The sequence below is a fragment of the Pseudomonas sp. MMS21 TM103 genome (assembly GCF_022132145.1).
GTDB lineage: Bacteria > Pseudomonadota > Gammaproteobacteria > Pseudomonadales > Pseudomonadaceae > Aquipseudomonas.
Window position 1 is genome coordinate 976,788 of sequence record NZ_JAJISP010000001.1, and the last position, 55,439, is coordinate 1,032,226.

58 protein-coding genes and 1 pseudogene (1 of these 59 only partly in view) are annotated in these 55,439 nt (G+C 63.9%); 33 read left to right on the forward strand and 26 right to left on the reverse strand.

Going from position 1 to position 55,439, the window contains the following annotated elements; translation table 11 throughout:
• The 6 genes from LJY18_RS04425 to pilG form a co-directional block, all read right to left on the reverse strand.
• Positions 1 to 750, reverse strand: partial view of a hybrid sensor histidine kinase/response regulator gene (locus tag LJY18_RS04425; protein ID WP_238041114.1) — the 5' end (the start) only. It extends 6,573 nt beyond the left edge of the window; only the first 750 of its 7,323 coding nucleotides appear in the window; it begins with the start codon at positions 748 to 750; the stop codon falls past the left edge of the window.
• 30 nt (positions 751 to 780) lie between these two features.
• A complete protein-coding gene (locus LJY18_RS04430) occupies positions 781 to 1,638 on the reverse strand; it encodes a CheR family methyltransferase (protein ID WP_238041115.1) in 858 nt (285 codons plus the stop codon).
• A gap of 68 nt (positions 1,639 to 1,706) precedes the next feature.
• Positions 1,707 to 3,755, reverse strand: coding sequence for a methyl-accepting chemotaxis protein (locus LJY18_RS04435; protein ID WP_238040578.1), 2,049 nt, complete (start codon positions 3,753 to 3,755; stop codon positions 1,707 to 1,709).
• Positions 3,756 to 3,839: 84 nt separating this feature from the next.
• On the reverse strand, positions 3,840 to 4,376 hold the full coding sequence (locus LJY18_RS04440) for a chemotaxis protein CheW (RefSeq protein ID WP_238040579.1): 537 nt from the start codon (positions 4,374 to 4,376) through the stop codon (positions 3,840 to 3,842).
• A gap of 41 nt (positions 4,377 to 4,417) precedes the next feature.
• On the reverse strand, positions 4,418 to 4,783 hold the full coding sequence (pilH, locus tag LJY18_RS04445; protein WP_079203715.1) for a twitching motility response regulator PilH: 366 nt from the start codon (positions 4,781 to 4,783) through the stop codon (positions 4,418 to 4,420).
• A 47-nt stretch (positions 4,784 to 4,830) separates the two neighbouring features.
• On the reverse strand, positions 4,831 to 5,238 hold the full coding sequence (gene pilG / locus LJY18_RS04450) for a twitching motility response regulator PilG (protein WP_108094981.1): 408 nt from the start codon (positions 5,236 to 5,238) through the stop codon (positions 4,831 to 4,833).
• Positions 5,239 to 5,479: 241 nt separating this feature from the next.
• Between pilG and gshB the strand changes: the two genes are divergently transcribed.
• The 7 genes from gshB (at position 5,480) to LJY18_RS04485 (ending at position 11,497) form a co-directional block, all read left to right on the forward strand.
• Entirely contained in the window at positions 5,480 to 6,451 is a 972-nt protein-coding gene (gshB, locus tag LJY18_RS04455; protein ID WP_238040580.1) for a glutathione synthase, read from the forward strand.
• Between the two features lie 87 nt (positions 6,452 to 6,538).
• Positions 6,539 to 7,435 (forward strand): energy transducer TonB, encoded by an 897-nt coding sequence (locus LJY18_RS04460; protein WP_238040581.1) that lies wholly within the window; start codon positions 6,539 to 6,541, stop codon positions 7,433 to 7,435.
• Between the two features lie 123 nt (positions 7,436 to 7,558).
• On the forward strand, positions 7,559 to 8,128 hold the full coding sequence (locus tag LJY18_RS04465; protein WP_238040582.1) for a YqgE/AlgH family protein: 570 nt from the start codon (positions 7,559 to 7,561) through the stop codon (positions 8,126 to 8,128).
• Positions 8,128 to 8,565 carry a Holliday junction resolvase RuvX gene (gene ruvX, locus LJY18_RS04470; RefSeq protein WP_238040583.1) on the forward strand — a complete coding sequence of 146 codons (438 nt, stop codon included), beginning with the start codon at positions 8,128 to 8,130 and terminating at the stop codon, positions 8,563 to 8,565. Before LJY18_RS04465 ends, ruvX begins: the two co-directional genes overlap by 1 nt.
• A gap of 133 nt (positions 8,566 to 8,698) precedes the next feature.
• Entirely contained in the window at positions 8,699 to 9,205 is a 507-nt protein-coding gene (gene pyrR / locus LJY18_RS04475; protein ID WP_238040584.1) for a bifunctional pyr operon transcriptional regulator/uracil phosphoribosyltransferase PyrR, read from the forward strand.
• Between the two features lie 10 nt (positions 9,206 to 9,215).
• Positions 9,216 to 10,226 (forward strand): aspartate carbamoyltransferase catalytic subunit, encoded by a 1,011-nt coding sequence (locus tag LJY18_RS04480; protein WP_238040585.1) that lies wholly within the window; start codon positions 9,216 to 9,218, stop codon positions 10,224 to 10,226.
• A complete protein-coding gene (locus LJY18_RS04485; RefSeq protein ID WP_238040586.1) occupies positions 10,226 to 11,497 on the forward strand; it encodes a dihydroorotase in 1,272 nt (423 codons plus the stop codon). The genes LJY18_RS04480 and LJY18_RS04485 overlap by 1 nt, the downstream gene beginning before the upstream one ends.
• Positions 11,498 to 11,665: 168 nt before the next feature.
• Here LJY18_RS04485 and LJY18_RS04490 read toward each other — a convergent pair whose 3' ends face one another.
• The 3 genes from LJY18_RS04490 to LJY18_RS04500 form a co-directional block, all read right to left on the reverse strand.
• Entirely contained in the window at positions 11,666 to 12,067 is a 402-nt protein-coding gene (locus tag LJY18_RS04490) for an NINE protein (RefSeq protein ID WP_238040587.1), read from the reverse strand.
• Positions 12,068 to 12,175: 108 nt separating this feature from the next.
• Positions 12,176 to 13,321: a PilT/PilU family type 4a pilus ATPase gene (locus tag LJY18_RS04495; RefSeq protein WP_238040588.1), complete on the reverse strand. Its 1,146-nt coding sequence runs from the start codon at positions 13,319 to 13,321 to the stop codon at positions 12,176 to 12,178.
• A 110-nt stretch (positions 13,322 to 13,431) separates the two neighbouring features.
• The gene (locus LJY18_RS04500; RefSeq protein WP_238040589.1) at positions 13,432 to 14,466 is read right to left on the reverse strand and encodes a type IV pilus twitching motility protein PilT; all 1,035 of its coding nucleotides are present in this window, start codon (positions 14,464 to 14,466) and stop codon (positions 13,432 to 13,434) included.
• Between the two features lie 54 nt (positions 14,467 to 14,520).
• On the opposite strand from LJY18_RS04500, the gene LJY18_RS04505 reads away from it, so the two are divergent.
• From LJY18_RS04505 to LJY18_RS04555, 11 genes are all read left to right on the forward strand, one after another.
• Positions 14,521 to 15,201 (forward strand): YggS family pyridoxal phosphate-dependent enzyme, encoded by a 681-nt coding sequence (locus LJY18_RS04505; protein ID WP_238040590.1) that lies wholly within the window; start codon positions 14,521 to 14,523, stop codon positions 15,199 to 15,201.
• A gap of 39 nt (positions 15,202 to 15,240) precedes the next feature.
• Positions 15,241 to 16,074: a pyrroline-5-carboxylate reductase gene (gene proC, locus LJY18_RS04510; protein WP_238040591.1), complete on the forward strand. Its 834-nt coding sequence runs from the start codon at positions 15,241 to 15,243 to the stop codon at positions 16,072 to 16,074.
• A gap of 42 nt (positions 16,075 to 16,116) precedes the next feature.
• A complete protein-coding gene (locus LJY18_RS04515) occupies positions 16,117 to 16,707 on the forward strand; it encodes a YggT family protein (protein WP_238040592.1) in 591 nt (196 codons plus the stop codon).
• A gap of 13 nt (positions 16,708 to 16,720) precedes the next feature.
• Positions 16,721 to 17,017 carry a DUF167 domain-containing protein gene (locus tag LJY18_RS04520; RefSeq protein ID WP_238040593.1) on the forward strand — a complete coding sequence of 99 codons (297 nt, stop codon included), beginning with the start codon at positions 16,721 to 16,723 and terminating at the stop codon, positions 17,015 to 17,017.
• 162 nt (positions 17,018 to 17,179) lie between these two features.
• Entirely contained in the window at positions 17,180 to 19,162 is a 1,983-nt protein-coding gene (locus LJY18_RS04525; RefSeq protein ID WP_238040594.1) for a dynamin-like GTPase family protein, read from the forward strand.
• 104 nt (positions 19,163 to 19,266) lie between these two features.
• Positions 19,267 to 20,406: a homoserine O-succinyltransferase MetX gene (gene metX, locus LJY18_RS04530; protein WP_238040595.1), complete on the forward strand. Its 1,140-nt coding sequence runs from the start codon at positions 19,267 to 19,269 to the stop codon at positions 20,404 to 20,406.
• Between the two features lie 7 nt (positions 20,407 to 20,413).
• Entirely contained in the window at positions 20,414 to 21,034 is a 621-nt protein-coding gene (gene metW, locus LJY18_RS04535; protein ID WP_238040596.1) for a methionine biosynthesis protein MetW, read from the forward strand.
• A gap of 37 nt (positions 21,035 to 21,071) precedes the next feature.
• Entirely contained in the window at positions 21,072 to 21,488 is a 417-nt protein-coding gene (locus LJY18_RS04540; protein WP_238040597.1) for a DUF4426 domain-containing protein, read from the forward strand.
• Entirely contained in the window at positions 21,488 to 22,084 is a 597-nt protein-coding gene (rdgB, locus tag LJY18_RS04545) for an RdgB/HAM1 family non-canonical purine NTP pyrophosphatase (protein ID WP_238040598.1), read from the forward strand. Before LJY18_RS04540 ends, rdgB begins: the two co-directional genes overlap by 1 nt.
• Positions 22,081 to 23,241: a radical SAM family heme chaperone HemW gene (hemW, locus tag LJY18_RS04550; protein ID WP_238040599.1), complete on the forward strand. Its 1,161-nt coding sequence runs from the start codon at positions 22,081 to 22,083 to the stop codon at positions 23,239 to 23,241. Before rdgB ends, hemW begins: the two co-directional genes overlap by 4 nt.
• Before the next feature lie 34 nt (positions 23,242 to 23,275).
• The gene (locus tag LJY18_RS04555) at positions 23,276 to 23,599 is read left to right on the forward strand and encodes a DUF3392 domain-containing protein (protein WP_238040600.1); all 324 of its coding nucleotides are present in this window, start codon (positions 23,276 to 23,278) and stop codon (positions 23,597 to 23,599) included.
• Between the two features lie 111 nt (positions 23,600 to 23,710).
• Here LJY18_RS04555 and LJY18_RS04560 read toward each other — a convergent pair whose 3' ends face one another.
• From LJY18_RS04560 to LJY18_RS04585, 6 genes and pseudogenes are all read right to left on the reverse strand, one after another.
• Positions 23,711 to 24,055, reverse strand: a complete 345-nt coding sequence (locus tag LJY18_RS04560; protein ID WP_238040601.1) for a DUF3175 domain-containing protein — start codon at positions 24,053 to 24,055, stop codon at positions 23,711 to 23,713.
• Between the two features lie 107 nt (positions 24,056 to 24,162).
• Positions 24,163 to 24,357 (reverse strand): annotated as a pseudogene (locus LJY18_RS04565) (DUF1329 domain-containing protein); the annotation flags it as partial.
• A 72-nt stretch (positions 24,358 to 24,429) separates the two neighbouring features.
• Complete coding sequence (locus tag LJY18_RS04570) at positions 24,430 to 25,161, reverse strand: TSUP family transporter (protein ID WP_238040602.1); 732 nt, start codon at positions 25,159 to 25,161, stop codon at positions 24,430 to 24,432.
• Between the two features lie 24 nt (positions 25,162 to 25,185).
• Positions 25,186 to 25,932, reverse strand: coding sequence for a DUF3726 domain-containing protein (locus LJY18_RS04575; protein ID WP_238040603.1), 747 nt, complete (start codon positions 25,930 to 25,932; stop codon positions 25,186 to 25,188).
• On the reverse strand, positions 25,932 to 27,653 hold the full coding sequence (locus LJY18_RS04580) for a hypothetical protein (protein ID WP_238040604.1): 1,722 nt from the start codon (positions 27,651 to 27,653) through the stop codon (positions 25,932 to 25,934). Before LJY18_RS04580 ends, LJY18_RS04575 begins: the two co-directional genes overlap by 1 nt.
• 188 nt (positions 27,654 to 27,841) lie before the next feature.
• The gene (locus LJY18_RS04585) at positions 27,842 to 28,744 is read right to left on the reverse strand and encodes a LysR family transcriptional regulator (RefSeq protein ID WP_238040605.1); all 903 of its coding nucleotides are present in this window, start codon (positions 28,742 to 28,744) and stop codon (positions 27,842 to 27,844) included.
• Positions 28,745 to 28,837: 93 nt separating this feature from the next.
• Between LJY18_RS04585 and LJY18_RS04590 the strand changes: the two genes are divergently transcribed.
• The 4 genes from LJY18_RS04590 (at position 28,838) to LJY18_RS04605 (ending at position 33,334) form a co-directional block, all read left to right on the forward strand.
• Complete coding sequence (locus LJY18_RS04590; RefSeq protein WP_238040606.1) at positions 28,838 to 30,280, forward strand: aldehyde dehydrogenase family protein; 1,443 nt, start codon at positions 28,838 to 28,840, stop codon at positions 30,278 to 30,280.
• Between the two features lie 11 nt (positions 30,281 to 30,291).
• A complete protein-coding gene (locus LJY18_RS04595) occupies positions 30,292 to 31,281 on the forward strand; it encodes a membrane dipeptidase (RefSeq protein ID WP_238040607.1) in 990 nt (329 codons plus the stop codon).
• A 47-nt stretch (positions 31,282 to 31,328) separates the two neighbouring features.
• Positions 31,329 to 32,891: a BCCT family transporter gene (locus LJY18_RS04600; RefSeq protein WP_238040608.1), complete on the forward strand. Its 1,563-nt coding sequence runs from the start codon at positions 31,329 to 31,331 to the stop codon at positions 32,889 to 32,891.
• Between the two features lie 71 nt (positions 32,892 to 32,962).
• Positions 32,963 to 33,334 (forward strand): RidA family protein, encoded by a 372-nt coding sequence (locus tag LJY18_RS04605; protein WP_238040609.1) that lies wholly within the window; start codon positions 32,963 to 32,965, stop codon positions 33,332 to 33,334.
• 199 nt (positions 33,335 to 33,533) lie between these two features.
• Here the strand turns inward: LJY18_RS04605 and LJY18_RS04610 are convergent, their stop codons facing one another.
• The 5 genes from LJY18_RS04610 to LJY18_RS04630 all read right to left on the reverse strand — a co-directional run bounded on the left by LJY18_RS04610 (position 33,534) and on the right by LJY18_RS04630 (position 37,583).
• Positions 33,534 to 34,877: a DUF1329 domain-containing protein gene (locus tag LJY18_RS04610; protein ID WP_238040610.1), complete on the reverse strand. Its 1,344-nt coding sequence runs from the start codon at positions 34,875 to 34,877 to the stop codon at positions 33,534 to 33,536.
• A gap of 349 nt (positions 34,878 to 35,226) precedes the next feature.
• Positions 35,227 to 35,946, reverse strand: a complete 720-nt coding sequence (gene trmB / locus LJY18_RS04615) for a tRNA (guanosine(46)-N7)-methyltransferase TrmB (RefSeq protein WP_238040611.1) — start codon at positions 35,944 to 35,946, stop codon at positions 35,227 to 35,229.
• Between the two features lie 124 nt (positions 35,947 to 36,070).
• Complete coding sequence (locus LJY18_RS04620) at positions 36,071 to 36,865, reverse strand: thiazole synthase (RefSeq protein ID WP_238040612.1); 795 nt, start codon at positions 36,863 to 36,865, stop codon at positions 36,071 to 36,073.
• Positions 36,866 to 36,883: 18 nt separating this feature from the next.
• Positions 36,884 to 37,084, reverse strand: a complete 201-nt coding sequence (gene thiS, locus LJY18_RS04625; protein WP_238040613.1) for a sulfur carrier protein ThiS — start codon at positions 37,082 to 37,084, stop codon at positions 36,884 to 36,886.
• Between the two features lie 106 nt (positions 37,085 to 37,190).
• Positions 37,191 to 37,583, reverse strand: coding sequence for a DUF423 domain-containing protein (locus LJY18_RS04630; RefSeq protein ID WP_238040614.1), 393 nt, complete (start codon positions 37,581 to 37,583; stop codon positions 37,191 to 37,193).
• A 67-nt stretch (positions 37,584 to 37,650) separates the two neighbouring features.
• Between LJY18_RS04630 and mtgA the strand changes: the two genes are divergently transcribed.
• Positions 37,651 to 38,385: a monofunctional biosynthetic peptidoglycan transglycosylase gene (gene mtgA, locus LJY18_RS04635; protein WP_238040615.1), complete on the forward strand. Its 735-nt coding sequence runs from the start codon at positions 37,651 to 37,653 to the stop codon at positions 38,383 to 38,385.
• 116 nt (positions 38,386 to 38,501) lie between these two features.
• Here the strand turns inward: mtgA and LJY18_RS04640 are convergent, their stop codons facing one another.
• The 5 genes from LJY18_RS04640 to ftsY form a co-directional block, all read right to left on the reverse strand.
• On the reverse strand, positions 38,502 to 39,113 hold the full coding sequence (locus LJY18_RS04640; protein ID WP_238040616.1) for a hypothetical protein: 612 nt from the start codon (positions 39,111 to 39,113) through the stop codon (positions 38,502 to 38,504).
• 61 nt (positions 39,114 to 39,174) lie between these two features.
• Complete coding sequence (rpoH, locus tag LJY18_RS04645) at positions 39,175 to 40,029, reverse strand: RNA polymerase sigma factor RpoH (protein WP_238040617.1); 855 nt, start codon at positions 40,027 to 40,029, stop codon at positions 39,175 to 39,177.
• A 112-nt stretch (positions 40,030 to 40,141) separates the two neighbouring features.
• Positions 40,142 to 41,158, reverse strand: a complete 1,017-nt coding sequence (gene ftsX / locus LJY18_RS04650) for a permease-like cell division protein FtsX (RefSeq protein ID WP_238040618.1) — start codon at positions 41,156 to 41,158, stop codon at positions 40,142 to 40,144.
• Positions 41,158 to 41,826: a cell division ATP-binding protein FtsE gene (ftsE, locus tag LJY18_RS04655; RefSeq protein WP_238040619.1), complete on the reverse strand. Its 669-nt coding sequence runs from the start codon at positions 41,824 to 41,826 to the stop codon at positions 41,158 to 41,160. The genes ftsX and ftsE overlap by 1 nt, the downstream gene beginning before the upstream one ends.
• A complete protein-coding gene (ftsY, locus tag LJY18_RS04660; RefSeq protein ID WP_238040620.1) occupies positions 41,826 to 43,232 on the reverse strand; it encodes a signal recognition particle-docking protein FtsY in 1,407 nt (468 codons plus the stop codon). Before ftsY ends, ftsE begins: the two co-directional genes overlap by 1 nt.
• Positions 43,233 to 43,436: 204 nt before the next feature.
• On the opposite strand from ftsY, the gene LJY18_RS04665 reads away from it, so the two are divergent.
• The 4 genes from LJY18_RS04665 to LJY18_RS04680 are packed head-to-tail and all read left to right on the forward strand — an operon-like array spanning position 43,437 to position 47,911.
• The gene (locus tag LJY18_RS04665; protein WP_238040621.1) at positions 43,437 to 44,792 is read left to right on the forward strand and encodes a M16 family metallopeptidase; all 1,356 of its coding nucleotides are present in this window, start codon (positions 43,437 to 43,439) and stop codon (positions 44,790 to 44,792) included.
• The gene (locus LJY18_RS04670) at positions 44,785 to 46,266 is read left to right on the forward strand and encodes a M16 family metallopeptidase (protein ID WP_238040622.1); all 1,482 of its coding nucleotides are present in this window, start codon (positions 44,785 to 44,787) and stop codon (positions 46,264 to 46,266) included. The genes LJY18_RS04665 and LJY18_RS04670 overlap by 8 nt, the downstream gene beginning before the upstream one ends.
• Entirely contained in the window at positions 46,266 to 46,874 is a 609-nt protein-coding gene (rsmD, locus tag LJY18_RS04675) for a 16S rRNA (guanine(966)-N(2))-methyltransferase RsmD (RefSeq protein WP_238040623.1), read from the forward strand. The genes LJY18_RS04670 and rsmD overlap by 1 nt, the downstream gene beginning before the upstream one ends.
• 47 nt (positions 46,875 to 46,921) lie before the next feature.
• Positions 46,922 to 47,911: a hydrolase gene (locus tag LJY18_RS04680; protein WP_238040624.1), complete on the forward strand. Its 990-nt coding sequence runs from the start codon at positions 46,922 to 46,924 to the stop codon at positions 47,909 to 47,911.
• Positions 47,912 to 48,039: 128 nt separating this feature from the next.
• On the opposite strand, the gene LJY18_RS04685 is transcribed toward LJY18_RS04680, so the two are convergent.
• On the reverse strand, positions 48,040 to 48,699 hold the full coding sequence (locus LJY18_RS04685) for a TetR/AcrR family transcriptional regulator (RefSeq protein ID WP_238040625.1): 660 nt from the start codon (positions 48,697 to 48,699) through the stop codon (positions 48,040 to 48,042).
• Between the two features lie 212 nt (positions 48,700 to 48,911).
• Between LJY18_RS04685 and LJY18_RS04690 the strand changes: the two genes are divergently transcribed.
• From LJY18_RS04690 to ggt, 6 genes are all read left to right on the forward strand, one after another.
• The gene (locus tag LJY18_RS04690; protein ID WP_238040626.1) at positions 48,912 to 50,351 is read left to right on the forward strand and encodes a coniferyl aldehyde dehydrogenase; all 1,440 of its coding nucleotides are present in this window, start codon (positions 48,912 to 48,914) and stop codon (positions 50,349 to 50,351) included.
• Between the two features lie 106 nt (positions 50,352 to 50,457).
• Positions 50,458 to 51,003 carry a twin-arginine translocation pathway signal protein gene (locus tag LJY18_RS04695; protein WP_238040627.1) on the forward strand — a complete coding sequence of 182 codons (546 nt, stop codon included), beginning with the start codon at positions 50,458 to 50,460 and terminating at the stop codon, positions 51,001 to 51,003.
• Positions 51,004 to 51,102: 99 nt separating this feature from the next.
• A complete protein-coding gene (locus LJY18_RS04700) occupies positions 51,103 to 52,698 on the forward strand; it encodes a GMC family oxidoreductase (protein ID WP_238040628.1) in 1,596 nt (531 codons plus the stop codon).
• 111 nt (positions 52,699 to 52,809) lie between these two features.
• Positions 52,810 to 53,289 carry a pantetheine-phosphate adenylyltransferase gene (coaD, locus tag LJY18_RS04705; protein WP_238040629.1) on the forward strand — a complete coding sequence of 160 codons (480 nt, stop codon included), beginning with the start codon at positions 52,810 to 52,812 and terminating at the stop codon, positions 53,287 to 53,289.
• Positions 53,290 to 53,430: 141 nt separating this feature from the next.
• Positions 53,431 to 53,682 (forward strand): YfhL family 4Fe-4S dicluster ferredoxin, encoded by a 252-nt coding sequence (locus LJY18_RS04710; protein ID WP_238040630.1) that lies wholly within the window; start codon positions 53,431 to 53,433, stop codon positions 53,680 to 53,682.
• A gap of 4 nt (positions 53,683 to 53,686) precedes the next feature.
• Positions 53,687 to 55,408 carry a gamma-glutamyltransferase gene (gene ggt / locus LJY18_RS04715; protein WP_238040631.1) on the forward strand — a complete coding sequence of 574 codons (1,722 nt, stop codon included), beginning with the start codon at positions 53,687 to 53,689 and terminating at the stop codon, positions 55,406 to 55,408.
• Positions 55,409 to 55,439 lie beyond the last annotated feature (31 nt).

Sequence of the window (55,439 nt, forward strand, 5' to 3'; positions counted from 1 at the left end):
GAGCAGGCGCTTGAGTTCTTTATCGACCTCACGCAGCAGCGTACGTACCGACGGACTATTGACCACGCCACCGCTGGCCAGCCCCTCGACCAGACCCGAGGCGATCTGCCACAAGGGACCCAGCGGCGCGTCTTTGCACAACGTCTCGAGACGGCCAAAAACCCGCGCCATATAGCCCAGATTGGTCGGCAGATCCTGATTACGCAGGAGCCCGACCAAGGCCACTTGCAGCATCTGCCGCAGCTTGCGCAGCAGTATCGGCAGGTCCGCGGTGCGCAGTTCGCCCAGGGACTCGTCTGACAAGGCCGGCGCACGCGCGGACATATCCGGGGAAAATAAACTGTTCTCCGAGAGCAGCTTTTCGCCGCGGGCGGCACGCAGGTCGTTGAGCAGCGGCAACACCACCATCGGCAAATCGCGACGGGCGGTCTGGATCCGATCGAGGTAGACCGGCAGCTGGAGGATGGCCTGCATCAGCACTTCCAGGGCTTCGCCCTGGCTGGCCACGCGACCTTCCATCAAGGCCCGGGCCAGGTGCTCCATTTCTTCGGCGAGCAGGGCTGCGCCGTAGAACTCCACCATTTGCAGAGTGCCGTGTACCTGGTGCACATAGGTCAGGCAGAAGCGCATGCGCGTTGAATCCTGGGGATTCTCGACGTATGCCTCCAGGGCTTGGCGCGCCTGTTTCAGGGTTTCCGCGATTTCGCCTTTGACCCATTCCAGGGCGACATAGTCGTGCCGATCCCCCATAGCCGCTTCACTCATAAACTTGGCTCTGCCCTATCCCTTGCGGGTAAACGCCAGCACTCGCTCGTCGGCCACCGGAAGCAAATCCGGATGCTGCCAACCAACCACTTCACCCACTCCCACCACCAGCAGACCACCCGGTGCCAGGCGCTCGGCCAGGCAGTTGAGGATCTCGCGGCGACGCCAGCGGCGAAAATAGATCAGCAAGTTCTGACAAAAAATGACGTCCATACCGGACATTGGCGCCTTGGCCAACTCCAGCACATTGAGCCTGGCGCAACACACTCGCGCGGCCAGATCCGCTACAACTTTGAAGCGTCCATCGGCTTGGGCCACAAAATAGCGTTGACCCAACTCCGTATCGATTTGTTCCAACTTGCGCGGGCCGTACTGACCATCGCGCGCCAGGCGCAGAGCGTTCAGGCTGATATCGGTTCCGGTTACGCCAAAGTGCTCGGGGTGCTCGCTGTCACGCAGCACTTCAGCCGCCGTGATCGCCAACGAATAAGGTTCCTCACCACTCGAGCATCCGACGCTCCACATCTCCCAGGGGCTACCCAACCCTCGCTGCAGTCGCTCTCGCAGGTAACGCTCGAGTACCTCAAACGATGGCCGGTGACGAAAGAAACGGGTCTCCTGCACGGTCAGGCGGTCCAGCAGGGTCGACCACTCGACCGCTCCACGCGGACCATCCGTGACCTGGCGGAAATAGGTGGCGTAATCCGCCACACCCAGTTCACGCATGCGCGCACTCAGGTTGGTCTGCAGAAACGCCTGCCGCTGCTCACTGATCACCACGCCAGTGCGCTCTTCGAGCAGCGCTTGCCAAGCGCGAAACTCGGCAGCAGCCATGTCCACCACTGGTTGCAAGGCCCAGGCGCCTGACTGCATGTCGTGCCTCTCGCTCATGGCCATAGACGCTGGACAGCGACCAGCAAAGGTCGCCACGCCACGTTTGCTTATGCCTGTTCGCCGCTTTCCGGCAGGGTAAAGCCGGAAACCGACTTACGCATCTCACTGGCCATCTTGGCCAGGTTACCAATGCTCTTGGCGGTAGCCGTGGTACCGGACGAGGTCTGCGAGGTGATCTCCTGGATCACGTTCATGGTGTTGGAAATGTGACCGGCCGAAGAAGCCTGCTGGCGCGCCGCGTTGGAAATGTTCTGGATCAAGGCCGCGAGGGTCTTGGATACCTTCTCGATCTCCTCCAGCGCGACCCCGGCGTCCTGCGCCAAGTGTGCACCGCGGACTACCTCGGAGGTGGTCTGCTCCATCGAGATTACCGCTTCGTTGGTGTCGGTCTGAATCGTCTTGACCAGGGCTTCGATCTGCTTGGTCGCCGCCGATGAACGTTCCGCCAGGCGCTGGACTTCGTCCGCCACCACCGCAAAGCCGCGGCCCGCATCACCGGCCATGGAAGCCTGGATCGCGGCGTTCAGGGCGAGGATGTTGGTCTGGTCGGCAATGTCGTTGATCAGGCTAACGATGTCACCGATCTCCTGGGACGACTCACCGAGGCGCTTGATTCGCTTCGAGGTGTCCTGGATCTGCTCACGGATGTTATCCATGCCGGTGATGGTGTTGTGCACCACCTCGTTACCCTTGTTGGCGATGGCTACCGAACGTTCCGCTACCGCAGAGGATTCCGAGGCGTTCGCCGATACCTGGTCAATCGACACGGCCATCTCGTTGATCGCCGCCGAGGCACCGGCGATTTCCTGGGCCTGGTGCTCCGAGGCTTCGGCCAGGTGCATCGCCGTGGCCTGGGTTTCCTGGGCGGCGCCAGCTACCTGAACGGCGGTCAGGTTGATGGTCACTACCAGGTCGCGCAGCTGGTCGATGGAGTAGTTGATGGAGTCGGCGATGGCACCGGTGAAGTCTTCGGTTACGGTCGCGGCAACGGTCAAGTCACCGTCGGCAAGGTCGGCAATTTCATCCAGCAGTCGCAGAATCGCCGCCTGGTTACGTTCGTTTTTCTCGGCGGTCTCAGCGAGGCGGCGGTTGGTCTCCCGCACCATCACGATGCCGATCAGGATGATCGAGGCCAATGCCAGAATACCCAGCACATAACCGGCCAGGGTGTTGATGGCGCGGCCATCAGCCATGTCTTCGAAGCCGACAGCCAGCTCGGAGGCTTTATCCAAGAGGGTCTGCGAGACGGTGAAAATGCCGTTGGCCGACTCCCGCACCTGGAACAGTTCCGGCGAGGTTTCGAGAATCTCGTCCACCGAACCGGAAACGAATTCGAACAGCTCGGAAATTTCCGCCAACCGCTCGAGCGCTTCCGCGTCGTTGACCTTGGCAATTTCCATTGCCGCATTGCCTTCCAGCATGGCGCTCAATACCCGCCCGAACAGGCTGGCATCGCGACCGAACATGTCGGCGGCCTGCACCGAGTCCTGGTCACCGGCCAGTACTTTGTTCACCGAACCGAGGATACGCTCTGCCAGCAGCGACTGACGCTGGGCCACGGAAACCTGGACGGCCGGCGCCCCGCTTTCCAGGAGGATGTCGACCACTTCCTCGTACTCGACCTGCAGCTGCGGGATGGTTTCCGCCAGGGTCTCAGCCACCTGATGCAGGGACAGAACGGTCTGTTCGCTGGCCAGAATGGCGTCGGTGTTCTGCCGCAGACTATCCCAGTCCTGCTGCACGGCTGCCATCTGCGCCTGCACGTCTTCTGGCGCCGAAGGCATACCGCTGACCTCGTTGCCGTCGGTCAGATAGCCCCAACGGGTCTGGAAGTCGTTGCGCGCCTCGCGCAACAGACCGAAGGCTTCGGCAGTACCGGCCGCTGCTTCGGTGGAGTTCTTGGCAATACGCTGGGACAGCACCCGTAGCTCACCGGCATGGCCGATGTATTCCGTATCGTAGTTGGATTGCGTGTTGATGTAGGCGAAGTTGGCAAACAACAGCACGATGGAGACGATCAGGACGATAAACAGCCCAGCGATCAGCGTGCTGCTGCGCGTACCCGTGAATAGATTGCCTGTATTTAGTTTTTTCATTTTCTGGCCCCCGCCCGGACCGATCGCGCTACCGTTCCCACACAACCCCAACAGGCCGACAAAGCCGACCCAACCGAAAAACTGTTAAAACGCAACATCGAGAAACCCCTGGTGCTGGGCCAGCGCATGAGGACTGAACACCAACCAGGGCTGCTCGCGCTGGAAGACGCCATGAATAAACGGCGCAATGGATGCCTCGAGCGGCGGTAGCCGCTCGGAGAAGGTGTCCACTGGAAAATGCTGCATGCCGAACACTTCATCGACCGTCAGCCCGGCGAATACGTCCTGATGGTCGACCACCAGCACCCGCCGTTTCTTGCGCAGCGGCGATAACTCGTTACCGAAGAAGCCGCACAAGTCCATCACTGGCAACAGCCGTCCGCGTACGTTGGCCACGCCCTTGACCCAGCTTTTAACCCCGGGCAACAAGGTATGACGCGGCTCGTGCAGCACCTCCCCTATCTCGCCCATGGGCGCGACAAAAAATCGCTCACCCATGCGAAAGCCGATCCCGCTCCAGGTTTGCACGGCAGCCTGCTGCAATGGCAAGCCAGCCGCCAGCAACCGGCAACGCTGGTCGATTTCGAGGAGGGTTTGAAACGGTGTGTGCGTATCCGTCATGCCAACTGCGGCCTTCTTCTTATTTGGTTACTGGCACAGCATCAACCGGCCAATACCGCATTCAAGGTTTTCAGCAGTGTTGCTTCGTCAACCGGCTTGGTCAGGTAGTCTTTGGCGCCTTGGCGCTTACCCCAGACCTTGTCGGTCTCCTGATCCTTGGTGGTAACGATGATCACCGGGATGTGACTGGTATCAGCGTCTTTGGTCAACTGGCGGGTCGCCTGAAAACCATTGAGGCCCGGCATGACGATGTCCATCAACACGACATCAGGTTTTTCCTGACGCGCCAGGGCAACGCCGTCCGCGCCATTTTCCGCCTTGAGCACCTGGTGGCCATTTTTTTCCAGCATGGCGGTCAACTTGTACATTTCAGTCGGCGAGTCATCAACAATCAAAATTCGAGCCATGGTGTTTCCCAATACATGAAAAGGCGTCTACCGCTATCCGGCAAACGTCAGGATGCCTGTTCCACCGGGGTAAAGTCAGGGACATGGGCCTTGATCGCTCCGAGCAACTCTTCCTTGCTGAAAGGCTTGGTCAGATATTGATCGGAGCCGACGATGCGCCCCTTGGCCTTGTCGAACAAGCCGTCCTTGGAAGACAGCATGATCACCGGGGTGGACTTGAAAGCACTGTTGTTCTTGATCAGGGCACAGGTCTGATAGCCATCGAGCCGCGGCATCATGATGTCGACAAAAATAATATTTGGATGGGTGTCGGCGATCTTTGCCAAGGCATCGAAACCGTCAACTGCGGTAATTACCTCGCAACCCACCTTCTTCAGCAGGGTTTCCGCGGTACGACGAATCGTTTTCGAATCGTCGATCACCATTACCCTCAAACCCTCGGAATGCTGTTCCATGTTTGCCCTACCATCGCCTCGGTGAGTCGTTATTTTGCGTTCTATCAGTGCGCCTGAGGCCTTACCTCCGACGGGCTGCAACCCAATCGTCGGGCCTTTTTAGCACACTCTCCCCATGCAAGCTATAAGCCGCGGAAGGGCAAGGTTTTTTCCTTGACCACCCGCCTTCCCAGCGCCACCCTGATGCCACACGCTAGCCCCGACACCTTCTAAACTGCTGCCTTTCACGGAGAATCCCCCCATGAGCGTTCGCCTCGGCATTGTCATGGACCCCATCGCCCAGATCGCCTTCAAAAAGGACAGCTCGCTGGCCATGTTGCTGGCCGCTCAGGCGCGCGGCTGGTCGCTCTTCTATATGGAGCAGAAAGACCTTTATCAGGCCAAAGGCGAGGCACGTGCCCGCCTGTGCCCGCTCAAGGTATTCAACGACCCCGAGCGCTGGTTCGAACTGGGGGACGAGCGCGACGTCCCGTTGGCCGAACTGGATGTGATCCTGATGCGCAAGGATCCACCCTTCGATAACGAATTCGTCTACTCCACCTACCTGCTGGAACAGGCCGAACAAGCCGGCGTACTGGTGGTCAACCGCCCCCAGAGCCTGCGCGACTGCAACGAGAAGCTATTTGCCACCCAGTTCCCGCAATTCACACCGGCGACGCTGGTCAGTCGCCGGTCCGACATTCTGCGCGAGTTTGCCACAGAGCAACGTGACATCATTCTCAAACCCCTGGATGGCATGGGCGGATCTTCGATATTTCGTCACTGCGAGGGTGATCCCAACCTCTCGGTGATTCTCGAGACCCTTACTTCCCACAACACACAACAGATCATGGCGCAACGCTACCTGCCAGCGATCCGCGAGGGCGATAAGCGCATCCTGATGATCGATGGCGAGCCGGTACCCTATTGCCTGGCACGTATCCCGGCCCACGGAGAAACCCGGGGCAACCTTGCCGCCGGCGGGCGCGGCGAAGCACGCCCACTGAGCGATCGCGACCGTGAGATCGCCGCCGGCATCGGTCCAACCCTGCGCGAGAAAGGCCTGTTGTTCGTCGGCCTGGACGTGATCGGCGACTACCTGACCGAAATCAACGTAACCAGCCCGACTTGCATCCGCGAGATAGATGCCGCCTATGACACCCGTATCGGCGAGCGCCTGATGGATGCCATCGAAGGCAAGCTGAATGCCGGAAACAGACAGCAGAAAGCATGACGCAGGTTGCAGCCTGACGCTTGTCGCTTGCAGCTGGCGGCGTGAAGCCGTCAGACTGCGCGGCAACCTGAACAGACCCGAAACAGCATGAACGCAGCCACCCCCCCACCCGACCTACCCGCCGCTGGCGTCCGCCCAGCGGATCGGCTGGGCTTTACCCTGTTCCTCGCCGCAGCCCTGCATGCCGCGCTGATTCTCGGCCTGGGCTTCAGCCTGGCCGAGCCCAGCCAGGTCAGCAAAACCCTGGAAATCACCCTGTCGACCTTCAAGAGCGAGGAGAAGCCCAAGGAAGCCGACTTCCTCGCCCAGGACAACCAGCAGGGCAGCGGCACCCTGGAACACAAGGCCGCACCGACAACCACCGAGCAAGCGCTGTTCCAGGACACCCAAGTCAAGCGCGTGACGCCGCCCGCCGCACCCGCACAACCGGCGGTTAGCCAGGAAGCGCCGAAAGCCGCAGTAGCCACCCGCGCCCCGCAACAGCAAAAAACCCCGGTCAAGCGTGAAGCAGTCAAACCCACGGTACAGGCACCCCCGGCACCGGTATTCGACAGCTCCCAGCTCTCTGCGGAAATTGCCAGCCTGGAAGCCGAACTGGCCAACGACATCCAGCAGTACGCCAAACGTCCGAAAATCCACCGCCTCAGCGCGGCCTCGACCATGCGCGACAAGGGCGCCTGGTACAAGGATGAATGGCGCAAGAAGGTGGAACGCATCGGCAACCTCAACTACCCGGACGATGCACGCCGCCAGCAGATTTACGGCAGCCTGCGGGTACTGGTCTCGATCAACCGTGACGGCACCCTCTACGAAGTCCAGGTACTGCAGTCCTCTGGCCAGCAACTACTTGACCAGGCCGCCCTGCGCATCGTGCGCCTGGCCGCACCCTATGCCCCATTTACCGGTGATCTCGCGGATATCGACCGCCTGGAAATCATCCGCACCTGGCGCTTCGAGCGCGGCGACCGCCTGTCCAGCAACTGACCCTCAGAGGATGTGAAAATATCGGGCCTGAGAGCTCTTTTTCACTAGTGCTCAGGTTGATCCCGGCTTTTTATTGCAGCGTGACGCTTGAAGCTCTCGGCTCCAGGCCTGAAACTAATGCCTATGAAAGACGCCAAACCAAGCTACCTCAAGCACCAGTTCCTGATTGCCATGCCGCACATGGCCGATCCGCATTTCGCGCAGACCCTGATCTACCTGATCGATCACAATGAACAGGGCGCCATGGGCCTGGTGGTCAACCGCCTCAACGGCCTCAGCCTGGCCGATGTGCTGGCACAGCTGCGCCCGGATAGCGAACCGCCGGTGCGCTGCCAGGATCTGCCGATCTTCTCCGGCGGCCCGGTGCAGACCGATCGCGGTTTCGTCCTGCACCCGGCCGGCCCGCAGTTCCAGGCCACCCTGGAGCTTGGCGAGCTGGGCCTGACCACCTCCCAGGATGTGCTGTTCGCGATTGCCGACGGCAGCGGTCCGGAAAAGTACCTGATCACCCTCGGCTATGCCGGATGGGATGCCGGGCAACTGGAAACCGAGCTGACCGACAATGCCTGGCTGACCTGTCCGGCTGACAACGCCATCCTTTTCGACCTGCCCTTCGAGCAGCGCCTGAATGCCGCTGCCGCGCGCCTGGGTATCAACCTCAGCCTGCTTACCTCGCAAGCCGGGCACTCCTGATGAGCGAGAGCAAACCGCTGCGCCTGTTACTGGGGTTCGATTACGGCAGCAAGCAGATCGGCGTTGCCGTCGGCCAGGTGATCACCGGCCAGGCTCGCGAACTGTGCATCCTCAAGGCCCAGAATGGCGTGCCGGACTGGCAACAGGTCGAAGCGCTGCTGCGCGAATGGCAGCCAGATGCCATCGTCGTTGGCCTGCCGCTGAACATGGACGGCACCCCGAGCGAAATGAGCGCGCGCGCGGAGAAATTTGCCCGCCGCCTCAACGGCCGCTTCAATCTGCCCGTGCACACCCACGATGAACGCCTGACCACTTACGCGGCCAAAGGTGAGCGCCTGCAACAGGGGCAGAACGGTGGCTACCGCGACCGTCCGGTCGATGCCCTGGCCGCCGCCATGCTGCTTGAAGGCTGGCTGACAGAACACGGCGCGTCTTGAATGCGCGCGACCACGGATCGCGGGAAAACCTAGCGAGCAACGCTCAGAGCGGGGCGACGAGCCTGCTTATAAACCAGCATCATGCGCGCAGGCCGCAGCAGCGTTCACCCGGCCTGCACACCAGGAGTTTTCGATGAGCCTACCCAGCCCCGCCGAACTGCTGCCGCAAATGGCCGCAGCACTGATCAGCCACCTCAATCAGCGACAGATCAGCGAGCCGCGCTTTATCGGCATCCGCACGGGCGGCGTGTGGGTTGCCCAGGCGCTGCTGGAGACCCTGGGCAATCCAGCGCCCCTGGGCATCCTCGACGTCTCCTTCTACCGCGACGACTTCACCCAGAAAGGCCTGCACCCGCAAGTGCAGCCCTCCGAGCTGCCGTTCGAGGTCGAAGGCCAGCACCTGGTGTTGATCGACGACGTATTGATGAGCGGCCGCACCATCCGCGCTGCCCTCAATGAGCTGTTCGACTATGGCCGCCCGGCCAGTGTGACCCTGGTCTGCCTTCTCGACCTGAATGCCCGCGAACTGCCAATCAGCCCTGACGTGGTTGGCGCCACCCTGTCGCTGGCCGCCGATCAGCGGGTCAAACTGTCCGGTCCCACGCCGCTGACCCTTGAACTCCAGACGCTTGCAAACTGAGACCCTCGCGATGACGCCGATTGATGCCCCGCGCCCGCTGCAGCTTAATGACCAAGGCCAGTTGCGCCACTTCCTCACCCTCGACGGCCTGCCCCGCGAGCTGCTGACGGAAATACTCGATACTGCCGACTCCTTCCTCGAAGTCGGCGCCCGGGCCGTGAAGAAGGTCCCACTGCTGCGCGGCAAGACCGTGTGCAACGTGTTCTTCGAGAACTCCACGCGCACCCGTACCACCTTCGAGCTGGCCGCCCAACGACTGTCCGCCGACGTCATCACCCTCAACGTGTCGACCTCCTCGACCAGCAAGGGTGAGTCCCTGTTCGACACCCTGCGCAACCTCGAGGCGATGGCCGCCGACATCTTCGTGGTACGGCATGCCGATTCGGGCGCCGCGCACTTTATCGCCGAACACGTGTGCCCGAACCTGGCGATCATCAATGGCGGCGACGGTCGCCACGCCCACCCGACCCAGGGCATGCTCGACATGCTGACCATTCGTCGGCACAAGGGCGGCTTCGAGCACCTCTCGGTGGCCATCGTCGGCGATATCCTGCACTCGCGGGTGGCCCGTTCGAACATGCTGGCACTGAAGACCCTCGGCTGCCCGGACATCCGCGTGATTGCACCCAAGACCCTGCTACCGGTCGGCATCGAGCAGTACGGCGTGAGCGTCTACAGCGACATGGCCGCCGGCCTCAAGGATGTCGACGTGGTGATCATGCTGCGCCTGCAGCGCGAACGCATGAGTGGTGGCCTGCTGCCCAGCGAGGGCGAGTTCTACCGCCTGTTCGGCCTCACCGAACAGCGCCTGGCCCTGGCCAAACCGGATGCCCTGGTGATGCATCCGGGGCCGATCAACCGCGGCGTGGAAATCGAGTCGGCGGTGGCCGATGGTCCGCAATCGGTGATTCTCAACCAGGTCACCTACGGCATTGCCGTACGCATGGCCGTGCTGTCGATGGCCATGAGCGGGCAGAATGCCCAGCGTCAACTCAACCAGGAAGCCGAGGAATCCAACTGATGCGTACCGCAATCCTTGGCGCCCGCGTCATCGACCCGAGCAGCAACTTCGATCAGGTGGCCGACCTGTTCATCGATGGTGGCAAAGTCATCGCCATCGGCCAGGCGCCGGCCGCCTTCGTCGCGGAGAAAATCATCCACGCCAAGGACCTGGTGGCCGCGCCCGGCCTGGTCGACCTGTCTGTCGCCCTGCGCGAACCCGGCTACAGCCGCAAGGGCAGCATCGCCAGCGAAACCCTAGCCGCAGCTGCCGGCGGCGTCACCAGCCTGTGCTGCCCACCCTTTACCAAACCGGTGCTGGACACCCCGGCAGTGGCCGAACTGATCCTCGACCGTGCCCGCGAGGCCGGCCACACCAAGGTCTTCCCCATCGGCGCCCTGAGCAAAGGCCTGGACGGCGAACAGCTGGCCGAACTGGTGGCCCTGCGCGACGCCGGTTGCGTGGCCTTCGGCAATGGCCTGGATACGTTCCGCAACACCCGCACCCTGCGTCGCGCCCTGGAATACGCCGCCACCTTCGACCTGACGGTGATCTTCCACTCCCAGGACCATGACCTGGCCGAAGGCGGTCTGGCCCACGAAGGCGCCACTGCCAGCTTCCTCGGCCTGGCCGGCATCCCGGAAACCGCCGAAACCGTGGCCCTGGCCCGCGACCTGCTGCTGGTCGAGCAAAGCGGCGTGCGCGCCCACTTCAGCCAGTTGACCAGCGCCCGCGGCGCGCAACTGATCGCCGAGGCCCAGGCCCGCGGCCTGCCAGTGACCGCGGATGTGGCGCTGTATCAGTTGATTCTCACCGATGAGGCCTTGAGTGACTTCTCCAGCCTCTATCACGTTCAGCCGCCACTGCGCACGCGCGCCGACCGCGACGGCCTGCGCGAGGCGGTGAGGAGCGGGGTGATCTCGGCCATTGCCAGCCACCACCAACCCCACGAACGTGACGCCAAGCTGGCTCCCTTCGGCGCCACCGAACCGGGCATCAGCAGCGTGCAGCTGTTGCTGCCGCTGGCCATGAGCCTGGTGGAAGACGGTCTACTCGATCTGCCGACCCTGCTCGCACGCCTGTCCAGCGGCCCCGCCCAAGCCCTGCGCCTGCCTGCAGGCCGCCTGAGCGTGGGCGCAGCGGCCGACCTGCTGCTGTTCGACCCGCAGGCCTCGACTCTGGCAGGGGAAAGCTGGTTCTCCAAGGGTGCCAACTGCCCGTTTATCGGCCACTGCTTGCCCGGCGCGGTGCACTGCACCCTGGTCGATGGACGGATCAGCTACCAGGCGTGATCCGGCAGCCAGGTATTGAACAGGGCGAACCGGTACTCCGGCCGCCCAGGGGCGAAGCGAACAGGGCGCCGCGAAACCTCGAGCGCAATGGCGCACTGCTACGCGAGCAGGCCTTGGTGCTGGCAGACGACCCTGTGGCAAGACATGGCACTGCCCTGCCCTGGCCACCTAGTCGCTGGCGGCGTTCTTGATCGATATCTGCTCGTTCAAGGTCCAGAAGTCATAGAGCACCCCGACCAGGAACAGGCCTCCGGTGAACAGATAGAGGATCCCGGTGATCCACTTGCCCTGGTACATGCGGTGCACACCGAACACGCCGAGGAAGGTCAGCAGAACCCAGGCCACGTTGTAATCGGTTTCGCCAGCGGTGAAGCGCAGATCGGCCTCACGATCCATCGCCGGAATCAGGAACAGGTCGATGATCCAGCCGACAAACAGCAAGCCAAGAGTGAAAAACCAGATGGTTCCGGTGACCGGCTTGCCGTAATAGAAGCGGTGCGCACCGAGAAAACCGAAGATCCACAACAGATAACCGATGACCTTGCTGTGGGTGTCCCTTCTTACGTCCATGCCTTGCTCCTGCGCTGCTGAGTGATACGAATGAGACCGGCAAGACCGCGCAAGGTTTGCCGCTCGATAAAAAGCCCGCGAGCGCGGGCTGTGCTGGACTGCTGTGCCTCAGCGAAAACTCCGCCCCGGGTCCTCGGGGGAGATTTCCAGCGACAGGCCATCGCTCAGGCTGGCCAGGTGGTCACCGTCGCCTTCCGAACCGAGCTTGATCAGCAGGCGCAGGTCGTTCGCCGAGTCGGCATAGAGCAGCGCATCTTCGTAGGTGATTTCGCCCTGGCTATAGAGGTTGTACAGGGCCTGATCGAAGGTCTGCATGCCCAGTTCGGTGGAGCGCTTCATCAGGTTCTTGAGTTCGTGCACATCGCCCTTGCGGATCAGGTCGGCCGCCAGCGGGGTGTTGATCAGCACCTCGATCACCGCGCGGCGACCCTTGCCATCCGGTGTCGGGATCAACTGCTGGGCGACGATGGCCTTGAGGTTGAGCGACAGGTCCATCCACACCTGATTCTGCCGGTCGGCCGGGAAGAAGTTGATGATCCGGTCCAGCGCCTGGTTGGCGTTGTTGGCGTGCAGCGTGGCCAGGCACAGGTGGCCGGTTTCGGCGAAGGCCACGGCGTGATCCATGGTCTCGCGGGTGCGCACCTCACCAATCAGGATCACGTCCGGCGCCTGGCGCAGGGTGTTCTTCAGCGCCACCTCGAAGGATTCGGTGTCGATACCAACCTCGCGCTGGGTGACGATGCAGTTCTGGTGCTGGTGGATATACTCGATCGGGTCTTCGATGGAGATGATGTGGCCGCTGCTGTTCTTGTTGCGATAGCCGATCATCGCCGCCAGCGAGGTGGATTTGCCGGTGCCGGTGGCGCCGACGAACAGCACCAGGCCGCGCTTGGTCAGCGCCAGCTTCTTGAGGATTTCCGGCAGTTTGAGGTCATCCAGGGTCGGGATGTTGGTCTCGATGCGGCGCAGCACCATGCCGGCCAGGTTGCGCTGGTAGAAGGCACTGACGCGGAAGCGTCCGATGCCACGGGCACTGATGGCGAAATTGCATTCGTGACTCTCGGCGAAGTCGCGGCGCTGCTGCTCGTTCATCACCGAGTGCACGGTTTCCCGGGTTTGTTCGGGAGACATGGGGCTCTTGGTCACCGGCATGATCTTGCCATTGACCTTCAACGACGGCGGTACACCGGCAGTGATAAACAGGTCAGAGCCGCCTTTTTCCACCATCAGGCGCAGCAGTTTTTCGAATTCCATGCGTTGTCTCGCCCATCACTGTCACGCGCTTAGCCAACCTCCAGTCCCTGGGGCGCGTGCCTCACCAGCGATCTGGGTCTCGGCCAACCTCGCGGCTGGCCAGATACGAATTAGAAGTTATCCGGGGTCTTGGATTTTTCCCGCGCATTTTCGCGGGTGACCAAACCCTTGGCTACCAGGCCTTTCAGGCAGGCATCCAGGGTCTGCATGCCCAGCGAGGCGCCGGTCTGGATCGACGAATACATCTGCGCCACCTTGTCCTCGCGGATCAGGTTACGAATCGCCGGGGTGCCAATCATGATTTCATGGGCCGCCACCCGACCGCCGCCGACTTTCTTCAGCAGGGTCTGCGAAATAACCGCCTGCAAGGATTCGGAAAGCATCGAGCGAACCATGGATTTTTCTTCGGCCGGGAACACATCGACCACCCGGTCGATGGTTTTGGCCGCCGAGGTGGTGTGCAGGGTGCCGAACACCAGGTGGCCAGTTTCCGCGGCGGTCAGCGCCAGGCGGATGGTCTCCAGGTCGCGCATTTCGCCGACCAGAATGATGTCCGGGTCTTCGCGCAGCGCCGAGCGCAGGGCTTCGGAGAAACCCAGGGTGTCACGGTGGACTTCACGCTGGTTGATCAGGCACTTCTTCGACTCGTGGACGAATTCGATCGGGTCTTCGATGGTCAGGATGTGCTGGTATTTGCTGCCATTGAGGTAGTCGAGCATCGCCGCCAGGGTGGTCGACTTGCCCGAACCTGTTGGCCCGGTGACTAGGACCAGGCCCCTTGGCACGTCGGTGATCTTGCGAAACACCTCGCCCATGCCGAGGTCTTCCATGGTCAGCACCTTGGACGGAATAGTCCGGAACACCGCACCGGCACCACGATTCTGGTTGAAGGCGTTGACCCGGAAGCGAGCGACACCAGGCACTTCGAAGGAGAAGTCGGTCTCGAGGAACTCCTCGAAATCCTTGCGCTGCTTGTCATTCATGATGTCGTAGATCAGTGCATGCACCTGCTTGTGATCCAGGGCCGGCAGATTGATCCGGCGCACATCGCCGTCGACCCGAATCATCGGCGGCAGACCAGCAGAGAGATGCAGGTCCGACGCGCCTTGCTTGGCGCTGAAGGCAAGCAGCTCAGTGATATCCATGGGACTCCCTAATGACGGTAGAATGCCGCGAACACTAGGCGGCTGGCGCAAGTAATGTCCACGATAGCAGAGAATATTGCAAAGGTCGGAGCACGCATCCGTGAGGCGGCGCAAGCCTCGGAGCGAGATTGTGCAACGATTGGCTTGCTTGCAGTGAGCAAAACCAAACCCGCAGCGGCAATTCGCCAAGCCTATGCTGCCGGCTTGCATGATTTCGGCGAGAACTACCTGCAGGAAGCGCTGGAAAAGCAGCTCGAGCTGAGCGATCTGCCCTTGATCTGGCACTTCATCGGCCCCATTCAATCGAACAAGACCCGCGCGATCGCCGAGCATTTCGACTGGGTGCATTCGGTGGAGCGCCTGAAGATCGCCGAACGCCTGTCCACGCAGCGCCCGCCGCACTTGCCCGCGCTGAATATCTGCCTGCAGGTGAATGTCAGTGGCGAGGCCAGCAAATCAGGCTGCAGCCCAGAAGAATTGCCGGCGTTGGCACAGGCTGTTACACAACTGCCTAACCTCAAACTGCGTGGATTGATGACAATTCCCCAACCCAGCGATGACCGCGCGACGCAACAGGCCGCCTTTGCCCGTCTGGCTGAACTGCAGGCCAAGCTGAACCTGGACCTCGACACCCTGTCCATGGGCATGAGCCATGACCTCGAAGCCGCCATTGCCGAAGGGGCGACCTGGGTACGCATCGGTACCGCCCTGTTTGGCGAGCGCGACTACTCATAGGCGCCGCCCTACTCGACTCGATAGATAAGGAACCCTCTTATGACCTCCCCCCGCATTGCGTTTATCGGCGCCGGCAATATGGCCGCTAGCCTGATCGGCGGGCTGCGCGCCCAAGGCGTCGACGCCAGCAGCATTCGCGCCAGTGACCATGGCGCCGAACAACGCGCCAAGATCAGTGCCGAGCATGGCATCGAAACCTTCGCCAGCAACGCCGAAGCCATTCAGGGCTGCGCGGTAATCGTCCTGGCCGTCAAGCCGCAGGTGATGAAAGTCGTCTGCCTGGACCTGGCCGCCCATCTCGAGGCGGGTCAATTGGTCGTTTCCATCGCTGCCGGCATCAACTGCGCCAGCCTGGAACGCTGGCTTGGCGCCGCAGCACAAGCGGCGCCGGCGATTGTCCGTTGCATGCCCAATACGCCAGCGCTGCTGCGCCAGGGCGTCAGCGGCCTGTATGCCAACAGCCAGGTTTCAGCGCCGCAGCGCCAGCAGGCCGAACAGTTGCTCGGCGCCGTCGGCCTGGTCCTGTGGCTGGATGAAGAACAGCTGATCGATGCGGTCACCGCCGTCTCCGGCAGCGGGCCGGCGTATTTCTTCCTGCTGATGGAAGCCATGACGGCCGCCGGCGAAAAGCTCGGCCTGCCGCGCGACACCGCCGCCCAACTGACCCTGCACACCGCACTGGGTGCCGCCCGCATGGCCGTCGCCAGCGATGTCGATGCCAGCGAACTGCGTCGCCGCGTCACCTCGCCAGCCGGCACCACCGAAGCGGCAATCAAGACATTCCAGGCTGGCGGCTTCGAAGCCCTGGTCGAACAGGCTATGAATGCCGCCGCCAAGCGTTCGACAGAACTGGCCGAGCAGCTTGGCGAATAAACCACTCGGCCCACAGCTAGATGGGCCATTAAGGAGTCAATAATGATCGGACTGAGTACCGCAGCGGTTTATATCCTGCAAACCATCGGCAGCCTGTACCTGCTGATCGTGCTGCTGCGCTTCATCCTGCAACTGGTGAGGGCCGATTTCTACAACCCGCTCAGCCAGTTCATCGTGCGCGCCACCCACCCGCTGCTCAAACCCCTGCGCAAGGTCATCCCCAGTTTCGCCGGACTCGACCTGGCCTCGCTGGTGCTGGCGATCCTGGTGCAACTGGTACTCATGGCCCTGGTCCTGCTGCTGATGGGCTATGGCCTCGACAATCCGCTGCAACTGCTGGTCTGGTCGATCATTGGCGTCACCGCCTTGTTCATCAAGGTGTTCTTCTTTGCCCTGATCATCAGCGTGATCCTGTCCTGGGTCGCCCAAGGCAGCCACAACCCGGCAGCCGAACTGATCAATCAGATCTGCGAACCACTGCTGGCGCCGATTCGGCGCATTCTGCCGAGCCTGGGCGGGCTGGACCTGTCGCCGATCGTGGCCTTCCTGATCCTCAACCTGATCGACATGCTGGTGATTCGCAACCTGGCGGTAATGACCGGCATGTTCAAGGGCCTCAGCCTGGCGATCTGACCCCGAGAGCCCGATGAGTTTCTATCGCTGGGACGGCGAGGACCTGATCCTCGATTGCCACCTGCAGCCCAAAGCCAGTTGCGACGAGTTCGCCGGGCTGCACGGTGAGCGGCTGAAGATCCGTCTCACCGCGCCACCCGTCGACGGCAAGGCCAATGCCAAGTTGCTGGCCTTTCTCGCAGACGCCTTTGCCGTGAGCAAGAGCCAGGTCAGCCTGGAAACCGGCCAGCAAAGCCGCCAGAAGCGTGTACGCATCAAGCAGCCGCGGCAACTGCCAGCAGTGCTGGAGCTGACCGCTCGGCCCGCCTGAGCGACCATCAGGCCGGATCGAAATACTAGCCAATTGACACCCCCTGCACGCTCCGCATAATGCTCGCCAGTCCAGAGCATCCGCGCCCACCATGCGATGCCTGACAGACCCGCGCCGCCAACAGCACTGCTTCAAGACCGCGCTAGCCAGAGGAACGCCAGGATGAGCATGGAACGTCTCAGTCAACAGGTCGACGCCTACGTCGGCTGGAAGCGTGAGCTGATGCGCCAGATCACGCGCTACCGCAGCTGGCTGGTCAACAACCGGCTCAACGCCGAGGCGCTGGATGGCAAGCTGGAGCGCGCCCTCAAACTGCTGCGTACCGACCACATCACCCTGGCCTTCGTCGGCGAGTTCTCGCGCGGCAAGACCGAACTGATCAACAGCCTGTTCTTCTCCGCCTACGGCCAGCGCATGCTGCCGTCCCAGGCCGGGCGGACCACCATGTGCCCCACCGAGCTGTTCTACGACCCCCGTTCGGAGCGCTCCTACATCCGCCTGCTGCCGATCGAAACCCGCGCCACCGAGGCCAGTGTCGCCCAGTTCAAGCGCATCCCCCGGCATTGGGTGAACATCCCCCTGGACCTCAGCGACCCGGACAACATGATCCAGGCCTTCACCCAGGTGGCAAAGAGCAAGCCCATGCCGGTCGAGCAAGCGATCCAGCTGGGCTTTCACCCCGACACCTTGGAAAGCACGGGGATTTCCGGCCAGGTGCTGGTGCCGGCCTGGCGCCATGCGCTGGTCAACTTCGACCACCCGCTGCTGCGCCAGGGCCTGCGCATCCTCGACACCCCCGGCCTGAATGCCCTGGGCAGCGAACCGGAACTGACCCTGTCGATGCTGCCCAGCGCCCAGGCGATCATCTTCCTGCTGTCCGCCGACACCGGGGTGACCGCCAGCGACATGGCGGTCTGGCAGCAGCATATTCGCCAGCTCGACGACGACACCCAGACCTGCCTGTTCGCCGTGCTCAACAAGATCGACATCCTCTGGGACGACCTGGCCGGCGAAGCCTTCGTGCAGAGCGCCATCCAGCAGATCCAGACCCTCACGGCCAGGCAACTCGGCCTTCAGCCCAACGAGGTGCTGCCGCTGTCGGCCAAGCAGGCATTGCTGGCCAAGGTGCGCCAGGACCAGGCACTGCTGGCCCGCAGCCAGATGAGCAATCTGGAGAACTTGCTGTGCGAGCGTATCGTCAGCCAGAAGGAACGCTTGATCGAAGACCGCGTGGTCAATCAGGTGCTGGGCCTGCTGCAAGGCAGCCAGCACCTGCTCAACCTGCGCCTGGACAAGGTCAACGAACAACAGGCGCTGCTGAGCAATCACCAGCATGACAACGGTCAGCTGCTGTTCGAGCTGACCGCCAAAACCAAGGACGACCACAGCCAGCACCACAGGCGCCTGCTCGGCCTGAAAACCAACCAGCGTCTGCTCAAGCGTCAAGGCGAATTACTGCAGATCGCCGTACGCGCGGAACGCCTCGACGAACACCTGAACAAGGTGCGCAAGAACCTCGCCGGCAGCTGGACCACCCTGGGCATCAACCAGGCGATCCTGCACTTCTTCCGCTCGGTGGAGCACGACCTGGACAGCCTGGGCCAGGAAGCCGAGATGGCCAACAAGATGGTCGCCGCCATCTACCACCGGCACAATCAGGAAAATCCGCTGCAAGGCGTCGATGCGCCACAGTTCAACATCAAAGGCTACCGCCGCGAACTTAAACAGTTGCAGACCCAGGCCGACCAGTTCCGCCTGCACCTGAAGACCCTGCTCACCGAACAGCGCAGCCTGACCAAGCGCTTCTTTGCCACCCTGGGCCAGCAAGTCATCGGCCTGCACCAGCGCCTGCGGCTCGAGGCCGGGCAGTGGGCCAGTGACGCGCTGATGCCGCTGATGCAACACACCCTGGAACACAAGCAGTTGCTGGAAAGCCACATGCTGCGGCTCAAGGCCCTGGCCCAGCAAACCCAGCAAACCCGCCAGCGCGGCCAGCAACTGGCCGGCTACCGCGACGAACTGCAACAGCAGCTGGCCCAGGCCAGCGAGATGCTGCGCAGCCTGCGCCTTCCCGCGCCGATTCAGCGCCAGGGCAAGGTGGTCAACCTGCCCGGCGTGGCACGCCCCCACAGCGTCGGCGAATAAGCGCCGGCAGCGCCGCCGCCAGGCAGTGTCCGCGCGCCCGCACGCTTGCCGCACGGGGCGGCGCTCTTTAGACTGCGGCACTTCCTTTACTGCGAGCAGGGTCGATGTCTACTGCCTTTCCCCAAGACTCCGTTGGCCTGGTGACCCCGCAGGTACTGCATTTCGCCGACCCCCTGCCGCTGGCCTGCGGACGCAGCCTGGCCGACTACCAACTGGTCTACGAAACCTACGGCGAATTGAACGCCGCGCGCAGCAACGCCGTGCTGATCTGCCATGCGCTGTCCGGCCATCACCATGCCGCCGGCTACCACAGTGCGGATGAGCGCAAGCCCGGCTGGTGGGACAGCTGTATCGGCCCCGGCAAGCCGATCGACACCAACAAGTTCTTCGTCGTCAGCCTCAACAACCTCGGCGGCTGCAACGGCTCGACCGGCCCCTCCAGCCTCAACCCGGCCACCGGCAAACCCTTTGGCGCGGATTTCCCGGTGATGACCGTGGAAGACTGGGTGCACAGCCAGGCACGCCTGGCCGACGCCCTCGGTGTCGGCCAGTGGGCCGCGGTTGTCGGTGGCAGTCTCGGCGGCATGCAGGCCATGCAGTGGGCCATCAGCTACCCCGAGCGTATCCGCCACTGCCTGGCGATCGCCTCGGCGCCCAAGCTGTCGGCGCAGAACATCGCCTTCAACGAGGTGGCGCGCCAGGCCATCCTCACCGACCCGGAGTTCCACGGCGGGCACTTCCAGGAGCGCGGGGTGATCCCCAAGCGCGGCCTGATGCTGGCGCGCATGGTCGGCCACATCACCTACCTGTCGGACGATGCCATGGGCGAGAAATTCGGCCGCGGCCTGAAGAGCGAAAAGCTCAACTACGACTTCCACAGCGTCGAGTTCCAGGTCGAGAGCTACCTGCGCTACCAGGGCGAGGAGTTTTCCGGGCGTTTCGATGCCAACACCTACCTGCTGATGACCAAGGCCCTGGATTATTTCGACCCGGCGGCGGCGTTCGACGGCAACCTGGCCCAGACCCTGGCCGGGGTGCAGGCGGACTTCTGCGTGATGTCCTTCACCACCGACTGGCGCTTCTCGCCGGCGCGTTCGCGGGAGATCGTCGATGCGCTGATCGCTGCACGCAAGAACGTCTGCTACCTGGAAATCGACGCGCCGCAGGGCCACGATGCCTTCCTGATCCCGATCCCGCGTTACTTGCAGGCTTTCAGCAGCTATATGAACCGAATCGCAGTATGAGGCGCGCATGAGAGCCGACCTGGACATCATCCAAGACTGGATTCCCGCCGGCAGCCGGGTACTCGACCTCGGTTGCGGCAATGGCGAACTGCTCGCCTGGCTGGCCGAGCACAAAGGGGTCAGCGGTTATGGCCTGGAAATCGACCCGGACAACATCGCCCAGTGCGTCGGCAAGGGCGTCAACGTCATCGAGCAGAACCTCGACAAGGGCCTGGGCAACTTCGCCAGCAACAGCTTCGACGTGGTGGTGATGACCCAGTCGCTGCAGGCCCTGCACTTTCCGGACAAGGTGCTGGCGGAGATGCTGCGCATCGGCAAGACCTGCATCATCACCTTCCCCAACTTCGCCCACTGGCGTTGCCGCTGGTACCTGGCGAGCAAGGGCCGCATGCCGGTGTCCGACTTCCTGCCGTACACCTGGTACAACACGCCGAACATCCATTTCTGTACCTTCGAGGACTTCGAACGCCTGTGCCTTGCGCAAAACGCCCGGGTACTGGACCGCCTGGCGGTCGATCGCGACCATCTGCACGGCTGGGCCAGCCGCATTTGGCCTAATCTCTTAGGTGAGATCGGCATCTACCGGATCAGCGGGCCAACTGCTGCGGATGCGCAGGTCGCCAACTGACTCCGTCGGTACCCAGGCCCTATTGAGGAGAATCATCATGAGTCGCATCGCCCTACTGTTTATCGCCCTGTGCCTGAGCTTGCCGGCACTGGCCGAACGCAAGCAAAGCTTCGGTGACCTGGACGTGCACTACAGCGCCTTCAACTCCAGCTTCCTGCAACCGGAGATCGCCGCAGCCGTGGGCCTTAGCCGCGGCAAGAAGCAGGGCGTGCTGAATATCTCGGTACTCAAGGCCGGCCAACCAACCGCCGCCGCCGTCAGCGGCGAGATGCGCAACCTGCTCGGCCAGACCCACAGTCTGAGGTTCAAGCAGGTGAAAGAAGGCGCGGCTATTTACTACCTGGCGCAGTTCCCCATCGAGCAACAGGAAATACTGCGCTTCAGCATCAGTATCCAGGCGGACGGCGGCAACACGCACAGCCTCGACTTCAACCAGGAACTCTTCCCCGACTGATGATTCAGCTAAACGAGCTCGTACTCGCCAGCCATAACGCCGGCAAACTCAAGGAACTCCAGGCCATGCTCGGCAACGCCGTGCGCGTGCGCTCAATCGGCGAGTTCAGTGACCTGGAGCCGGAAGAGACCGGCTTGTCCTTCGTCGAAAACGCCATCCTCAAGGCGCGCCATGCCGCGCGCGTGTCGGGCTTGCCGGCGCTGGCCGACGACTCCGGCCTGGCGGTGGACTTTCTCGGCGGTGCACCGGGCATCTACTCGGCGCGTTACGCCGATGGCCAGGGCGACGCGGCGAACAACGCCAAGCTGCTCGACGTATTGAAAGACGTACCGGACGCCCAGCGCGGCGCCCAGTTCGTCTGCTGCCTGGCCCTCCTGCGACACGCCGAAGATCCATTGCCGATCATTTGCGAAGGGCTCTGGCACGGGCACATCCTGCACGCCGCGCGGGGCGCCCACGGCTTCGGCTACGACCCGCTGTTCTGGGTCGAAGAACGGCAATGCTCCAGCGCCGAACTGTCTCCCGCCGAGAAGAACCAACTGAGCCATCGCGCCCGCGCCATGGCCCTGTTCAAGCAACGATTGGGGCTGGCATGACACTGTCCACGGGCGGAGGCTTCCAACTGCCGCCGCTAGCGCTGTATATCCATATCCCCTGGTGCGTGAAGAAGTGCCCGTACTGCGACTTCAACTCCCACGCCGCCGGGCCAACCCTGCCGGAACAGGAATACGTCGACGCCCTGCTCGCCGACCTCGACCAGGACCTGCCCCAGGTGCATGGCCGGCCGCTGACCTCGATCTTCTTCGGTGGCGGCACGCCCAGCCTGTTCTCGGCCAAGGCACTGGGTCGTTTGCTCGAAGGCGTGGAGCGCCGCGTGCCCTTCGCCGGCGATATCGAAATCACCCTGGAAGCCAACCCCGGCACCTTCGAACAGGCCAAGTTCCGCGACTACCGCGCGCTGGGCATCAATCGCCTGTCGATCGGCGTACAGAGTTTCCAGGCCGCCAAGCTCAAGGCCCTGGGCCGCATCCATGACGGTGACGAGGCCATTCGCGCTGCTGACATGGCCCGCGCCGCCGGCTTCGACAATTTCAACCTGGACCTGATGCACGGCCTGCCGGATCAGTCGATCGAGGATGCCCTCGGCGATCTGCGCATCGCCATCGCCCAGGGCCCGACCCACCTGTCCTGGTATCAGCTGACGGTGGAACCGAACACGGTGTTCTGGAACCAGCCGCCGGTGATGCCCGAAGACGATATCCTCTGGGACATCCAGGAAGCCGGTCAGGCGCTGCTGGCCGAGCACGGCTATGCCCAGTACGAGGTGTCCGCCTATGCCCAGCCCGGCAAGGCGGCCCGGCACAACCTCAACTACTGGAGTTTCGGCGATTTCCTCGGCATCGGCGCCGGTGCCCACGCCAAGCTGAGCCGCCCGGACGGCAGTATCAGCCGCGGCTGGAAAACCCGTCTGCCCAAGGACTACCTGGATCCCGCAAAAAGCTTCAGCGCCGGCGAACGCCTGCTGGGTGCCGAGGAACTGCCCTTCGAATTTCTGATGAATGTGCTGCGCCTCACGGACGGCGTCGCCAGCACGCTGTTCACTGAGCGCACCGGCCTGCCGCTGACCGTACTGGCCGCGGCCCGCGCGGAGGCCGAGCAGCGCGGCCTCTTGCAGCGCGACCCGGCACGTCTGGTCGCCACCCGCGAAGGCCAACTGTTTCTCAACGACCTGCTGCAACACTTTCTGCCCTGACCTGCTGTGCGCCACGCGGCGCTAAGGACCCCGCTTGGACCTGCTATTCGACCTGATCGCCACCCTGTCGCGTTGGAGCCGCGGCCACCTGCATGACATCGCCCTGGCCATCATGGCCACCCTGCTGGTGCTGTTCGGCCCCGGCATCAATGCCTGGGTGCAACGCAGCATCGGCGGCCTCAACTTCATCTTCCGCACCCTGATTTTCGTCCTGATCTGCGCGGTCGGCTACGGCCTGGCAATGGTCTTCCTCACCCCCTGGCTGGCCCAGGGCCTTGGCCACTTCAACAACTACACCCTGGCGCCGGTGTTGCTGCTGGTGTTCTTCCTGATCGGCGTGCTGGCCGATCGCAGCTAAGCGGCGCCGCCAGCCAGGCATACTGCCGGGCGAGCACAGCCGAGGGCCTGACCACAGGCAACAGGGGATTGGGTCGGTTTTCGAATCCCTGGCAAGCGCCGTACCGCCTTGCTAGACCCGCGCGGCGCCGCTCTTGGCGGGACGCCGGCGCGGCCGGCCGAACAGCGCCCGCAGCTCATCCTTGGCGGCCTCCAGGCAGGCCCGGCGCGGCTCGGGAAGCTGCCGCCCGGCACGATTGATATAGAAATTGAGCATCGCCATCGCCGAAGCGAAGGGCGTGGCCTTGCGCCTGGTGCTGCGCTCGGCCGAGGCCTTGAGCGATAGCGCAATGGCCAGCGGGTCGCCCCAGGTGAAGACGCCAGGATCAAGATCCAGAGCGTTACTGGTCTGGGTTACCTGTTGCGACCAGCCGCGGTATTTCACCGGGCGGACGCGCGCTTTCGAAGATGTCGCCATAGGGTCTCCTCCAGCGATTCATTCACCCCTGCGAGCTTACGTCCACTCGCTGCGGCGCACAAAAGCCGCCTGCCCTGGCCGGCCCTCAGTTACCGTCGCGGCGCAGGGCCGGGGGTGAAGTCGTACACGGTCTCCAGGGTGCCAGCGAGCAGCGGTACCTCGGAGTAGTCGATCGGATGACTCGCCTGCAGCCCCGTCAGCTCGCCATGCTTGCCGTACCGATCGACCGCCAGGATCTGCCAGCTGTCCTCATCGAGGTAGCAGCGCCGCTTGCCATAGGCGTGGCGGAAGCCCTTGTGCAGCTAGGCCTCGATCACCTCCACGGCGCTGCCGGTGCAATAGTCAGGGGCCGGGCAACAGGCCGAAACTTCGCCCTAACCCAACAACTGCCAAAGGCTGTGCGTTAGCAACCCGCCGGCCGCCAGCAGGGAGAGCAGCAGCAACAACTGACGCGGGCTGCGCTTGTCGAAACGGCCGTCCAGGCAGCGGGCCAGGGCATAGCCGACCACCACGCCGGGCGCCAGCTTGAGCGTGCTGTGCAGATAATCGAGGGGCATGCGTCCCTGGTAAAACAAAAACAGCACCGAGACCGGGGTGGTCATCAGGAAGAAGGCGGCCAGTTCATCGCGCGCGCTGATGCGGCCGCAGGTCTGGTAGACCAGGGCCATGGGCGGGCCGCCGACCGAGGTGGCGGTGCCCATCAGCCCCGAGCAGAAACCGGCGATGGCCAGGTTGCGCGGGTTACAGCGAACCTCCAGGCAGCGGTAGCTGGTGAGGGTCGCCAACAGCACGCAGGCACCGAGCAGCAGACCGAGCCAGGCACTCGGCAGCAGGCCCAGCAGCAGGCCACCGCACCAGGCGCCGGGCAGCCGCGCCAGAATGGCCGGCAAGGGCCGACGCCAGGCCAGCGCCTGGCGATTGCCAAGCAGCATGCAGCTCGCCAGGAGAAAACCCAGCAGCAACACCGGGCCGGGCACATAGCCGGGCTCGAGCAGATACAGCAGCGGCGCGGCCAGCAGGCCGAAGCCGATGCCCAGCAGCCCCTGCACCAGGCTGCCGCCCAGCACGATCAACAGCGCCAGGAATTCGCTGGCGCTGTAGTCCATCAAGGCCCGTCCGCCGAGGCTGCGTTAACGGCCACCGGCGCCGCTGCGCGACTGCTCGGAATTTTCCACCAGCACCGCTTCGGCCAGTTGGTTGAGCTGCTGCCACAGTTCGATGGAGATATCCATGCCGCCTTCCAGAGCGCCCTCGCCCGCGCGGGCAAACTGCTCGGGGCTGACCTGGCGATAACCGCTGCGCTGACCCGTGCTGCCGTGCAGCTGCCCCTGCAGGTCGATGCGCGTGCTCAGCAGCAGGGTCAGGGTCTGGGTGTCGGCCGTGGCGGGATCGGCCAGCAGGGCCTCGCTGTAACTGGGGTAGCGGGCTCCGGCGGCGATGCTGGCGACATGCTCGCTGACCGGCTGCTTGCCGTTCTGCCAGTAGGCCAGCACGCTGATACCGCAACGGGCGCTGTCGACCAGCAGCTTGAGGATGAACTTGCGGTTGTGGCAGTTGCGCACCTTGACGTTGACGCAGCCCTGCTCCAGCACCTTGGTCTGCGCCAGCTCGACGATGCTCGGCAGGCAGTTCAGGCCGCTGCGGCCATGACAGTCGAACAGCAGCGCCTGGCTCTCCTCGGCAAGGAGTTGCAGGGGCGGGCGCTGGCTGTCGGCGACATAGGGCAGGGCACGCTGCAGCTCGCCGAAGCCCTGCTCGCCATGCACCTGCAGCCATTTAACCAGGGCAGCGGCGTCCTCGTAGTAGCCGACGGGATAGCCCATGCCCTCGAACACCCGCTTGAGCAGGGCGGTCAATTCATTCGATGAAATCAGCATCAGCACTTCTCCTCAGTCGGGGCCAGGGGCAGGAACCAGTCGTCCTCGAACGGCTGGCCGATATCCTCCAGCAGCGGCGCGCCCTGGAACATGGTGTTGCGCACCCACAGACGCGAGCGCGGGTCGAACTTGCTGACGCCGAAGAACGCCAGCTTGCAGCGCAGCAGGTGCATGGGCAGCACCTGGCGATCCAGCAGGTTGGCCTGGATCTCGCCGTAATGGGTCTTGGCCATGCTCTGCATGCGCCGCACGATGCCGCGCTGTTCGGGATGCCGCAGCAGGAAGCTGGCGGTGCACTGCACGGGCTGCTCGGCCAGGTAGGCGCACAGCTGGCGATGACACTGCTGCGCCAGGTAGCCGATGCCGAGCGGCATCTGCTTGTCGCGGCCGCTCTCCAGGCTGCAGTTGCCCAGGCGCGGCTCCTGCTTCTCCTCGGAGCGGTACCAGAAGGTTTCGCTGGCGCCGTCGGCCGTGAAGTCAATGGCCAGGGCCCAGGCGTAGTGCCGCTCGATCAGGGCTTGCAGTTCAGCGGCCGGCATCTCGGGTTGCAGCTCGAGCGATTCGACCAGGGAAAAGCTGTCTTCCAGGCTGTCGACCAGCTCCGGGTAAAGCTCCAGCAGGATGCAGTTGAGCAGCTCCTGCCCCTGCAGGCTGAGCCGCTGCTCAGCCCAGCTCGACAACTGCTCCCAGCTGCGCAGCGGGTGGCTGGCGAGCCAGTCCTGCAGCGCGGCGAAGTCTTCCAGCACCTGGCGGTTGTTGCCGGTCTGCCAGTCGTCCTCGGTAACGGTCTGCTGGATATGGGCGATGCCGCGCACGACCAGCGCCTGCAGGCGGGCCAGGCGCTCGGCGGTGACCTGGCCAAGGCCGCGCACGCGCGCCAGGGCCAGCTCACGCATCTCGATCCAGCGGCTGATCAGCTGCGGGTGATTGATCAGGTAGGGCGCCATGCCCAGGCCGGTGGAGTTGCCGATACCGAAGTAGCGTTTGAGCGCCGGCTGCATGGGCACAGCAGTGCCCGGCGCGCGCTGGCGGGCGATGTGCTCGGCCTGCTGCAGGCTGAAGTTGCGCAGCATGAAGCAGTTGAACATCTCGGCGGCGAACGGCCGGGCGAAGTCCGGGTGCTTGCTGCTGACCTTCTCCCAGTCGGCCATGCCCAGCTTGCCGCTGCCATACACCGCCGTGGTGCGATAGAGGTAGCCGACCTTGGCGATCTGCTCGACCTCGGGCTGCTGGCCGGCACTCAGGGCCGCCACCACGCTGTCGAAGTTGCGCACGCTGCGGTTGGCCCGCGACAGCACCATCACCCGCGAGTCAAGGCGCCCGGCTTCCTGCAACGGCACGTTAAGGCGCAGGTACTCGACGTAGGCGTCGTCCACCTCGCCCTCACACAGCGCCATGGTCAGGTCCCACTCGCTGGCGATCACCCGGTCATTGCGCTTGTCCGGATCGAGGTACTGGGAAAACAGCACGAAGCTGAAAAGGTCGCCACTGGTCTGCACCCGGTAGATCACCGTGCCATAACCCTCGGCATCCAGCTCGAAACGCCGCGCCTCGATCTGCCAGCCCTCGCGCATGATCTTGCGCACCAGACTGCGCATGAAACTCAACCGGCTCTGGTGCAGGCTGCCGAGGCGCTCCAGGTCCATGACCACATGGGCCGGACGCAGGCGGACCGCCTGGGCCCCGAGCTTGGCAGAGTCGATGCTTGAAGGAATGCTCATACAGGTGCCCTCGACTGGCGCAAGCCGTACCCGGCACTGGGCCTACTGAGGGCCAAGCGGGACACGGCGGGTTGTTGTTATCTGCCGTCGATGGTGGTCCAAGGGCCGACGCAGGGCAATTCAGATCGCCCTATCAGCCGATAAGGGAAACTTATCTAAAACGCCATACCGATCAGATTAAAGCGTGTTCAGACCTGCTCCGGATCCAGCTCGTTGTCACGCAGGATGAAGTCGAACAGCGCCTGGGCCGCTACCGGCAGCGAACGATTGGCCAGGCAGACGATGCCGATATCACGTACCACCAGGGGCTCGCTCAGCGGAATGAAGCGCAGCTGGCTGTGCTCCAACGGAAAGGCGAAGCGCGGCAGGGTGGTTATGCCCATGCCGGCCTCGAGCATGGCCAGCAGGGAAATCATGTTGGACATATAGAACTGCGCGTCGACCACCAGCTCTTCGGCGGCGGTGTCCGCCAGCAGGCGTGAGGTGCCATTAGCGATCAGCCGCTCGCCGCGCAGTTGCTGCCAGCTCAACTCGACTTCATCAGCCAGCCGATGGTCGCTGCGACAGACCACGCCGATGCTGTCCTCCCAGATCGGGATGAAGCGGATGTCGCTCTCCGCCTCCCACAGGCTGGCGATGCCGAAGTCGACCTGCTGATTCTCGACCATTGCCAGCACCACCTCGGAACTGTCGTCGAACAGGCTGACGTGCAGGTCGGTGGCATCACCGATGAAGCGGGTGAGGATGTCCGGCAGCAGGCGGCTGGCGATCGACGGCACCGAGGCGATGCGCAAATGCCCGGACTTGTGCTGGGCGATCAGGCTCATGTCCTTGATCACCCGGTCATGGTGGGCGATCAACTCCTTGGCGTAGGCCATGAACTGCACGCCGAACGGGGTCAGTTCCGGCCTGGCCGCGCGGGCGTTGCGCTTCTCGAACAGGGCCTGACCGAGCTTGCCTTCCAGGTCGCGGATCGACAGGGAAATCGCCGGCTGGGTGCGGTGCGCCTTTTCCGCGGCGGCATGAAAGCCCTGCAGCTCATGCACCCAGACGAAGTGCCGCAGTTGGACGATCTTGAGGTCGGGAAGCACGGTAAGTTTTCCTTATCAAACAATATTTACAACTGATTTTAGTTTATCGAAAACGGCGCCTACCATTCGCTAACAGTTTGAGAGGAGGTGCATATGTCCGGCGATATCTTTGCTAACTACATCAATGGCGAGTGGCTCACGGGCTCCGCGACTATCCGTAATATCAGCCCCGCGAACATCCAGGATGTGCTGGGCGACTATGCCCAGGCCGACGCCGGGCAAATCGAGCAGGCCCTCGACGCGGCTATCGCCGGTCAGCTCGAGTGGCAACGCAGCGGCCTGGAGCAGCGCTACCAGGTGCTGACCGCGATCGGTGACGAATTGATCGCCCGCAAGGCCGAACTTGGCGAGCAGCTGGCCCGCGAAGAAGGCAAGACCCTCGCCGAAGGCATGGGCGAAGTCTACCGCTCCGGCCAGTTCTTCCACTACTACGCCGCCGAAGTGCTGCGGCAGATGGGCGAGACCGCCGATTCGGTGCGCCCCGGCGTGGAAATCGAAACCCGCCGCGAGCCGGTCGGCGTGGTCGCCATCATCACCCCGTGGAACTTTCCCATGGCCACCGCGGCCTGGAAGATTGCCCCGGCGCTGGCCTTCGGCAATGCCGTGGTGTTCAAGCCGGCCAATGCGGTACCGGCCAGCGCCTGGTCGCTGACCGAGATCATCGCCCGCCAGGGCCTGCCGGCCGGCACCTTCAACCTGCTCATGGGCAGCGGCGCCACGGTTGGCGACGCGCTGATCCATTCGACCAAGATCGATGCCCTGAGCTTCACCGGCTCGGTCGAGACCGGGCGTAAGGTCGCTGGCGCCACCGCCGCCAATTTCGTCCGCTGCCAGCTGGAAATGGGCAGCAAGAACGCCCTGATCGTGCTCGACGACGCCGACCTGGAGCTGGCCGTGGACTGCGCGCTGAACGGTGCCTTCTTTGGCACCGGGCAGAAGTGCACTGCCTCCTCGCGCTTGATCGTCACCGCCGGCATGCACGACCGCTTCGTCGCCGCCCTGGTCGAGCGCATGGGTCAGCTCAAGGTCGGCTACCCGCTGCGCGAAGGCGTGCAGATCGGCGCGGTGATCGATGGCAAGCAGCTCGAGCAGAACCTGCGTTACATCGAGCAGGCCAAGGCCGATGGCGCGGTGCTGGCCTGTGGTGGCGAGCGCATCGACGAGGAATACGAGGGCTTCTACATGCGCCCGGCGCTGTTCGTCGACACCCGCAACGACATGCAGATCAACCGCGACGAGGTGTTCGGCCCCATCGCCTGCGTGATCAAGGTCGCCGACTACGAGGAGGCCCTGGCCACCCTCAACGACACCGCCTTCGGCCTCACCGCCGGGATCATGACCCAATCGCTGAAATACGCCAGCGACTTCAAGCGTCGCGCCAAGACCGGCTGCGTGATGGTCAACCTGCCGACTGCCGGCACCGATTACCACGTGCCGTTCGGCGGCCGTAAGAACTCCAGCTTCGGCCCACGCGAGCAGGGCACCTACGCTCGCGAGTTCTACACCGTGGTCAAGACCACCTACATCCGTGCCTGAGGGGGTGTGCCATGCATGACGACCTGATCGTGATCGACGGACTGCAGTACTCAAACTGGGACCGTGAGCTGTTTACCCAGCTGCGCCAGGGAGGGGTCACTGCGGTGCACGTGACCCTGGTGTACCACGAGAATGCCCGCGAAACCCTGAGCCGTCTCGGCGAGTGGAACCGCCGCTTCGAGCAGCACGGCGACCTGATCATGCCGGTGGTCGGTGCCGCCGACATCCGCCGGGCCAAGCAGCTGGGCAAGGTGGGGATCTTCTTCGGCGCGCAGAACTGCTCGCCGATCGAGGACGATATCGCCCTGATCGAAGTGTTCCGCCAGCTCAACCTGCTGATCATGCAGCTGACCTACAACAACCAGAGCCTGCTGGCCACCGGTTGCTACGAGGGCAGCGACAGCGGCATCACCCGCTTCGGCAAGCAGGCGATCGCCGAGATGAACCGGGTCGGCATGCTCATCGACATGTCGCACAGCGCCGAACGCAGCACCCTGGAGGCGATCGAGCTGTCGAGCCGGCCGATCATCATCTCCCACGCCAACCCGGGTTTCTTCCATCCGGCCAAGCGCAACAAGTCGGAGACGGTGCTGCGCGAGCTGGGCCGTTCCGGTGGCCTACTCGGTTTCAGCCTGTACCCATTCCACCTGCACAACGGCTCGGACTGCAGCCTGGAGCAGTTCTGCGACATGGTCGCGCGCACCGCCGACCTGATGGGCATCGAGCACATCGGCATCGGCACCGACCTGTGCCAGAACCAGCCGCAGTCGGTGCTGGAGTGGATGCGCAGCGGCCGCTGGTCGAAGCAGGTCGATTACGGCGAAGGTTCGGCGAGCAACGCCGACTGGCCCAAGCCGCTGACCTGGTTCGGCGACAGCCGCGACTTCCCGAACATCACCCAAGGCCTGCTGCAGCGCGGCTTCAGCGCCGAAGACACCGCCAAGGTCATGGGTCTCAACTGGCTCAACACCTTGGAGCAGGGCCTCAAGCCCGCCCCTTAACTGCCCTGAACAACCAACAAGTACAAGATTCTTGTCAGGAGGCTGTAATGAATAGCACGCAACCGGCGACCCATCTCGGAAGTCCCGCCATGAGCTACAAGAGCAAACTGCTGCATGATGTCGATGTGCCGGTGTTCCTCATCAGCGGCGGCTTCATCCTGCTGTTTGCCGCCCTCGCCCTGTGGGACATCGAGTCGATGACACTCTGGGTCAACAGCTCCTTCGCCTGGTCGACAAAGCTGTTTGGCGCCTACTGGCAGGTACTGTTACTGCTGACCTTCGTCATTGGTCTGCTCCTCGCCATGGGCCGTACCGGTCGGGTGCGCCTGGGCGCCCTGGCGACCCCGGAGATGCCGACCTACACCTGGGTGTCGATCATCATGTGCACCCTGCTCGCCGGCGGCGGCGTGTTCTGGGCGGCGGCCGAGCCGATGGCCCACTTCCTCTCCCCACCACCACTGTATGGCGGCGAGACGGGCACCTCACAGGCGGCCTACAACGCGCTGGCGCAGAGTTTCATGCACTGGGGCTTCCTCGCCTGGGCGATTCTCGGCAGCCTCAGTGGCATCGTGCTGATGCACCTGCACTATGAAAAAGGCCTGCCACTCAAGCCACGCACCCTGCTCTACCCGCTGTTCGGCGAGCGCGTCATGACCGGCTGGTTCGGCGCCCTGATCGATTCCTGCTGCGTGCTGGCGGTGGTCGCCGGCACCATCGGGCCGATCGGCTTCCTCGGCCTGCAGGTAAGCTTCGGCCTGGAGAAGTTGTTCGGCATCACTAACGACTACAGCACCCAGCTTTCCATCATCTTCATCCTGGTCGGCATCTACACCCTCTCCGCCGTATCCGGGGTGACCCGCGGGATCAAACTGCTCAGTCAGCTGAATGTGGTGCTGGCGGTGGTGCTGATGCTGTTCATCCTGCTGTTCGGCCCGACCGCTTTCATCTTCGATGCCTACGTGCAGTCCATGGGTATCTATCTGGACAAGTTCATCCCGATGGCCACCTTCCGCGCCGACCCGGCCTGGCTGGACTGGTGGACGGTGTTCTTCTGGGGCTGGTTCCTCGGTTATGGCCCGCTGATGGCGATGTTCGTCGCGCGCATCTCCCGTGGGCGCACCATCCGCGAGCTGGTGACGATGATCTCGATAGTGGCGCCGCTGATCACCTGCTTCTGGTTCACCATCGTTGGCGGCAGCGGCCTGGCCTTCGAGCTGAGCAACCCCGGTTCGGTGTCCGAGGCCTTCGCCGGCTTCAACCTGCCCGGTGCCCTGCTGGCGATCACCGCGCAGTTGCCGCTGGGCTACCTGATCTCGGTGCTGTTCCTGGTTCTCACCATCATCTTCGTCACCACCACCGGTGACTCGATGACCTACACCATCTCCATGGTGATGACCGGCACCGATCACCCTCGTTCGGAGATCCGTGTGTTCTGGGGCGTGATGATGGGCGTGGTAGCGGCCCTGCTGATTTCCATCGGCTCGGGGGGCATCAGCGCCCTGCAATCGTTCATCGTGATCACCGCTGTGCCGGTGTCCCTGGTGCTGCTGCCGGCCCTGTGGAACGCACCGCAGATCGCCCGGCGCATGGCCGACGAGCAAGGCCTCTAATCCCCACCTTTGAGGGAGCGCGGCAGCCGCCGCCTCCCTCTTTTTTATTCTCCAGCAAATAGGAGCACGCAATGAAACAGGCCGTGAAAACCCAGCTGTTCCCGTCCAAGGCCCCGCTGGAGTGGGCGGTGATCGGCAACGGCACCCTGTACACCGCGCAGATCCCCATCGACGCCCAGGGCCAGGTGGTGCCCGGCGGCATCGAGGCGCAAACCCGACAGACCCTGGACAACCTCAAGCACACCCTCGAATGCGCGGGCCTGGGCATGGATGCGGTGACCCAGGTGCTGATTTACGTTACCGAGCGCAGCTACCTGGCCACGGTCAACGCGGTCTACGCCGAATACTTCAGCGCGCCTTATCCGAACCGCGCGGCCATGGTCATCGTCGGCCTGGCCCGCGAGGAAATGCTGGTGGAGCTGGTGGTCTACGCCGTCGCCTGATCCGCATTGCCTAACGCGCTCGCTCGGCACAACCGGCTGGCGCGTCGAGTGCCTGGCACTCACCCCCTGAAGCGGCCACCACACCAACCCAGGGGCACCTACCCCTCGCGCACCAGCGCCCAATCGCCACAAGCGAGGACGGCGCCGCGCACAGCAAAAAGCCGCCCAGCTGGGCGGCTTTTTGCGCTTGGCTTGAGCCTCAGTTACCGTCGCGGCGCAGGGCCTGCGGGGTGAAGTCGCGCGGATCGAGCCGGGCATTGAAGTCGTACATCGGCTCGTTGTTGTCCAGGCCGTCGACGAAATAGCGACCGCCCTTGAAGTCGTATACGGTTTCCAGGGTGCTACCGAACATCGGCACCTCGTAGTAGCTGATCGGATGACTTTCCTGCAGCCCCATCAGCTCGCCATTCTTGTCGTACAGATCGACCGCCAGGACCTGCCAGCTGTCCTCATCCAGGTAGAAGCGCCGCTTGCCATAGGGGTGGCGGAAGCCCTTGCGCAAGTCGGCCTCGACCACCCACACGCGGTGCAGCTCATAGCGCAACAGCTCGGGGTTGAGCGTGTTGTGCTTGAGGATTTTCTCGTAGGCAATGCCCTGCTGGTGCACTGCGTAGCTGTTGTAGGGCACCAGCATCTCCTGCTTGCCGAGCAGCTGCCACTCGTAGCGATCCGGCGCACCGTTGTAGGCATCGACCTGGTCGGCGGTGACCAGGCCGCTGGTATCCGGGCGCAGGGTGTCGTAGGCCAGCATCGGCAGGCGGCGCACGCGCCGTTCGCCGCGGCTGTAGCGCCAGACCTTGCGGATTGCCAACACCTGGTCGAGGGTTTCCTGCACCACCAGTGCGGAGCCCGCCAGCATGCCCGGCGCGAGCACCTTGTACTTGTAATAGAACAGGGTGTTATCCAGGTCCTGCGGGCTCATGCCTTCGCGGCCATAGCGGAAGTAGACATCACGCTCAAGCTTGAGCAGGTTGTAATCGCCATTGGCGAGCACTGCAGCCTGGTTGGTGACCATGCTGAGCTGCTCACCGCGGTAGCGCATGATGTGGTTCCAGATAGCTTCCAGGCCGTTCTGCGGCAGCGGGAAGGGAATACCTGCCGCAACGCCTTCGACGCCATTGCCGTCGGAGATCAACTTGGCATTCTGGGCGTTGAAGCGGGTGGCATCGTAGATCCGTTGCGGCGCTGCGGCGCTGCGCCGGGTCGGATAGACGCGCAGGAAATAATCCGGATTGTTTTCCAGCAGCATCTTCAGGCCGGCCGGCAATTGCTCCTGGTGCTGGCCGAGGTTCTGGCTGTCGAGCCGATACAGCGGCGCATCGTCGGCATAGGGGTCGGGGTGATGCATACCGGGCCGGTAATTGGCCGGAGGCAGGGCCAGCCCGCCTTGCCAACTGGGAATGGTGCCGGCGATATTGCCGGCCCGCTCGCCACCCAGCGGGGTTAAATCCTGACCCAGTCGCGCGGCCTGGGCACTGTCGACCTGGGCCTGCGCCTGCAGCGCAACGACTGTCAGCAGCAGAATTGAACAGACTTTCAACACAACGAACTCCTCACCGCAGCTGGCGTCTGGCGCCCCTGCTTTTTTGTGCCCGGCCCGCAAAAGGGCTCGGGATTGATGCGCTTCGGTGTTGCGGTGAGGGCCGTCCTGGCGCCGGGTGGTCCCGATCTTGTGCAATCGTCCTGTGGCTGTGGTTCAGCCGGGTCACGCTGCCGGGGCAGCGCTTGCAACGGATGTTCTGCTTGAGTTGCGGCTACCTATAGCGGCGCTGGCATTGGGCGCGCGCTAGGTCGATAGGTTAACAACAGCCCAGAGGCTCTGGACATATCCAGCGCCCTGCGCGACAAGGCTGGCGCCGGGAAGCGGCCGGCGAGCGTTTTTTCACTGGCTATCAGTTCTCGCGCTGGAACTTCAGGTCCCAGACGCCATGGCCGAGACGCTCGCCACGCCGCTCGAACTTGGTCACCGGCCGTTCTTGCGGGCGCTCCACGCAACGGCCGTCGGCCGCCAGGTTACGGTAGCCGGGCGCCACGCTCATCACTTCCAGCATGTATTCGGCATAGGCCTCCCAGTCGGTGGCCATGTGCAGCACGCCACCGACCTTGAGCTTCTGCCGCACCAACTCGGCAAACGCCGGCTGGACGATACGCCGCTTGTGATGGCGCGCCTTGTGCCAGGGATCGGGAAAGAACAGCAGCAGCCGGTCGAGGCTGGCGTCGGCCACGCAGTTGCGCAGCACTTCCAGGGCATCGCAGCTGTAAACCCGCACGTTGCCGAGGTTCTGCGTCATCAGGCCGTTGAGCAAGGCGCCGACACCCGGGGTATGCACCTCGACACCGATGAAGTCCTGCTCAGGCGCCGCTGCCGCCATCTCCAGCAGGGACTGGCCCATGCCGAAACCGATTTCCAGGGTCCGCGGGGCACTGCGGCCGAAAAGCGCATCGAAATCCACGGCGCCGGCCTCCAGTTCCAGGCCGAACTTGGCCCAGCCCTGGTCAAGGCCGCGCTGCTGGCCTTCGGTCATGCGTCCGGCACGCATCACGAAACTCTTGATGGCGCGGTGCGGGCGCTTGTCCTCGGCTACAGCCGGGGGTTGGTGCGATTCGGTCATCGGGGGCTCTTCAAATCGGTTGTTCTTGGGGGTATTGAGCTGCCGCACTGCTGGCCAATTGGACGGCAGGCGGGTTTCGCCTTCGGCTAACCCGCCCGCTGCTCGCAGCAGATTATCAACAGGCTCAGCGGATCAGGCCGTCCAGCGGGGAAGACGCGCTGGCATAGAGCTTCTTCGGCATGCGCCCGGCCAAATAGGCCAGACGGCCGGCTTCGATCGCATACTTCATCGCCTCGGCCATCATCACCGGGTGCTGCGCATGGGCGATGGCGCTGTTCATCAGCACCGCCTCGCAGCCCAGCTCCATGGCGATGGTGGCATCGGACGCGGTGCCCACGCCGGCATCGACCAGCACCGGCACGGTCGCTTCTTCGAGGATGATGCGCAGGTTGTAGGGGTTGCAGATACCCAGCCCGGTGCCGATCAGGCCGGCCAGCGGCATCACCGCGATGCAGCCCATCTCGGCCAGCCGACGCGCGATGATCGGGTCGTCGCTCGTGTAGACCATCACGTCGAACCCGTCCTTAACCAGCACTTCGGCGGCCTTGAGGGTTTCGATGACGTTGGGGAACAGGGTCTTCTGGTCGGCCAGGACTTCCAGCTTGACCAGCTTGTGACCATCGAGCAGCTCACGGGCCAGGCGACAGGTGCGCACGGCCTCTTCGGCATCGTAGCAGCCGGCGGTATTGGGCAGGATGGTGTAGCGCGAAGGCGAGATGACGTCGAGCAGGTTCGGTTCACCCGGGTTCTGGCCGATATTGGTGCGGCGCACGGCAACCGTGACGATCTCTGCCCCCGAGGCTTCGATAGCCGCGCGGGTCTCATCGAGATCCTTGTATTTACCGGTGCCGACCAGTAGACGTGACTGGTAGGTACGGCCGGCCAGGGTAAAAGGCTTGTCGTTACGAACTTGGCTCATTGCAAACTCCAGTGCGGGTTAACCGCCACCAATCGCGTGCACCACTTCGACCCGGTCACCGTCACAAAGCGCGGTGGCGGCATGCTGGCTGCGCGGCACTATATCCAGGTTGAGCTCGACCGCTACCCGGCGTTCAGTCAGATCCAGACGGCCGATCAGGTCGGCAACGGTAGCGCCATCGGCCAGTTCGAAAGATTCACCGTTCAACTGAATACGCATAACGGGGCGGTCACAACTTGGGAGGGGCGGGCATTCTAGCCCGATCACGGGCGATGACCAAGGCTAAAGGGCGCCATTCGTCCAGCACTCTGACGCGAGGGTCAGGTTAACCCTGTGCCGGCAAGCGCCCGGTGAAGCGCCAGGCCGCCAGGCCGAGGCACAGCCAGCCGCCCAGAAAGGCCAGGCCACCGAACGGTGTGATGATCCCGAGCCCGTCGATGCCGCTGAGGGTGAGCAGATACAAGCTGCCGGAAAACAACAGAATGCCCAGGGCGAAACAGCCTCCGGCCAGGTTCACCCATCGCCCAGGCGCCTGCAGCGCCAGCAAGGCGACACCGAACAGGGCCAAGGCGTGGATCATTTGGTAGTGGCTGCCAGTCTGGAACACCGCGAGATGCTCGGGACTCAGCCGACTTTTCAGGCCGTGGGCGGCGAAAGCCCCCAGGGCGACACCGGTAAAACCGGTGAAGGCAGACAGCAACAACCATAGACGCGCCATGCATCACTCCAGACAAGGGCAAACCGGCCGCTATAATGGCCGGCAAAATCCCCCTGGCCAAGCCCGCATGTTTCGCTCCATTCGCCGCCTCATGTTCAAACTGCTGCTCTGCCTCATGGCCGGCTCGGCGCTACTGGTGCTGGTCTTGCGCTGGGTGCCTCCTCCTGGCACGGCCCTGATGGTCGAACGCAAGGTCGAATCCTGGATCGACGGCAAACCGATCGACCTGGAGCGCAGCTGGCGCCCCTGGAACGAACTGCCGGACGACCTGAAAATCGCGGTGATCGCCGGCGAGGATCAGAAATTCGCCGAGCACTGGGGCTTCGATATCGCCGCGATTCGCGCCGCGCTGGTGCACAACCAGCAAGGCGGCTCGCTGCGTGGCGCCAGCACGCTGAGCCAGCAGGTGGCGAAAAACCTGTTTCTCTGGTCGGGCCGCAGCTGGCTGCGCAAGGGCATCGAGTTCTGGTTTACCGGCCTGATCGAGCTGCTCTGGCCGAAACAGCGAATCCTCGAGGTCTATCTCAACAGCGTCGAATGGGGCACCGGAATATTCGGCGCCGAAGCCGCGGCGCGGCATCACTTCAATATCGGCGCGCCCTACCTGTCGGCCCAACAGGCCAGCCTGCTGGCCGCCGTGCTGCCGAACCCACGCCAACGCAGCGCCAGCCAGCCAAGCGCCCAGGTCAGCCGGCGCGCCCGTTGGATTCGCCAGCAGATGCGCCAACTCGGCGGCAGCCATTACCTCAGCCGACTGCAAGCGGCGCATCAGGGCTGGTGGCCGAAGTGGCTCAAAGCCTGAGAAGTCCAGCGACGATCGCCCACTAATTGGCAGCGATCAGAGCCGCCAGCCCGGCGGGTATCCGGGGGTCACCACACCCCCGCAACGCGCGGGGAGCGTCGCTATCAGCCCGAGGGCTAGGGGTTGCTCTGGCCCTGATGCAGCGCATCACGTGGCACCACTCGCAGCAGCAGCAGTTGATCGTCTTCGGTGTGAGCCGTCAGCCCCGCCTCGGGATAGACCCAGGCCTGGCCTTCGCCCAATTCCAGCCGCAGGCGCGGCTGGCCGACGCTACTGACCAGCCGCTCAGCGGCCACGGCCTGCTGCGGCTTGAGGCTCAGAGCCACGATGGCATGCGTGCCCAACTTGGCCAGTAGTTGCTTGCTGAGCGGCTGCTCCGCGTCGCGTACGCCCACCCCCATCGCGGCCATCAGGCTGTCGCGCTCGGTATCGCTCAGACCGAGTTCGGCTTCCAGCGTCCAGGGCGTGCCACTCGCCTGCCAGTCCGTACGATAGAGCAGGCGCGGCGGCTGCAGCCAAAGCTCGCCCTCGACCTGGGCTCTCAACATCGCCAGAGTCAGGCGGTCATCGGCCAAGGGCTCGAGTACGGAGGCCTGCCACTCGGCCAACCAAGGCAGTGGCGCCGCCGCAGGTTGCGGTCGCATCAGCCAGGCGCCCCAGGCGAAGAACAGTAGAGCGACGACAACAAAGATCAGGCCATGCTGCACGCGCAGGGGCGGCATCTTCATACGCATTCTCCAGACGAAAAAAAGCCGCACGAGGGTGCGGCTTGTTCGGGTGATGCAGCCACTAGGCCGCGATCGAGCCCTTGAGCTTGTTCATGGCGTTTTTCTCCAGCTGGCGGATACGCTCGGCAGAGACGTTGTACTTGGCGGCCAGCTCGTGCAGCGTGGCTTTCTCCTCGGCCAGCCAGCGCTGGTAGAGGATGTCGCGACTGCGCTCATCGAGCCCGTCGAGGGCCTCATGCAGGTTGGCGGCAGAGCTGTCGCTCCAGTCCGCGGCCTCGAGCTGGCGTGCCGGATCGTAGCGGTGATCTTCGAGGTACTGGGCCGGCGAGTGGAACGCGCTTTCGTCATCGGCCTCGGTGGCCGGATCGAAGGCCATGTCGTGGCCGGTCAGACGGCTTTCCATTTCGCGCACTTCGCGCGCCTCGACCCCCAGGCTTTCCGCCACCGCGTGCACTTCCTCATTGTTCAACCAGGCCAGACGCTTCTTCTGGCTGCGCAGGTTGAAGAACAATTTGCGCTGCGCCTTGGTGGTGGCGACTTTAACGATGCGCCAGTTGCGCAGGATGAACTCATGGATTTCGGCACGAATCCAGTGCACGGCGAACGACACCAGGCGCACACCCATTTCCGGGTTGAAGCGCTTGACCGCCTTCATCAGGCCGACATTGCCTTCCTGGATCAGGTCGGCCTGGGCCAGGCCATAACCGGAATAACTGCGCGCGATATGCACGACAAAGCGCAGGTGGGCGAGCACCATTTGCCGAGCGGCTTCGAGGTTCTGCTGGTAGTAGAGACTCTCGGCCAGCTCGCGCTCCTGCTCAGGGGTCAACAGCGGTATGCAGTTGACCGCATGCACGTAAGCCTCCAGGTTGGCACCCGGGACTAAAGCATGAACAGGTTGCAAAGAAGTGGACATGTGGATCCTCCGACTCACGAATCGAACGCAGTGTAACACTGAGCAATAAGACTAGGAACGCTTCTACAAGTTCCCTTACACATAGTCAATATCAACGAAAACAATAACTTACCTATCTCGGTTCTAATTCGTTCAGGTGCCGGGCGACCGCCAGCCAGGCGCCGATATAGCCTAGCAGCACTGCGCCGAGCAGCAATGACAGGCCGTCGCCTGCCGGCACACCCGCCAGGGCGAAGTCGCTGCCGTACAACCCGGCCAGGCGAATCACCGCATCGTTCAGCCAGCCCAAGCCATAGGCCAGCACCAGCCAGGCCAGCAGCCCGGCACCCAGGCCATAGAGCGCGCCCATATAAAGAAAGGGCCTGCGCACATAGCTGTCAGTACCGCCGACCAGCTTGATCACTTCGATCTCGGTACGTCGGTTCTCGATGTGCAGGCGAATGGTATTACCGATCACCAGCAACAACGCCATCACCAGCAACAGGGTCAGGCCGAAGACGAAGCGATCCCCCAGGCTGAGAATCGCCGTCAGCCGCTCGACCCAGACCAGATCGAGTTGCGCCTGCTCCACCTTGGGCAAGTCGGCCAGACGCAGACGCAGGGCCTCCAGGGTGTCCTTGTCGACTTCCCGGGGCGTTACCAGCACCACCCCCGGCAACGGGTTTTCCGGCAATTCCTTGAGTGCCTCGCCCAGCCCGGACTGCTGCTGGAACTCCTGCAAGGCCTGCTCGCGACTGATCCAGTCGGCCGCGGCGACATCGTCCATCGCCGCAATCTGTTCGCGCAGCGCCTGGCCTTCGGCCTCGCTCGCGTCGACCTGCAGGAACAGGGATATCTGCGCGGCGCGCTGCCAGGAACCGCCGAGGCGCTCGACGTTGTCCAGCAACAGGGCCAGGCCCATCGGCAAACTCAGGGCCACGGCCATCACCAGGCAGGTGAAGAAGCTGCCGATCGGTTGCTTGGTCAGGCGGCGCAGGCTGTCGACCAGGCTGGCGCGGTGGCTTTCCAGCCAGGCGGCGAGCTGGCTGCGAAAGTCCGGTTCATCGCCCGGGATTTTTGCTTCGTGCTTTTTCGGCGCGGCGCCAACGCGTTGCGCCGGCTGGGGTGGTGGCATGCGGGTGGCGCTCATCAGACTGCCTCCCCATCGCCGATCAGGCGGCCGCGCTGTAGGGTCAGCATGCGATGGCGCATACGCGCGATCAGCGCCAGGTCGTGGCTGGCGATCAGCACGCTGGTGCCGAGTCGGTTGATGTCCTCGAACACGCCCATGATCTCCGCCGCCAGGCGCGGGTCGAGGTTGCCGGTCGGCTCGTCGGCGAGCAGCAAGGCCGGTCGATGCACGACCGCGCGGGCAATACCGACGCGTTGCTGCTGGCCGGTGGACAGTTCGCCGGGAAACTGCTCGGCCTTGTCCGCCAATGAAACGCGTTCGAGCGCCGCACCGACACGCTTACTTATCTCCGGCTTGGACAGACCAAGGATCTGCAGCGGCAGGGCGACGTTGTCGAACACGCTGCGGTCGAACAGCAGCTGGTGGTTCTGGAACACCACGCCGATCTGGCGGCGCAGATAGGGGATCTGGGCGTTGGTGATCTGCCCCAGATCCTGCCCGGCCAGCAGCAGCTTGCCGGTGGTCGGCCGCTCCATCGCCAGGAGCAGGCGCAGCAGGGTGCTCTTGCCGGCACCGGAATGACCGGTGACGAAGAGAAATTCGCCGCGGCGCACGCGAAAGCTCAGCTCGTGCAGCCCGACGTGACCATTGGGGTAACGCTTACCGACCTGCTCGAACTTGATCATTACGATTCCCGCGACTGGAACAGCGCCTGGACAAAAGAGTTGGCCTCGAAGGTACGCAGGTCGTCGATACCTTCGCCGACGCCAATATAGCGAATCGGCAGCCCGAACTGCTTGGCCAGCGCGAAGATCACCCCACCCTTGGCGGTTCCATCCAGCTTGGTCAGGACCAGACCGGTGAGGTTCACCGTCTGGTTGAACTGCTTGGTCTGATTGATCGCGTTCTGCCCGGTGCCGGCATCCAGCACCAGCAGCACCTCATGGGGCGCCGTGTCATCCAGCTTGCCGATCACCCGGCGGACCTTCTTCAACTCTTCCATCAGGTTGTCTTTGGTGTGCAGACGTCCGGCCGTATCGGCGATCAGCACATCCATGCCGCGCGACTTGGCGGCCTGCACCGCATCGAAGATCACCGATGCCGAATCGGCCCCGGTGTGCTGGGCGATCACCGGGATACTGTTGCGCTCGCCCCACACCTGCAACTGCTCAACGGCAGCGGCGCGGAAGGTGTCGCCAGCAGCCAGCATGACCTTCTTGCCGTCCTGCTGCAGTTTCTTCGCCAGCTTGCCGATGGTGGTGGTCTTGCCGGCGCCATTCACGCCAACCACCAAAATCACATAGGGCTGCTTGGTCTGATCCACGCGCAGCGGCTGCTCGACCGGCTTGAGCAGCGCCGTCAGCTCGTCCTGCAATGCCTGGTACAAGGCGCCGCTGTCGGTCAACTGCTTGCGCGCGACCTTCTGGGTCAGGCTCTGGATAATCAGGTTGGTGGCTTCGACACCGACGTCGGCGGTCAGCAAGCGGGTTTCGATTTCCTCGAGCAGCTCGTCATCAATGGCCTTCTTGCCGAGGAACAGGCTGGCCATGCCCTCGCCCAGGCTGGCACTGGTCTTCGACAGGCCCAGCTTGAGGCGGGCGAACCAGCCACCCTGGTTATCGCCCGGCTTGTTCTGTTCGACCAGAGCCTCGGCGAGCGCAGGCGGTTCTATGATCGGCGCAACAGGCACCGGCACCGGCGGCTCGGGTACCGGCTGGTGCACGACTGGATGCAGCACTTCACTGCCGGCATTGATGCGGAACCGCGAAGGTCGCGGCGCCTGCACCGGCTCGGCCACAGACTCGGCCGGCGTCGGCGTCGGCGTCGGCGTCGGCGTCATAGCGGGCTCGGCACTGGCCGGTGACGCAACCGGCTCGACCGCTGGTGCAGCGGTCTCGGCGGCTGGCGCTTGCGGCGCAGGTTCAGGCATCGGCTCAGGGGCAACCGGAAGCGGATTGCTGGCAGGCTCTTGCGGCTTCTTGCGCAACCAGCCGAACAGGTCCTTCTTCTCCGCGGGTTTCTCGGCAGATGGCGGCACAGGCGGCGTAGCGCTGGGTGCGGGGGTCTTCTTGTCGTCGTTGGAACCAAACATGGAGGACGGCTATCTCAAAGGTGCGACGCGCCTGTGGGCGGGTCTACGACATTGCCTGCGCGGCGGGAAAAAGCTGAAGAAACCGCACAGTAATATTCAGACCACATACCAGACGTGGCCGCCAGTAAAACGGATGCGTATCCTAGCACCTCCGCGCCCGCCGACGCTAAGTCCAAGCGGGTCCGTCCGACAGGTCGACAATTGATGAAGATGACAGTCCAACGCGCCGCCGCCTTGTTCCTCGCTGCGCTCTGCATGCCGCCGGCGGCCTTGGCCGCCGCCGCACAGCCAACCCACGAATTCAGCCTGGACAATGGCCTCAAGGTCATCGTCCGCGAGGATCACCGCGCGCCCGTGGTGGTTTCCCAGCTCTGGTACAAGGTCGGCTCCAGCTACGAAACGCCCGGCCAGACCGGCCTGTCCCATGCCCTCGAGCACATGATGTTCAAGGGCAGTCGCAAGCTCGGCCCCGGCGAAGCCTCACTCATCCTGCGCGAACTCGGTGCCGAGGAAAACGCCTTTACCAGCGACGATTACACCGCTTATTACCAGGTGCTGGCGCGCGATCGCCTGAGTGTGGCTTTGGAACTGGAAGCCGATCGCCTGGCCAGCCTCAAGCTGCCGGCCGATGAGTTCGCCCGCGAGATCGAGGTAATCAAGGAAGAGCGGCGCCTGCGCACCGACGACAAGCCCAGCTCGCTGGCTTACGAACGCTTCAAGGCCATGGCCTACCCCGCCAGCGGTTACCACACCCCAACCATCGGCTGGATGGCCGACCTCGAGCGCATGACCGTCGAGGAGCTGCGCGCTTGGTATGAAGCCTGGTACGCACCGAACAACGCCACCCTGGTGGTGGTCGGCGATGTCAGCGCCAGCGAAGTCAAGGTGCTCGCCGAACGCTATTTCGGTGGCATCCCTGCGCGCGCGGTGCCCTCGGCGAAAATCCCCCGGGAGCTGGCCGCACCGGGCGAGCGGCGCATCACCCTGCGCCTGAAAACCCAGCTGCCAAGCTTGATGATGGGCTTCAACGTGCCGGGCCTGGCCACCGCCGAAAACCCGCGACAGGTGCATGCCTTGCGCCTGATCGCCACCCTGCTCGATGGCGGCTACAGCGCCCGCCTGGCGACGCGCCTGGAGCGTGGCGAGGAACTGGTCTCCGGGGCCTCCGCCTGGTATGAAGCCCAGCCGCGCGGCGACAGCCTGTTCGTGCTGTCCGCCACGCCCAATGTGCAAACTGGCAAGACCCTGGCGCAAGCCGAAGCCGGCCTGTGGCGCGAGCTGCTGGATCTGCAACAGAACCCGCCCTCGGCCGAGGAACTGGCCCGGGTGCGTGCCCAGGTCATCGCCGGACTGGTCTTCGAACGCGACTCGATCACCAGCCAGGCCACCGCCATCGGCCGACTGGAGACCGTCGGCCTGTCCTGGACCCTGATGGACCAGGAGCTGGCCGAGCTGGAAGCGGTCACCCCAGCCGATATCCAGAGCGCGGCGAAAACCTTCTTCACCCGCGACCGCTTGAGCGTCGCCCATGTCCTACCCGAGGAGAAGCATGATGAGTAAGCGCAATGGTATGCGCTACGGCCTGCTCGGCCTGGCGGTACTGGCGTTGTTGGCGGTTCTTGTCCTGATAGACAATCGCCCCGACCAAACCAGCAGCCAGTCCGAACCCGCCGCGTCGACGGCCATCGAATCCCTCGCCGAGCTCAACGGTCAGGCACCGAGCCGGCGTAACCTGAAGATCCAGACCTGGCAAACCGCCGAGGGCGCCAAGGTGCTGTTCGTCGAGGCGCGCGAGTTGCCGATGCTCGACCTGCGCCTGACCTTCGCTGCCGGAAGCAGCCAGGATGACGGTGCGCCAGGGGTGGCGATGCTGACCAACGCCATGCTCAACGAGGGCGTGCCGGGCAAAGACGTCGGCGCCATCGCCGCTGGGTTCGAGAGCCTCGGCGCCGAATTCGGCAACGGCTCCTACCGCGACATGGCGGTGGCCAGCCTGCGCAGCCTCAGCGCCGTGGATAAACGCGAGCCGGCCCTGCAACTGTTCAATCAGGTGATCGGCCAGCCAACCTTCCCCGAAGATGGCCTGGCGCGGATCAAGAACCAGCTGCTGGCCGGTTTCGAGTACCAGAAGCAGAACCCGGGCAAGCTCGCCAGCTTGAAACTGTTCGAGCGGCTCTACGGTGAGCACCCCTACGGCCACCCCAGCGAAGGCAACGAAGAGTCTGTCCCGGCGATTAGCCGCGAGCAGCTGCAGGCCTTTCATGCCAAGGCCTATGCCGCCGGCAACACGGTGATCGCGCTGGTTGGCGACCTCTCGCGTGAAGAAGCCGAAACACTCACGGCGCAGGTTTCCGCCGCATTGCCGCAAGGCCCGGCCCTACCCATCATTGCTCAGCCGACAGTGCCGCAAGCAGGCCTCAGCCATATCGAGTTCCCATCCAACCAGACCCACCTGATGATCGCCCTGCTCGGCATCGACCGCCGCGACCCGGACTACGCCGCGCTCTACCTGGGTAACCAGATATTCGGTGGCGGTGGCTTTGGCACCCGGCTGATGACCGAGGTTCGCGAAAAGCGCGGCCTGACCTACGGCGTCTCCTCCGGTTTCAGCGCCATGCAGGCCCGCGGGCCATTCATGATCAGCCTGCAAACCCGCGCCGAACTCAGCGCCGGCACCCTGCAACTGGTCAAGGATCTTCTGCGCGACTACCTGGCCAGTGGCCCGACCCAGGAGGAACTGGACAACGCCAAGCGTGAACTGGCCGGCAGCTTCCCGCTGTCCACCGCGAGCAACGCCGCGATCGTCGGCCAGCTCGGCTCCATGGGCTTTTACGACCTGCCGCTGAGCCATCTGGAAGATTTCATGCGCGAGGTCCAGGCCCTCACTGCCGAGCAGGTCAAGGCGGCCATGGCCAAGCACCTCGACCCCGAGGCACTGGTGATCGTCACCGCAGGCCCCACCGTCGAACAGAAAGAACTGCCGCCCCCTACCGACAACCCCGTCGAACAACCCCCTGCCGTACCGGAGCACTAATGCGCAAGCCAAGCAAAGCGGCAACCGCCCATGGCGGCGATGGCCAACTGCGGATCATCGGCGGGCAATGGCGTTCGCGCCAGTTCAGCTTTCCCATGGCCGCCGGCCTGCGCCCCACGCCCAATCGCGTGCGCGAAACCCTGTTCAACTGGCTGGCGCCCTACATCGAAGGCGCCACCGTGCTTGACCTGTTCGCCGGCAGCGGCGCGCTGTTCCTCGAAGCGTTGTCACGCGGGGCTGGCAGCGCCCTGGCGCTGGATAGCAACCTCAGCGCCATCGCCTGCCTGCGCGGCCACCTGCAGACCCTGAACTGCGAGAACGGCCAGCTGGTGCAAAGCGATGCCCTGGTTTATCTGCAGACCCAGGCCGCCACGCCATTCGACCTGGTGTTTCTCGACCCGCCGTTCAGCCAGAATCTGCTCCTGCCAGCCTGCAACCTGCTGGAGCAACACGGCTGGCTCGCCGAGGATGCCTGGATCTACACCGAAAGCGAAAACCCGCCCTCCAGCCTCGGCCTGCCCGGCAACTGGCGCCAGCACCGGGAACAGAAGGCCGGCCAGGTGTATTACGCGCTGTGGCAGCGCAGCGCTCAGGGTGGAGACGCCTAACCAGATCCTGCGGGTGAACATGCTGTCGATTGGTCTTGAATGAACCTATGAATCCGACCTTCAAAGCCGCCTGGTGGCTACCCGGTCCGCACCTGCAGACCCTGTGGAACCCGCTGTGCCGCAAACCGCCACGCCTGCAGCGCAGGCGGGAACGCCTGTGGCTGGAGGACGGCGACTTTCTCGACCTCGACTGGCACGGCCCGCATGAGGCGACGGCGCCATTGGTGCTGGTGCTGCACGGCCTGACCGGTTCATCCAGCTCGCACTATGTGCTCGGTCTGCAACAGGCCCTGGCGGCGCGCGGCTGGGCCAGCGTGGCGCTGAACTGGCGCGGCTGCTCGGGCGAACCCAACCTGCTGGCGCGCGGTTACCACTCCGGCGCCAGCGACGACCTCGCCGAGACGATCGGCCACCTGCGCGCACTACGACCGATGACCCCGCTGTATGTCGTCGGCTATTCACTGGGCGGCAACGTGCTGCTCAAATACCTCGGCGAAACCGGCGGCGACAGCCTGGTGCAAGGCGCCGCCGCGGTGTCGGTGCCGTTTCGCCTGGATCAATGCGCGGATCGCCTCGGCCTGGGCTTCTCGCGGATCTACCAGGCGCACTTCATGAACGAGATGGTCGCCTACGTGAAGACCAAGCAGCGCCTGTTCGCCCACCAGGGCATGGCCGATCGCCTGTCCACCCTGGACAACCTCGGGGCGCTGGACGGCATGCGCACCTTCTGGGACTTCGACGGGCGCATCACCGCACCGCTGCATGGTTTCAGCGATGCCCAGGACTACTACAAGCGGTCGTCCAGTCGCTACTTCCTGGGCAGCATCGCCACCCCGACCCTGCTCATCCAGGCCGCCGACGACCCCTTCGTGTTCCGCCACAGCCTGCCGGAGGCCGGCGAACTGTCGCCCAGCACCCAGTTCGAGCTGCATGAGCATGGCGGCCATGTCGGTTTTATCGACGGCTCGCCGCGGCGACCGGGTTACTACCTGGAGCGACGCATTCCGCAGTGGTTGGCAGAGCAGGTCGCCGACTGACGCCCGCACGGCGAACAACGCGCAGCTTGTCCACCATCCGCCAGGCAGACAGCGGGTCGTCAGCGACCTGCCCCGGTGCCGAGCGGTGGAAAACCCTACGCGACGCTCCACCCTGCGAGCTTATCGAGTCAGATCACCTGCTCCAGCGGCACATGTAACTTCCGGTACAGGGCATCCACCGCATCCAGCGCCTGCGGCGCGATATAGCCACCTTCCAGGGCCAGCACCTGATAGATGCCACGGCGCAACATAGCTTCGCTGAGCTCTCCGGACTGACTGCGGGTGGTGCAGAGGAAACGCACCCAGGAGGTCATGATGATCCAGGCATTGAGCGTCAGCGCCTCGATCTGCGCGGGATTCATCAGCAGGATGCCGGCCTCGACGAAGCCCTGATAAATCTCCTGCGCACCCTGAAGGCAGCGCCGGGCGAAAAGCCGGTAACCCTCGGCCAGCTCGGGGTCGCTGTCGAGCAGATGCTCCAGATCGCGGTGCAGGAAGCGGTAGTGCCACATCGCCGCGAGCAACGCCTCCAGATAGAAGGTCTTGTCGTCTATGCTCATGGGCCGGCCGGGGGGCAGGCGCAGGAAGCTGTCGACGTGGCGCTCATACTGGCCGAACAGCTCGGCGATGATCGCCTGCTTGTTGCGGAAGTGGTAGTACAGGTTGCCCGGCGAAATGCCCAGGTGCGCGGCGATGTGGTTGGTGCTGACGCTGCGCTCGCCTTGGGCATTGAACAGCTCGAGGCTGGCCTCGATGATGCGTTCGCGGGTTTTCGGTGGCGTTGCCATAACTGCTCGATCTCGACTGCAAGTGCCCGGCAAAGGTACAGGGTGGCGTGCGCAATAGGCTAGCCAGGTAGCGCCTCAGGACAACGACTGACGATTCGCCTGGCAGCTCTCTCATTTGACAGATTAGAGTAATTGCTCTAAAAATCCAGCACACCCTTTCCGCAGGCCTCCCCGCTTCGGGTCGACAGGACTGCAATGCCGAGGAATCGCACATGGCCGCCGACATCGCCTATCTACAAGACCCGCAACACAGCCAGCAGCAGATCAGCCAGCTGGAAACCAGCTTCGCCCTGCAGCGCCAGGCGTACCAGGCCAACCCGATGCCGTCCGCCGAGCAGCGCCTGATGTGGCTCAAGGCCCTGAGCGAGCTGCTGAGCAACCAACGCGAGGCGCTGGTCCAGGCGATCTCCCAGGATTTCAGCAACCGCTCGGCCGACGAGACCCTGCTCGCCGAACTGATGCCCAGCCTGCACGGCATCCACTACGCGAGCAAACGCATCAAGAAGTGGATGAAACCTTCGCGGCGCAGCGTCGGCATGCAGTTCCTGCCGGCCTCGGCCAAGGTGATCTACCAGCCGCTCGGCGTGGTCGGCGTCATAGTGCCGTGGAACTACCCGCTGTTTCTGGCCATTGGCCCGCTGGTTGGCGCGCTCTCGGCCGGCAACCGGGTGATGATCAAGATGAGCGAGTCGACCCCGGCCACCTCGCAACTGATCAAGGAGCTGCTGGCCAAGGTGTTTCCCGAGGACCTGGTCAGCGTGGCACTGGGCGAGGCGGAGGTCGGCATGGCCTTCGCCAAGTTGCCCTTCGACCACCTGCTGTTCACCGGCGCCACCAGCATCGGCAAGCACGTGATGCGCGCCGCTGCCGAGAACCTGACCCCGGTGACCCTGGAGCTGGGCGGCAAGTCGCCAGCCATCGTCTCCGCCGAGGTGCCGCTGGCCGACGCCGCCGAACGCATCGCCTTCGGCAAGACCATGAATGCCGGGCAGACCTGCGTGGCACCGGACTACGTGCTGGTGCCGAAAGACCGCGTGGCGGGTTTCGTCGAGGCCTACCGCAAGGCGGTACTGGGCTTCTACCCGCAGCTTGCGGACAATCCCGACTACACCGCGATCATCAACGAACGCCAGCAGCAACGCCTCAACGGCTACCTGAGCGATGCCGAGAGCAAGGGCGCGACCCTGGTTGCGTTGTACCCCGAAACTCAGGGCCGGCGCATGCCGCACACCGTGGTGCTGAATGTCAGCGACGAGATGAACATCATGCAGGACGAGATCTTCGGCCCGCTGCTGCCGATCGTCCCCTACGAGGGCATCGAACAGGCCTTCGCTTACGTCAATCAGCGCCCCCGGCCGCTGGCGCTCTACTACTTCGGCTACGACAAGGGCGAACAACAGCGCGTGCTGCACGAGACCCATTCCGGCGGCGTGTGCCTGAACGACACCCTGCTGCACGTAGCCCAGGACGACATGCCGTTCGGCGGCGTCGGCCCATCCGGCATGGGTCATTACCACGGCCACGAAGGCTTCCTGACCTTCAGCAAGGCCAAGGGCGTGCTGGTCAAGCAACGCCTCAATGCCGCCAAGCTGATCTATCCACCCTATGGCAAGACACTGCACAAGCTGGTCTACAAACTGTTCGTACGCTAAATCTTGTAGCGAGTACGCCTGGCCCTTGCGGGCGATTCACGGCCGCCGACTGAGCCCCTGATCGCCAACAAGCTCGCTCCTACAAATCATGCGGGTGATAACAACAATGAATGATCCCACGCTTGCCGGTCCGCATCTGTCGCGACGCAACCTGCTGCAAGTCGGCCTGCTCGGCTCGGCCTTTCTCGCCACTGCCGGGCTGACCGCCAGCCTCAGCGGCTGCTCGGCCAGCACGCCCAAGGCCGGCTTTAGCGTGATCCGCGAATCCGACCTGCCCTTCCTCACGACCTTGATCCCGGTGATGCTGGAAGGCGCGGTGGCTCCAGCAATGATGCCCCAGGCCGTCAGCGGCACCCTCGAAAGCCTCGACTACAGCCTCAACCACCTGTCGCCCGAACTGCTCAAGCTGACCGTGCAATTGTTCGACGTACTGGCCATGCCACTGACCCGCGGCCCACTGACCGGGGTCTGGGGCAGCTGGCAGAAGGCCTCGGCCAGCGAGGTGCGTGCCTTTCTCGAGCGCTGGCAGCACAGCTCCATCGGCCTGCTGCAGATGGGCCATGCCTCCCTGCTGCAACTGGTGATGATGAGCTGGTACAGCCGCGCCGAGTCCTGGTCGCATTGCGGCTATCCCGGGCCGCCCAGCATCTAGCCCTGCACACACGACGGATGGGGCGGGCCGCGCAGGATCAGCCACGCGATACCCCGCACAGAGCCACCACCGCGATCCAGAACACCAAGAGAATTCGAAATGCCCGTACCCGACATGTTCAAGCAAGGCCTGGCCCGCGGCTGGAAAACCCATAACGGCTCGCGCCTGGACAACGACCTGACCCTGGAAGCCGATGTCGCCATCGTCGGCAGCGGCGCGGGGGGCGGCACCACGGCGGAGATCCTCAGCGCCGCCGGCTTCAAGGTCCTGCTGATCGAGGAAGGCCCGTTGAAGACCAGCGACGACTTCAAGATGCTCGAGGCCGAGGCCTACGCCAGTCTCTACCAGGAAGGCATCGGCCGCATGAGCAAGGATGGCGCCATCACCATCATGCAGGGTCGCGCGGTGGGCGGTACCACCCTGATCAACTGGACCTCGAGCTTTCGCACCCCCGCGCCGACCCTGCAGCACTGGGCCAGGGAACATGGTGTCAGCGGCCACAGCGAGGAAGAAATGGCGCCCTGGTTTGCCTTGATGGAACAACGCCTGGGCGTCGCCCCCTGGGCCGTGCCGCCCAATGCCAACAACGAGGTGATCCGCAGCGGCTGCGAGAAACTCGGTTACCAGTGGCATGTCATCCCGCGCAACGTGCGCGGCTGCTGGAACCTCGGCTACTGCGGCCTGGGTTGCCCGACCAACGCCAAGCAGTCGATGCTGGTCACCACCATCCCGGCGACCCTGGACAAAGGCGGCGAGCTGCTTTATCTGGCCCGCGCCGACCGTCTGTTGCTCGACGGCGAGCGAGTTACCGGCATCGAGTGCCTGGGCATGGACGAGCTTAGCGTGGCGCCGAACGGCCGCAAGATCCGGGTCAAGGCCAAGCACTATGTATTGGCTGGCGGTGGCATCAATACGCCGGGCATTCTCTTGCGCTCCAAGGCGCCGGACCCACACCAGCGCACCGGCAAGCGCACCTTCCTGCACCTGGTGAACTTCTCCGCGGCGCTATTCGAGCAGGTGATCAACCCCTTCTATGGCGCGCCGCAATCGATCTATTCCGATCACTTCCAGTGGGATGACGGCACGGCTGGCCGCCTGTCCTACAAGCTCGAAGTACCGCCGCTGCAACCGGCCCTGACCGCCACCCTGCTCGGCCGCTTCGGCGTCGACAACGCCCTGCGCATGGAGCAGTTGCCCCACACCAACGTGATGCTGGCCCTGCTGCGCGACGGCTTCCACCCGGACAGCGCCGAAGGCACTGTCGAGTTGCGCGGCGACGGCAGTCCGGTACTTGACTATCAAATGACCGATTACACCTGGGATGGCGTGCGCCGCGCCTTTCACAGCATGGCCGAGATCCAGTTTGCCGCCGGCGCCAAGGCGGTGTTACCGCTGCATGCCGACGCCGGCTACGTGAAGACCTTGGGCGAAGCCAGGCGCCTGATCGACAGCTTGAGCCTGGAAATTTACCGAACCCGCCTGGGCAGCGCCCATGTCATGGGCGGTTGCGCCATGGGCGAAGACCCGCGCCAGGCGGTCACCGACAGCCTGGGCCGGCATCACCAGCTGGCCAACCTTTCGATCCATGACGGCTCGCTGTTCCCCACCAGCATCGGCGCCAACCCGCAATTGTCGATCTACGGCCTGACCGCGAAACTCGCGACCCAACTGGCCGAGCGCCTCAAGCACGCCTGATAGCCGGCCACTCACGAGTCGCGCCGGGCGCGTGGGGCACACGCCTGACTTGGCCGCAGTTCATCGCTGCGCTACCATCCGACTCCCTTACGGATCCGCCAGGACGTCACGATGAATCGAGTGTTATACCCAGGCACCTTCGACCCCATCACCAAGGGCCATGGCGATCTGGTCGAACGCGCCGCGCGCCTGTTCGACAGCGTGATCATTGCGGTGGCCGCCAGCCCGAAGAAAAACCCGCTGTTCCCCCTCGAGCAACGGGTAGCACTGGCCCGCGAGGTGACCAAGCACCTGCCGAATGTCGAGGTGGTTGGCTTCTCCACCTTGCTCGCGCACTTTGCCCAGGAGCAAGGCGCCAATGTATTTCTGCGCGGCCTGCGCGCGGTCTCGGACTTCGAATACGAGTTCCAGCTGGCCAACATGAACCGCCAGCTGGCGCCTGATGTGGAAAGCCTGTTCCTCACTCCGTCGGAAAAATACTCCTATATCTCCTCGACCTTGGTGCGCGAGATCGCCGCACTGGGCGGTGATATCTGCAAATTCGTCCATCCTGCCGTGGCCGATGCCCTGCACGAGCGTTTCAAACATTGAACCCGTGCGCCATGTGCGGGCGGGCCAGTCCGCCCACACATGGCGCACGCCCCAACAATCCGGCACAATTCGCCCATCGTTATCTGCCTATTGTTGTTTGAAAATGTCGTCGCCTGCGGCTGCGACAGGAGCGTTTATTCCATGTCCCTGATCATCACCGACGACTGCATCAACTGCGACGTCTGCGAGCCCGAGTGCCCGAACGGCGCGATCTCCCAGGGTGAAGAGATCTACGTGATCGACCCCAACCTGTGTACCGAATGCGTCGGTCATTACGACGAGCCGCAGTGCCAGCAAGTCTGCCCCGTGGACTGCATCCCGCTCGACGAGAACCACATCGAGAGCAAGGACGAGCTGATGGAGAAGTACCTGATCATTACTGGCAAGGCTTGACGCCATGCGCCGCCTGAGTCGCGGTGCGGTGCCCTGGCGCCTGCTCGCCAGCTCGCTGTTGCTGCTGTTCGCCCTGGGCTTGCAAGCCGCCGAACAGCCCGGACGGGCGGCCATCGCCAGCGCCCACCCCGCCGCCACTGTCGCCGGCCAGGAAACCCTGACCCTGGGCGGCAATGCCTTCGATGCGGCGGTCGCCATCAGCGCCGCCCTGGCGGTGGTGGAGCCTTACAGTTCGGGCCTGGGGGGCGGCGGATTCTTTCTGCTGCGCGCTGCCGGCGAACAACCCAGCTATCGTTTTCTCGACGCCCGCGAGCGCGCGCCTCTGGCTGCCCACCCCGACCTCTACCGGCGCGACGGCGAGGTGCAGAAAGCGCTATCGCTCAACGGCCCGCTGGCCGCCGCCATTCCCGGACTGCCCGCCGCATTGGTGGTGCTGGCTGAACGCTTCGGCCGCCTGCCGTTGAACGACTCACTGGCGCCGGCGATTCGCCTGGCCCGCGACGGCGTGAGCATCGACAGGGTCTACCGGGAACGGGCGAAATGGCGCCTGGCCGCCCTGCGTGACGACCCGGAAAGCGCACGGATATTCCTCGACGATGAACGCGAGATCCCCGCAGAGTTCGCCCTGCTGCGTCAGCCGGAGCTGGCCACGACCCTCGAACGCCTGGCCCGCGACGGCCATGCCGGCTTTTACGCCGGAGAAATCGCCGAGAAGCTGGTCAGCGGCGTACGTGCTGCTGGCGGCATCTGGTCTATGCGCGACCTGGCCGAGTACCGGATCGTCGATCGCCAACCCTTGCGCGTGCCCCTGGCTGACGGTCGCGCGCTGATCAGCGCGCCGCCACCGTCGGCGGGGGGCCTGGCCCTGGCGCAGAGCCTGCTGATTCTGCAACAACTGCCCTGGCGCCAGGCCGAACCGGGGCAACGCACGCATTTTGTCGTCGAAACGCTACGCCGTGCCTACCGCGATCGCGGCCTGCTCGGCGACCCGGACTTCGTCGCCAATCCGCAGCAGCAGTTGCTCGCGCCGAGCTACATCAAACAACTGGCCGACAGCGTCGATCCGGATAAAGCCACGCCCAGCGACAGCCTGCCACCCGCTGGTGGCTGGCACGAAGGCGACCATACCACCCACTTCTCGGTGCTCGATGCCGACGGCAATGCAGTGGCCGCAACCTTGTCGATCAATCTGCCGTTTGGCGCCGCCTTCATCGCGCCCGGCACCGGCGTGCTGCTCAACGACGAAATGGACGACTTCGCCGCCGATGTCCAGGGCGCCAACGCCTACGGCCTGGCGGGCAGCCCGGCCAACGCCATCGCCGCCGGCAAGCGCCCGCTGTCGAGCATGAGCCCGAGCTTTATCGAAAGCCCCGCCGAGTTCGCCAGCTTTGGCACCCCTGGCGGCAGCCGCATCCCGAGCATGGTGCTGCTGGCGATGCTCGAGTACCTCGACGGCCAACCGATTGCCCGCTGGCCGAGTGTTGCCCGCTATCACCATCAATATCGCCCGGATCTGATCGAGCACGAACCGAACACCTTCAGCCCGGCACAGAGCGCCGCCCTGCGCGCCCGCGGCCATCAGCTCAAGGTTCTGCAGCGCAGCTACGGCAACCAGCAGGTGCTGTTCTGGGACAAGTCGAGTCAGCGGGTAGAAGCCGCCAGCGACCCACGCGGCGTCGGCACCAGTGTAGTGATGAGGCCAGGTCAACTGCGCCGCGCCCCTTAGGTTGGGCGGGCCGCCCAGGTTAGCGGCGCCA

Coding starts and splice junctions, on each gene's coding strand:
- LJY18_RS04700 (WP_238040628.1), top strand. CDS start 51,103: ATGCCCGTACCCGACATGTTCAAGCAAGGCCTGGCCCGCGGCTGGAAA.
- ftsE (WP_238040619.1), bottom strand. CDS start 41,826: ATGATCAAGTTCGAGCAGGTCGGTAAGCGTTACCCCAATGGTCACGTC.
- thiS (WP_238040613.1), bottom strand. CDS start 37,084: ATGCGTATTCAGTTGAACGGTGAATCTTTCGAACTGGCCGATGGCGCT.
- LJY18_RS04685 (WP_238040625.1), bottom strand. CDS start 48,699: ATGGCAACGCCACCGAAAACCCGCGAACGCATCATCGAGGCCAGCCTC.
- pilH (WP_079203715.1), bottom strand. CDS start 4,783: ATGGCTCGAATTTTGATTGTTGATGACTCGCCGACTGAAATGTACAAG.
- LJY18_RS04480 (WP_238040585.1), top strand. CDS start 9,216: ATGACGCCGATTGATGCCCCGCGCCCGCTGCAGCTTAATGACCAAGGC.
- LJY18_RS04560 (WP_238040601.1), bottom strand. CDS start 24,055: ATGGCGACATCTTCGAAAGCGCGCGTCCGCCCGGTGAAATACCGCGGC.
- proC (WP_238040591.1), top strand. CDS start 15,241: ATGACCTCCCCCCGCATTGCGTTTATCGGCGCCGGCAATATGGCCGCT.
- ggt (WP_238040631.1), top strand. CDS start 53,687: ATGCGCCGCCTGAGTCGCGGTGCGGTGCCCTGGCGCCTGCTCGCCAGC.
- LJY18_RS04620 (WP_238040612.1), bottom strand. CDS start 36,865: ATGAGCCAAGTTCGTAACGACAAGCCTTTTACCCTGGCCGGCCGTACC.
- LJY18_RS04670 (WP_238040622.1), top strand. CDS start 44,785: ATGAGTAAGCGCAATGGTATGCGCTACGGCCTGCTCGGCCTGGCGGTA.
- hemW (WP_238040599.1), top strand. CDS start 22,081: ATGACACTGTCCACGGGCGGAGGCTTCCAACTGCCGCCGCTAGCGCTG.
- LJY18_RS04710 (WP_238040630.1), top strand. CDS start 53,431: ATGTCCCTGATCATCACCGACGACTGCATCAACTGCGACGTCTGCGAG.
- LJY18_RS04540 (WP_238040597.1), top strand. CDS start 21,072: ATGAGTCGCATCGCCCTACTGTTTATCGCCCTGTGCCTGAGCTTGCCG.
- LJY18_RS04570 (WP_238040602.1), bottom strand. CDS start 25,161: ATGGACTACAGCGCCAGCGAATTCCTGGCGCTGTTGATCGTGCTGGGC.
- LJY18_RS04520 (WP_238040593.1), top strand. CDS start 16,721: ATGAGTTTCTATCGCTGGGACGGCGAGGACCTGATCCTCGATTGCCAC.
- rsmD (WP_238040623.1), top strand. CDS start 46,266: ATGCGCAAGCCAAGCAAAGCGGCAACCGCCCATGGCGGCGATGGCCAA.
- LJY18_RS04695 (WP_238040627.1), top strand. CDS start 50,458: ATGAATGATCCCACGCTTGCCGGTCCGCATCTGTCGCGACGCAACCTG.
- LJY18_RS04640 (WP_238040616.1), bottom strand. CDS start 39,113: ATGAAGATGCCGCCCCTGCGCGTGCAGCATGGCCTGATCTTTGTTGTC.
- LJY18_RS04515 (WP_238040592.1), top strand. CDS start 16,117: ATGATCGGACTGAGTACCGCAGCGGTTTATATCCTGCAAACCATCGGC.
- rdgB (WP_238040598.1), top strand. CDS start 21,488: ATGATTCAGCTAAACGAGCTCGTACTCGCCAGCCATAACGCCGGCAAA.
- LJY18_RS04465 (WP_238040582.1), top strand. CDS start 7,559: ATGAAAGACGCCAAACCAAGCTACCTCAAGCACCAGTTCCTGATTGCC.
- LJY18_RS04525 (WP_238040594.1), top strand. CDS start 17,180: ATGAGCATGGAACGTCTCAGTCAACAGGTCGACGCCTACGTCGGCTGG.
- LJY18_RS04605 (WP_238040609.1), top strand. CDS start 32,963: ATGAAACAGGCCGTGAAAACCCAGCTGTTCCCGTCCAAGGCCCCGCTG.
- LJY18_RS04485 (WP_238040586.1), top strand. CDS start 10,226: ATGCGTACCGCAATCCTTGGCGCCCGCGTCATCGACCCGAGCAGCAAC.
- ftsX (WP_238040618.1), bottom strand. CDS start 41,158: ATGAGCGCCACCCGCATGCCACCACCCCAGCCGGCGCAACGCGTTGGC.
- LJY18_RS04500 (WP_238040589.1), bottom strand. CDS start 14,466: ATGGATATCACTGAGCTGCTTGCCTTCAGCGCCAAGCAAGGCGCGTCG.
- LJY18_RS04590 (WP_238040606.1), top strand. CDS start 28,838: ATGTCCGGCGATATCTTTGCTAACTACATCAATGGCGAGTGGCTCACG.
- LJY18_RS04600 (WP_238040608.1), top strand. CDS start 31,329: ATGAATAGCACGCAACCGGCGACCCATCTCGGAAGTCCCGCCATGAGC.
- metX (WP_238040595.1), top strand. CDS start 19,267: ATGTCTACTGCCTTTCCCCAAGACTCCGTTGGCCTGGTGACCCCGCAG.
- LJY18_RS04460 (WP_238040581.1), top strand. CDS start 6,539: ATGAACGCAGCCACCCCCCCACCCGACCTACCCGCCGCTGGCGTCCGC.
- LJY18_RS04430 (WP_238041115.1), bottom strand. CDS start 1,638: ATGCAGTCAGGCGCCTGGGCCTTGCAACCAGTGGTGGACATGGCTGCT.
- LJY18_RS04580 (WP_238040604.1), bottom strand. CDS start 27,653: ATGAGCATTCCTTCAAGCATCGACTCTGCCAAGCTCGGGGCCCAGGCG.
- LJY18_RS04495 (WP_238040588.1), bottom strand. CDS start 13,321: ATGGAATTCGAAAAACTGCTGCGCCTGATGGTGGAAAAAGGCGGCTCT.
- LJY18_RS04490 (WP_238040587.1), bottom strand. CDS start 12,067: ATGGACGTAAGAAGGGACACCCACAGCAAGGTCATCGGTTATCTGTTG.
- LJY18_RS04435 (WP_238040578.1), bottom strand. CDS start 3,755: ATGAAAAAACTAAATACAGGCAATCTATTCACGGGTACGCGCAGCAGC.
- gshB (WP_238040580.1), top strand. CDS start 5,480: ATGAGCGTTCGCCTCGGCATTGTCATGGACCCCATCGCCCAGATCGCC.
- LJY18_RS04595 (WP_238040607.1), top strand. CDS start 30,292: ATGCATGACGACCTGATCGTGATCGACGGACTGCAGTACTCAAACTGG.
- ftsY (WP_238040620.1), bottom strand. CDS start 43,232: ATGTTTGGTTCCAACGACGACAAGAAGACCCCCGCACCCAGCGCTACG.
- pyrR (WP_238040584.1), top strand. CDS start 8,699: ATGAGCCTACCCAGCCCCGCCGAACTGCTGCCGCAAATGGCCGCAGCA.
- mtgA (WP_238040615.1), top strand. CDS start 37,651: ATGTTTCGCTCCATTCGCCGCCTCATGTTCAAACTGCTGCTCTGCCTC.
- LJY18_RS04630 (WP_238040614.1), bottom strand. CDS start 37,583: ATGGCGCGTCTATGGTTGTTGCTGTCTGCCTTCACCGGTTTTACCGGT.
- trmB (WP_238040611.1), bottom strand. CDS start 35,946: ATGACCGAATCGCACCAACCCCCGGCTGTAGCCGAGGACAAGCGCCCG.
- LJY18_RS04680 (WP_238040624.1), top strand. CDS start 46,922: ATGAATCCGACCTTCAAAGCCGCCTGGTGGCTACCCGGTCCGCACCTG.
- pilG (WP_108094981.1), bottom strand. CDS start 5,238: ATGGAACAGCATTCCGAGGGTTTGAGGGTAATGGTGATCGACGATTCG.
- ruvX (WP_238040583.1), top strand. CDS start 8,128: ATGAGCGAGAGCAAACCGCTGCGCCTGTTACTGGGGTTCGATTACGGC.
- LJY18_RS04690 (WP_238040626.1), top strand. CDS start 48,912: ATGGCCGCCGACATCGCCTATCTACAAGACCCGCAACACAGCCAGCAG.
- LJY18_RS04665 (WP_238040621.1), top strand. CDS start 43,437: ATGAAGATGACAGTCCAACGCGCCGCCGCCTTGTTCCTCGCTGCGCTC.
- coaD (WP_238040629.1), top strand. CDS start 52,810: ATGAATCGAGTGTTATACCCAGGCACCTTCGACCCCATCACCAAGGGC.
- rpoH (WP_238040617.1), bottom strand. CDS start 40,029: ATGTCCACTTCTTTGCAACCTGTTCATGCTTTAGTCCCGGGTGCCAAC.
- LJY18_RS04440 (WP_238040579.1), bottom strand. CDS start 4,376: ATGACGGATACGCACACACCGTTTCAAACCCTCCTCGAAATCGACCAG.
- metW (WP_238040596.1), top strand. CDS start 20,414: ATGAGAGCCGACCTGGACATCATCCAAGACTGGATTCCCGCCGGCAGC.
- LJY18_RS04575 (WP_238040603.1), bottom strand. CDS start 25,932: ATGCTGATTTCATCGAATGAATTGACCGCCCTGCTCAAGCGGGTGTTC.
- LJY18_RS04505 (WP_238040590.1), top strand. CDS start 14,521: ATGTCCACGATAGCAGAGAATATTGCAAAGGTCGGAGCACGCATCCGT.